The following is a 57,671-nucleotide window of genomic DNA, read 5'->3' as shown; positions in this document are numbered from 1 at the left end:
AGACACAAACCAAGGTGACAAAATTTTACTCAAAACCCTTAAGTGGCCTTTGGAGCATTCGGTTTTGGGACAGTTGATTTGGCGTGAAGAAAATGAGTTAGCTCGTGAAGTTTACGAACTAGATCCACTCATTTTTAGCGAAAATCAACGGGAACAAAATCAAATTGAGCTAAACGGAAATTTATATAAATCGAAAACAGCTCAATTTTAAGAATTCTCCATGGCCTAGATTTTTGGTTCTTTTCATCAATGGAAAAGAACAAGGAAACAATCAGCCTTTTGAAACCTTACCTGTGTATGTCTGGCCCGACCGTGGTCTGTGGGACACATCTTACGGATGTCATTACGTGTCTGAGTCTGAGTTCCACAGAACTTTTTCAATCTTAGATTAGGTTCCATCTTGCTGGCTAAGCGATTCGGTCTCCGAAAGAAAATCCTGGGCCATCGCTGGGGAAATCTAATCCATTTTTACCTATAAAGCTTTGACCCCGATGGGGTCTGGAATTTTTAGTCAAGGACCTTTCGATTTCGATCTTAGATTAGGTCCAATCTTATTGGCAAAACTTATCTGTCTGTCTGACACAGACCGAGACGACGAAATTTTACTCAAAACCCTTAAGTGGCCTTTGGAGCATTCGGTTTTGGGACAGTTGATTTGGCGTGAAGAAAATGAGTTAGCTCGTGAAGTCTACGAACGAGATCCACTCATTTTTAGCAAAAATCAACGGGAACAAAATCAAATTGAGCTAAACGGAAATTTATATAAACCGAAAACAGCTCAATTTGAAGAATTCTCCATGGCCTAGATTTTTGGTTCTTTTCATCAATGGAAAAGAACAAGGAAACAATCAGCTTTTTGAAACCATACCTATGTATGCCTTGACTTAGGAAGGTCCCCACAGACCATTTATTGTAAGTTGTTTCTGCCTGTGAGACACAAACCAAGGTGACGAAATTTTACTCAAAACCCTTAAGTGGCCTTTGGAGCATTCGGTTTTGGGACAGTTGATTTGGCGTGAAGAAAATGAGTTAGCTCGTGAAGTTTACGAACGAGATCCACTCATTTTTAGCAAAAATCAACGGGAACAAAATCAAATTGAGCTAAACGGAAACTTATATAAACCGAAAACAGCTCAATTTGAAGAATTCTCCATGGCCTAGATTTTTGGTTCTTTTCATCAATGGAAAAGAACGAAAAGAATTTATTTCACAAAAAATTGATTTCTCAGAAAATGACTAATTAAGGATAAAGCAAATACTTCATCCGCATCTTTTTATAAGCAGAAAGCTCTGGCTCCCAACCCGCACGAATGACCTCGATAGGAACATCATCAATGATTTGTTGCCGGAAATCTCCCCTTCCAATCTGGATTTCGATGTTATTCATCTGATTACTGAGCTTCGAATCAAAAAACTTTTCTTTCTCAGGACTGGCTTGATAAAGCTCCCGGATCCACTCAAAATTGATTTGACCGCTTTCTCTTAACTTCTCAGTATCGTACTCCCGAAGATCAATTCCATAGCAAACTTGATCCATAAAAAGTGGCGTTTCAGCCATTCCCTTGATGCCTGTTGGGGTAAAGCTGAATTCATAAATCCCCTTGTAGGCAGGACTTCCCAAAACTGTAAATGGGAAATAGGTGCCACGACCCAAGTTGATATAAGTTCCCTCAAACATGCATAAACTTGGGTAGAGCAAGACTGATTGAGGGGTATTTAGATTTGGCGAGGGCGCAACCGGTAAAACATAAGGCATATCATGTGCATAATTTGCAACTGGAATGACTTGGATATCTGCTTTTACTTGATTGGTCAACCAACCTTCCCCATTTGCCATCATGGCAAATTCCCCCACAGTCAGTCCATGCGCCATTGGAAGAGGGAACATCCCGATACCTGATTTATATTTCATGTCCAGCACAGGCCCATCAATGAGATAGCCATTCGGGTTCGGACGATCGAGGATAATTAGCGGTTTCTTATTTTCTTGGCAGGCTTCCATCAAGCGGGCTAAAGCATTGATATTGGTATAGAATCGAACGCCGACATCCTGCAAGTCATAGATCAAAACATCGACATCAGCAAGATCTTCTTTGCTCGGCTTATTCTTTCTGCCATAAAGCGAAATAATAGGGATCCCTGTTTGCTCGTCTATGTCATCTGACACTTTAGCTCCTGCACTGGCATTGCCACGAAATCCATGTTCCGGACCGAAAACTTTTACAATGTTGACTCCCAAAGTCTGCAAGCTGTCCACAAGATGGGTTTTACCAATGATGGAAGTTTGATTGGCAAGAATTGCAACCCGCTTTCCTTTGATCAGAGGTAAGTAGAGGTCCAATTGCTCGGCTCCCGTTTTGATTTCCTGTTGAGTTTCTTCAAGTTGATTGGCTTGAAGTTTTGTCATACAAAAACAAAGGAGTATGCTTAATGCAAAAAGTGAAAGATATTTCATGGAATGCTAGGGGTATTTTTACGATTTTGAAAAATACGTCTTTGTAAGGAACTAGGCAATTTGGATTTGATGAGACTTCATTATCTAACGTCATTGCGAGCTGGCCGACCTGAAGGCAAGCACAAAGGGCGAAGTGGCGATCCAGTAATGGTTTGCGCTGCTTAAAACGAGATTGCCACGCTCCTTCGTCACTCGCAATGACGGTAAGTTGGCAAGTACAGGGTTCCTACATCTTAAATCTTATATCCTATATCTAACAACCTCCCCTTACTCGCTCTTAATCGCTTTCACAGGATTAGAATGAGCAGCTTTCAAAGACTGGAAAGTCACAGTGATCAGCGCCACTCCCATAATCGTAAGTGCCGCAAGCGGAATAAACCACCATTCAAATTTGATCTTGTACTGGTAACCGTCCAACCAATCCTGCATCACCCAAAATGCCAAGCCTGAACCTATCACTATAGATAGGAACACGATCATAATAAACTCTTTATTGATCACATGTAATATGGAGAAAGTAGATGCTCCCAAGACTTTTCTGATACCGATCTCCTTGGTTTTTTGCTCGGCAATATGTGCTGATAATCCAAGCAATCCTAAGCAGGAAATCAAAATGGTTAAAATGCTGAAATACTGCGCCAAATCCCTCAATCGCACATCTTCCTGATAAAGTCTCGCATAATTTTCATCCATAAAGCTGTACTCAAAAGGAAACTCCGGATTCAAATTGGCTGCGGTACTTTCCATATATGCAATGGTCTCCTGAATATTAGAGGTGTTCACTTTCACATAACCCTGCCAGGTATTATCTGGATCTAAAAGTAAGATGGCTGGAGCTACGTTTTGTCTGAAGCTTTCGAAGTGAAAGTTTTTCACCACACCGGTTATCGCTCGCTCATCTTCCCATAACCTAAAAAATTCTGATCCTTCATGATCCTTTTGCATCAACTCATATGCTGTCTCGTTAAGGATTGCTCCGGAAGTGGAATCAGCTCCATTGCGACGATCAAAAGCTCTTCCTTTGATCAGTTCCATTCCTGAAGTTTTAATAAAATCATAATCCACCCGGATCACTTCAAAAAGCGCTGCATTTTCAGGATCTTTTCCTTCCCAGGAAACACCACCCGTATTGGAGTTTCTTCCCAAAAAGCCAAAAGATGACCTGCTGACTGATTCTATATTTTCGTTCTTCTCCAATTCAGCCTTAAACACATCAAAGCTTTCCAGTAGTTTTCCTTCCAAAGGAATCTGGATCAACTGGTCTTTTGAATATCCCAAATCCTGGTTCATCGCAAAACTGATTTGCTGATAGACCACCAAAGTGGATACGATCAAAATGGTTGCGAGAATAAACTGGAATAACACCAAACCCTTTCTGGCCATTACCACCCCTTTGCCTGATTTGGTAAAGGAACGGAACACAGAAACCACCTTGGTGGCAGAAAGATAAAAGGCCGGGTAACTTCCTGCAACTACGCCAGTGAACAAAATGATCGCTAAGAGTTCCAACCAGAAGAATCCAGATCCATAGGGAACAGACATGACTTTTCCAGTCAGGTTATTGAAGATCGGTAAGGTCGCTTCTACCAAAAGCACAGCTAGAATCGCTGAGAAAAAAGTGATCAATAAGGACTCAGACATAAACTGCATCACCAGAGATCCTTTATCCGCTCCGGCCACTTTTCTTACTCCCACTTCCTTGGCTCGTTTTTGGGATTTTGCAGTGCTTAGATTCATAAAATTGATGCAGGCAATAATCAAAACGAAGATGCCAATCATGGCAAACAGTTTCACATTTTTGATGCGTCCTTCTATTAATTGGCCGTCCTTCCAACTTCCATGCAAGTAGTAATCAGCTATAGGATAGGCAAATAAACGAACATTGGATTCTTCATTTCGCTCAAGGATATAATTTTCGATACTTGCAGAAAAAGCTTCTCCATCTACCCCATCACGAAGTCTGATAACCGTTCTCGGACCATTATTCCCCCAGTCTTCCAACCAATCATTTTCAGCAAAAAACAAAGAATAGGGCAAGACATAGTCAAATTTCATCGACGAACTAGAAGGAAAATCCTTCACAACCCCTTGCACAATAAAATTATCGGAATCGGTACCTCCTTTGATTTCCACGCCCTCTCCCACCACATCAGTTCTTCCAAAAAGAGAGATGGCACCACTTTCAGATAAAACTACGTGGTTATTCTCTGTTAGCATTGAATTAAGGTCGCCTTGAATCACCCCATAATCATAGATTTTCAGAAAATCAGGCATGGCATACAGTCCTTCCAGTTTGATCCGCTTATCTCCTTGGACGAAAAGAAGATTTTCCATCCAGGTGTAGGTTGAGGCAAGTTCCACCTCTGCCAATGTCTCTTTCATGCTTTCTGCCAAGACTCCTGGCGTCGAGTTGAAGGTAAAAATATCAGCACCATAAGACTGATGCTCCATCATCTGATAGACACGGGCTACCTGCGGAATGTCCTTGTTGGTAGAAAGCTCTGAGCTGACCCAAAGGCCGATTAAGATCGCCGCCCAAAGACCCAAGGAAAGGCCGAACAAATTGATAAAAAAGGTGAGTTTATGCTTGGCAAAACCTCTCAAGGCGATTTTAAAATAATTTTTGATCATGGCTGGTAGATTGAAAGTGGAATTTGGTGAGTGGTATGTGGTAGGTAGTATATGGTATGTGGTATATGGTATGTGGTAAGAAAATCTTGGTTCTTGATTCTTGGATCTTTGTACTTGGTACCTACCTTCGGCAGGCAAGCTTTGTACTTTGTACTAAGTAGCTCGCTCCAAAAAGAAGATGCAAGCTGACCCCGAATAGTTGCACAGGCAGTGCCAATTCCTAAAAAAAGCCCTTCAGGCACACCAAAAGCCATTTGATGAAAAAATGATTTGTCCGACTTTTAAGGGTTTTGGTCGGATACGAACGATTCGGTAGGTTGGAAAATCAGAAGGCTAAAGTCAGAAAGTTGAAATGAAAATATTAATTACTCCTAATTAATGATTTCTGGGTCTCACTGAACTAAGTCAAGGATTAAGTAATTATTGCATTGCGAGCCTGTCCACCTATTGGCAGAGAGGCTTTAGGCGGACGTGGCATTCCAATAAAGCTAAGTGCTACCTTTGACGAGATTGCATCACTCCTTCGTCATTCGCAATGACGTTTCCAAAAATCTAATTCGAAAGCGTCATTGCGAGGAGGCCCAAAAGGCCGACGCCGCAATCCCGTGAAGGTTAGCACTTACAATAGATAGATTGCCACGCATAGTTTATAGTCTCTCAAAACATTTCCTTGCGGGAAAAACTTCCGATCAATTTTTCTAAATTAGAATACACCAAAATTTTTGAACGATGACCTTCCTTATTCTTCCATGGCTAGCATTTTTGTTTTTCCATGCCAGCCCAAACTTTGAACCCCAAGTCATTGACGACAATGTCTCCATAGGATATGGCATCGTCGTAGGTGATGTGGATGGAGACGGAAAGCCGGATTTGATTTTGGCGGACAAAAAACAATTTGTGTGGTATCGAAACGGGGATTGGAAGCGCTTTGTAATGGTTGAAAACCTGACCGAGCGGGATAATGTCTGCATTGCAGCGCGGGATATCGATGGGGATGGCAAGGTGGAGATAGCCGTCGGCGCGCAGTGGAACCCGGGAGAAACTAGCAATGAAGATGAGTCAGGATCTGTGCATTACCTCATACGACCAGCCGATCCTACCCAGCTTTGGACAGCCGTGCAACTTCCGCATGAGCCAACAGTGCATCGCATGTACTGGGTAAAAACCGGGAGCGATTCCTATCAACTCATCGTGCTTCCTCTTCACGGACGGGGAAATAAAGCAGGTGAAGGTGCGGGAGTAAAGGTCATTGCCTATGAAAAACCCGCTGACCCTAAACATCCTTGGAAAACCAAACTGATCGATGAATCCATGCACCTGACTCATAATATGATTTCCAAAGACTTAGGCGTGGGCAATGGAGAGACGATTTTTATAGGGGGAAAAGAAGGAGTAAAAAGCTTTTCTTATGGGAATAACGGGTGGTTTGCCGGACCTACAAATGAGTCCCCTCCCGGACATGAATCTTATGGGGAATTGGCTTTTGCAGTTATACCCGGCCGAGGAGTGATGCTGGCTGGCATAGAACCCATGCATGGCAATCAAGTGACAGCATACCCTGCAACCCAGGAATCTACCCAGCTTCAGCGGATCGTCTTGGATAAAAGCCTGAAGGAAGGTCATGGAATTGTGACAAGGGATTTTCTGGGTAATGGTACCGTCCAAGTAGTCGCTGGATGGCGCACACCAAATGAAGCAGGAGATATAGGTATCAAACTTTATGAACCTGTAAATGAGACCTATACCGAATTCAAAGCACACTGGATCGATCAAAACGGCATGGCAACTGAGAGCCTAACTGCTGCTGATCTCAACGGGGATGGAAAGCTGGATCTAATCGCCTCTGGCAGATCCACCAACAACCTGAAGATTTACTGGAATCAAAGAAAGTAAGGCAGGGCACACCATTTCCTATTCTCTGGTAGACAGGCTTGCCTACCGGAAGGCTGTCATTCTCATCAATGTCTCACAGACTACATTATTTTATTTAACTCTATTAGACACAGACCGAGGTGAACGTAGGAAAACCATTAAAATGGTTTACCGGAGCAGGTAATATTTCATAGTCCACGGATTAATCTGTGGTCTATGTTTTAGATCCAACACCTAGCATAAATGGCTTCAGCCATTTTTCAAGAATTTTCAAGTAAATGGAATTGAGATTTCTTTGCTCGTACACCGTCTAACAATGAAGAAATCCGAAATCGAATCATTCGCTTTTCAATGAATCTATCCCGAATTCTCATGATTTCATCCCCTCTTTTAATTGCTTTTCCTTACCTGAAAGGATCTTGAGACATTAAATCCAAAATGGATATCTCCCCTAAAAAACTCTCCAGTAGTAGAGGGGATAAATCCTGAAGGAGTCATCTCAATGCTATTAGTAAACTGAAGTTGGAATACATGACCTCCTGTTTCTATTTCGATTCCCAAACCCAAGGAGTTATATCCCTGATTATTATTACCAAACCTATAATAATATTCCCCTGTTAGTCCTACCCGCCTAGATAGAGCTATTTTTCCTGCCAGACCCAAAGCGAACAAATGATTTGATTCGCTGGCAGTAGCAACCAAGTTCCTATGCACATAACTAGGCATAAATTGTAGAGAAAGCATAGGATTGATTTTTCTTGCAATTAGCATTTGGTGGACAAATCGAAGCCTTCTTTCAAAAGTCATTTCCAAATCCGGTCTTTTCAATGAATAAATTGATGCATCACTAACCCAAGTAATGGTTACTGGGCTTCCTTCTGATTTCTGTTGAATTATTTTTCCTTTCAAATACCCATCATAAATTTTATTGAAAGAGTTTCTTCCAATTCCCAGCGTAAGTCTATCATTTAAGGAATACTCCAACCCAAGTCTGACATTTGAGTCATCTAATCCAAATAAATTGTAGGCCCCAGAATTAATTCTGCCAAATCTATGGGAAATGATCATCTCCAAATTTCCCTTTCCTCTAGTCTCAACAGACTGCCCATTAATAATACGGGTTCCCTTGAAAGTACCTATAACCGGCTTATTTTCTAGCTCAGTTTTCTCTCGGAGTTGATCCAAGAGATCCTGAGCAATACAAAATTGACTTGTGATCAGGAAAAGAACAATCAAAAAGGAGAATCCTGATTTCATTGATATAGAAATTCAAATTTGACTGTTACCTCCACCTCCTCAGCGATTTTTTGGAACATTAACTTTGGGATTTCAATTTGATAATCTTCTAAAACCACGTTGAAAATGGCCTCCATTCGAAGGGAGCTTCCTGAATGAAAGATTTTTCCTGGTACCCGAATTTCTTTTGTCACTCCATGGATTGTCATTTCGCCTTCAGCAATGGCTTGACTCTCAACTTGACCAGCACGGAAACCTGATAGTATTCCCTTAAAATATGCTTCTGGAAATTTGTCGGATTCCATATAATTCTCATTAAAATGCTCTTGCATTAAGGATTTTTCAAATTCAAACCCTGCAATTGGAATTAGAAAAACCGCCTCTTTTGTCTCAGGATTGAAATAAGCACTTGCTTCATTATTCTCTGCCGCAATGTCCTCTATCAAAGCACTGCTGAAAAACTTCACATAACCGGTTTCGGACTTGATATTTTGTCCATGCCCCTCACAGGCATAAAACCAGAAGAATAACACTAATACTATTTTCTTCATGATTAATTGTCTTTAGCACCATTGCTTACCCAACAGGAAATCAAGGTTTTTTCTGCTTCAGTGATAGACTGACCGGATGAAGATGGTGGCATCACTCCAGCTTGGGTGTTTGTTCTAATCTGACTGGCAAATTGAATAACTATGGCTTTATCTGTGAAATTGGCTCTCCCCGTACCAGAAATATGACATCCAGATACTGCGCAATTCTGTTGAAGTATTGGCATGATATCGTTGGTTAGGGAAGCAGTGCTTCCTTCACAGGCTTTGGCTACAGGAGGAGGAGGTGCTGGAGTGTGGTCTTCTGAATCCGAAGCACAGGAAAACGCAATCGTCAAAGTTCCAGCAAGTGTAACTAGTAGAACTAAAGAAGTTTTTAGGGATGAATTTTTCATTTTCATTGTTTTAGTACGTTAAAATTTTAGACAAAGAATTTCCATCACTGCCGATTTAAGCAGTTTGTTTGGATTGTTTAGTATTTAGTTATCAGAGGTTTATCGCTTTCCGGGATAGTATTTTAGTCCGACAAAAATCCCCGTACTTTTCAAAGAAACATCTCCTTCACCTACCCCAGAAAAGGGGACTTTGAAGTATGGTTCCACCTGAATTCCCAATTGCCTTCCGAGTTTTCTTTCGTAGCCAACACTAACATTGACTATTCCAAAATAATGCTGGTTGGCTCCTTGAACATTTATATTCCTGAAATAAGGTTCCCCGGTATCTTGATTATAATATTCCAACTCATATTTCTCCTGAAGCATCAGGTAAGAAGAGAGACCAGTACTGATAAAAAACCGTTGAACTTTCCCCTCAAAAGCATAAAACCGGAGGTTTAAAGGAATATCCAAAATATCACAGACACCGATCACATAACTAGGAGTCTTTCCATAGTTGAGGTGATAGCCACTTTCTCCACTATAAGGTTTATAAGAATAAAATACTCCTGAAGATATACTAACCTGAGGTAGAATAAAGTACTCTGCACCTAAGCCAACCATATTTCCGGCTTTACCAAAGTGGTCAAGCTGAATTGCACTTAAATCTGGTGCTACTTGAAAAGAAACATTAAACTTACCTCCAAAGTGTACATTCTTTTTATTCTCTTTCTCTTCATAATCACTCAAAGTTTTAGAGGATAGGTTTTTGGAATTTATTTCTAATTCGGTTGAATCAATGATTGGTTCCTCTTTGATGTCGCTTTCTTCTTGGCTCGTTTCCAGATTCTTCGAAAAACCCCCAGAAGCCAAGGTCAGCGAGGGGTCGGTGGTAGGTTTTTCAGAAGTTTTGATTGAATTTTCTTCCGTTTTGTTTTTTTTCTGACTCCAAAGGTAAACTGAGGTGGCAGTATTATAAGCAGTTTTTTGATTCGTAATTTCCTCCTTTTGAATGGTAGCTTCTATGGTATAAAGAATTTCTTCTTCAGCCCTTGTCGGTTCCTCGCTGGCCACCCGCTCTTTTGCAATTGATGGTGATTGTTCTGGTTCTGCCAATAAAGATTGGTTTTTTTCCAATGGAATTCCTCCCTCCTGATCCCAAGCAAAATAGGCAATCATGCCAGCCAGTAACAAGACTAAAAGTCCTAGTGGGGCATTTCTTTTCCAAACAATTGGTTTAGGCTTTTCAGATTCATCTAACCTAGATTTCATTGCAGCCCAATCCTCTTCTGAGAAGGGAATTTCAGCAGCATCTGAAATCTTTTTCAAGAATTCATCCAGCTCCTTATCACTCTTGTCTAAGAAATTTTCGCTCATAGCTAGTTGAATTTAACATCTCTTTTAATTTTTGCCTGGCTCGGGAAAGATTGGATTTTGAGGTTCCAATACTGATTTCTAATAGTTTTGAAATTTCCTCATGGCTAAACCCATCCAGCACGTATAAATTGAAAACTGCTTTGTAGGCGTCTGGAAGCTTTAGAATCAGTACCAGTAACTCTTCAAACTGCATATTTTCCAAAGCAGTAGGCTGAGAGCTTTTTAATTCATTTACTTGTCTCAAGTCGATTTCTTTCAGTTTCCCCTTGTTTTTTTTGAAATGGTTAATGCATAAATTGATCAATACCCTCCTAAACCAAGGTTTAAATGACATTCTAGGATCAAACTTCTTAGGATCACTGAAAAAGATCATAAATCCATCATTCAAGATTTCTTTTGCTTCTTCGCGGGTATTGGTATACCGTAAACACACACTCATCCCATAACTGTAATAGCATCTATACAGTGCCTCTTGGTCTTTTCGATTCTTACTTACCAGGCCTTGCCAGATATTTTTTTCTAGTTTTTCAGATTTCACATTACTGGGCATGCATCAGCCCATACAATGGAATTTACAAATTGGTTGCGTGGATTTAAAAAAAATTCGTTGTCCCCTCTCAGCGTAGTCAAATTATTGATTGGAACTGGGTGGGATTTGTAATTCCACCCCAATATCCTTACCCATTTGTAATAAGTGAAAAACCTTCGAGGTTTTAAAAACCTCAAAGATTTACTATGCTATTTCAGGTTACTGACTTTATTCATCTGACTTGAAATTGCCACTTCTCGTACCTCGTCTCGCCCGCCTACCGGAGGGCAGGCAATGACATTTCAAAATATATCTTTTGTAAGACAGGATTCTGTAATTACCGTCATTGCGTTCGCAGCTTGCGGAGCGTGGCAATCTCGTTACTGGATGTAGTTTTTAACTACACCCTCCTATTACAACCAAATTATAATTGTTTAAATACTTCCCCGAAGTTTTCTAAACCTTTTCTCATCAGTCCTGTAAATACTATTTTAAAGATTTTGGTAGTACTACTTTTCGCGATTTTAAGTAGTGGTTTGTATACTCAGTCAGTAATTGTAAATCAAGATTGAACCCATTCGGTGGTTATTGATCATGGCGTTCACAAAGTAATTGTCAATCCTGACTGAACCCGCACCATTGCCGTTATCCCATATATAAGGCTAGCTTATTCCTTTGACAAAGTGCCAGACAGCACTTCGTCCACAATTTTTCGTGAGGAATCATCCGAAAATCGCACTAACTTCTTCATTTTGTTAGTTTATAGTTTTACAATTTTTAATTAAATTCAAACATCCAATTTCAGTATACGACCATTGAAAAAATCCTTTATAAGAGCAATATTTACCCTAACCATGCTGTTTAGTGGGGCTCTTTCTTTACTCGCGCAAGACCATTTTCCCTCCCAAATATGGCACAATGGAACTATCTATGGCATAGATGGAAATACCTATGCTGGCTTGGTAAAATATGATTTGGAAAATAATGTCGTTCAATTACAAACTGAGACCATTTCTACCTTTACAGCCTCCAATGTCAGTCATTTTGAAATCCATAACAATTCAAATGATGGGAAAAGAAGTTTTTATAGCCTTCCCTATGATCAAAATGGCGAAAATGAAACGCTGATTTTCTTTGAAGTCTTATCAGAGGGCAATGATATTGCGCTTTTATCTAGGGAATATATCCTGACTTATTACAAAGATTTGGGGACTAAGGGAGTGATTGGAATGAATCCTAGAAATGGACCAAAGACATTTACTGGATATCGATTGGCTTTCAATTATTACTTTTTCAAAAATGGAAAAATTGAGCCTTACAGCCTCAACCCTAAAGATTTATATACCATGCTCCCCGGGCATGATGAAGAAATCAAACATTTTATGAGAAAAAACGGATTGGACCACGACAAGCGCAGGGATTTGATGAGAATTACCGCCTATTATAACGAATTACAGAATTAATTTTTGAAGAAAACCGCTTTTTACGGTCTCCAACTACGACGGCATCATTTCCAAGAAAGTGACGCAAAAGAGGAGGTCAAAGACGAAGAAACCTTCGAGGTTAGAAAAAAACCTCAAAGATTAAGTGGTAACGGCATTTCTTACTGGTCTCGCCTTTGGCTCTCTGAGCTAGAATCAGATCTTTTTACCCAGTGCTGTGCTGATGCTGGGTTAGTACTTTTCTGCACCTTTGGTGCTTAGCTTTAAGGATAGGTTGAAACGTCGCACCTTTGCACCTTCGCGGGAGAATTTGTGGTCTTTGCAGTTTAAACAAAAAACCTTCGAGGCTTACTCTGCTATTTCAGGTTACTGACTTTATTCATCTGACTTGAGATTGCCAATACTCGTACCTCGTCTCGCCCGCCTACCGGAGGGCAGGCAATGACGTTTCAAAATATATCTTTTTGTAGGACAGGATTCTGTTATTACCGTTATTGGGAGCGCAGCTTGCGGAGCTTGGCAATCCTCGTCTGAATGTATTTTGCCCCGACAATCATCGGAGAATACACCATGTCCATATATGGTGAAGTAAGTATCTACCAATTATTTCACCCTATTCACTTTTCAGATAATCCACCGGATTAGAAGCAGCGGTTTTGAAACTCTGAAAACTTACCGTCAGCCAGGCAATCAGGATAGAAATCATTCCTGCCATCAGGATAAGCCAAAGATCAATCTCCGTTCGGTAGGCAAAATTCTGAAGCCAATAATTCTCCAAAAAGAAATAGCTAAGTGGTCCTGCCAGAATAAATGCAATAATCACTAAATAGGTAAAATCCTTGCTTAAAATAGTCACCAAGTTGGCCATGGAGGCACCAAGAGCTTTTCGGATACTGATTTCTTTGGATCGTTGCTCGGTAGTATAAGCTGCTAGTCCAAATAAGCCCAAACAGGCAATCCCAATCGCCAAAAAGGTGAAGATCAAAACGATATTACCCATCTTCTGTTCTTTTTGGAATAGGTTATTAAAGTCAGCATCCAAAAAGGAATATTCAAAAGGTGCCCCATCTGCATGTTTATTCCAGGTCTGTTCCAGTACATCCAGTTTCTCGGAGATCTGACCAGGATTGATTCTGATCGCTATTTCATTGAAATCATTTTGAGTCCCTTTCATCATCACCAATGGCCGGACATTTTGCCGAAGGCTCTCGTAATTGTAATCTTTCAATATACCAATCACCGTTCTATATGTGATCGATCCATCTTCATCCCAAAATCCTCCCACTGCTTGATTACCATCAAGTTCCGTCCATCCCATTTGAGCAAATGCTGTTTCATTGACCAGGACTGCCCCTGTGTCGGAAGGAATATCCTTCGAAAAGAACCTACCGCTAACCAATTTCATACCCATTGTCTCTAGGAAATTCTCATCCACCACATTGATATAACAAAGTATATCCTGTTGTTTGTCCTTGGTTCTCATCAATGAATTCCAGTACACTCTAGGAGGAAGAGAATTGGCAAAACTTGCATTGGAAAAACCTGTCTGATTGATCAGATCCTGTTTGAAGGCTTCCTTATTATTCCCTAAAGCCCGGATGTGTAAGAGGGACAAAACATTCTCCTTGTCAAAACCCAGGTTCTTATCCTGCATATAACCCAGCTGCTTGTAAACCACCATGCTACTGATGATCAAAACGGTAGAAATAAAGAACTGAAACACTACCAAGCTGCTTCGAAGATGGGATCTTTTTACTCCTGCCCGGATTTTTCCTTTTAGAACAGCAGCAGGGGAAAATGAGGTAAGGTAAAAAGCGGGATAAGATCCCGCCACCAAACCTATAAAAAGAATGAAGGCCAAAAACCCGAAAATAAATTCAGGCTGGATAAGAAAACCAAGGCCAATATCTTTCCCGGAAATTGCATTAAAAGGTTGAAATAGGATCAAAATGATTCCTAGAGCAATCAGACCAGCAAAGACACTGTTTAAAATAGATTCTGTCAAAAATTGAGTGATCAAGCGGCTTTTATATGCCCCGATGGATTTTCTCACTCCTACTTCTTTGGCACGATTTGCAGATCGGGCGGTAGACAAATTCATAAAGTTGATACAAGCGATCAGCAAAATAAAAACAGCAATCCCTCCGAATAAATACAGGTATTGCATGTTTCCGGTAGCTTTGATTTCTTCATCTAAATCAGATTTCAAATAAATATCCCGAAGAGGCATGGTTTGAATTCCATAGGCATTCCCTTGCTCTTTGAAAGCATCTAAAGATATACCAAGATACTTCTGAATCTCATCCCCAACATATTTTACCACAAATCCATTGAGCCCTTTGTCAATATCCGCAGGATTGGCTCCTTCCGTGATTTTATAATAAGTATAGAGATTATTACTTGTCCAGTTTTCCTGGTCAAAAAACCACCAATTTTCTCCTGAAATCACCGCATCAAAATCTATATGAGAGTTTAAGGGAACATCCTCCACCAGTCCCGTCACTTCCAAAGGCTTCTTTTCGGATCCACTATAAATCGTTTTTCCAACCGGGTCTTCCTTTCCAAAATATTTCTCTGCCACCGATTGGGTAAGGACAATTTTATCAGGGCCAGAAAGAGCAGTTTTAGGATCTCCTTTGATCAATTGAAATCCGAAAAAACTGAAAAAATTAGGATCCGCTACCAAGACAATTGGTTCAGTAAAAGCCTTTTCCTCTACGCGAAGCGGGAAAGTCCGCATCGTTCCAAAACGCACTGTTTCTTCTACTTGCGCAATTTCGTTTTCCATTGCGGGTCCCATTGGCGTGGCTGAGGTAGCCGAGGTAAACTCATTCCCATTCATTTTCCCACTGACATTGGCCCGGTAAATCCTATCTGCATCGGGAATAAACTGGTCATAGCTAAGTTCATCCAGTATAAAAAGGCAAATCAAAATACTTGCTGCCATCCCCAAACTTAAGCCGATAATATTGATGGCGGAATAGATTTTATTGCGCTTCAAATTGCGCATGGCGATTTTGAGATAATTTTCCCACATACTAGTTGGTGTTTAGGTTTCGGAAAAAAGTCGGTTTAGCTTTCAATAAACTAGATGCAGTTTTGCGACAGATAGTTGCATAGAGGATTTCAAAAACCAAAAAAAATATGCCTTTACCCTCAAAAAGCCGAATTCAGGACTGATGTGGTTATTACAAAATATGTATGTCCGCTTTCTTACCAGTATCAAAAGGAAAAAGGTCTTTAAGTATATTTCAACATGCTGTGGACACTGGACTGTCGTCGGTGGACGATTATCCGCAACTTTCTAAACTGATTTTTTAACTACGGGCTCCATTGCGGATAATCATATTACAAAATATGATGAGGTGAAAAATATTTTGGAAGGAACAGTCAAGGGACAGTTTTATAAATTCCAAGATCCTTCCGAGGAAGTGTTTTACCTCTCGGGGGAGTCCAGGGTTTATCTTTTCACAAAAAAGGAAGGAAAATTGTAGAAGCCGTTATAGCTGCTTTCACTTTCAATATGCTACAGCAAGTCATAGTTTATAACTAGGCTTTCACATTTATAATTCTTCAAATTGTTTAGTCCTCAGCATTCATCAAATTCAGAAATCCCATAGCTGAAATCTGGAGATAGAAGATTGATCTATAATCAATTAAGTTGCACTTATTTGGATAAGGAACTATATTAAACAGCTTTTTGACTAAGCATATTTAACTTTTTCAACAAGTAGTGATCCTGAAACGAATCCTTATGAAAACGATCCGATTTCTTGCCTTGAGCCTATTTTTGACCTTTGCTTTTTCGCGACTTGGAAAAGCCCAAGAAATAAATACGGTCGATAAGATGGAAATTTATCCCTTGTCGGATGATTCAGGGTATACAGTAAGAACCTGGGAATATCCTAAAGATGAAAAAACCAAAACCTTCGAGTATGTATCTAAGATTTGGAGTAAAACAGAAGGAAAATGGAAAATCAGTCTGCTTCATTCTACAGCTAAAGAAATACCTAATTAAGAATCAACCCTCAATTCCACTATATGAATTTCACCAAATTAGTTTCAAGTGTATTTTATCATGACCTAAATGATGGATTGGAAATGTTTGTCAACTGTCTGGAATTTTCTGTTGCCCATCAAGACCTTTATACATCCCAGCCTTATTGTGTTTTGAGAAAAGGTCAGATCGGTCTAATGCTTTTTCAAGACAAGGAATTGGCAGAAGAGCATCATCCAGAGCTAAGACTGGTAACAGATAATATAGAAGAAGTTTTTGCCAAAGTATCTTCTACTAATCCTCATTTTTTGCACCCAAATCTTAACCAAATTACTTTAAGACCATGGGGTGCCAGAGAATTTGCCATTACAGACAAACAACTTGGCATTCGATTTCAACAATGGTAGTAGTAAAAATATCTCAATTAGAAAAATCCTTTTTTTCATAAAAGGAGTGTAAAATTGAACATACTTCCTGATCACACACTCATAAATTTCAAGAAGATGAGTGAGAAAAAGTCGTTGGTTTAGAGCTTCTACCTTGGAATGAAATATTCTATATGAATATCCTCTTTTGCACCACCACCCTTTAATTCTTTGATTGAAGAGACGGAAGAAAGAAGACCGAAGACAGGAGCAAGCTAGACCTGAACTTCAAGTCTTCTTTTTTGCAGTCTAAAGTTTTCACTGGTAAGATTACGGATAATCATAATATTCTATATTAGCTTTTGACCTTGTATTTTTTATTTTCATAAATACTCAAAAATGGACCCTCAATTCGAAGCCGGAATTAATATCGCAATCAAAATCCCCAAGAGTAAATACGAAAAGACCGTTGCCTTTTATCGGGATATTTTGCGCTTAAAAGTAGAAGAAAAACCCATTGAAAACCCGACTGTTTCCCGAACGCATCAAGTTTCATTTGGAAATAATGTCATTTGGCTGGACTGCGTGGATAATTATACGCACTCGGAAACATGGCTGCAACTGACCGTGCCTGATGTAAATGAAGCCACCAACTATTTACTGGCCAATGGTGTGGAAACCTGTGATGAGCTGGAGGAACTCCCAGAAAACATGCATTGGATTCAAGACCCGGCGGGTACAGTTTTTAACCTGCAACAACGCAAGGGTAAGTAGCGGGATGAAATATTTCTATATAGAGAATTAGCGAGTTCATTTAAATTGAAACCAAAATCAATAAATCAACCATGAGCAAAATAATTTTTGATAGTGGAATATCTCTAGACGGTTTTTTCGCAGGTAATAACAGAAGTCCTCAAAACCCAATGGGCGGCGTTTCAGGACAGATTCATTCCTGGATGTTTCGGCAAAAGGCCTTTTGGGAATACCTAGGAGTAGAAGGGGGTAAAGAGGATAGCCTGGATGGGAAATTTATCAGAGAAACGATTGACCGGACGGGCGCATTTATTATGGGCAAACGGATGTTTGAGGAAGGGGAAGTTGTTTGGCCAAATGACCTTTATAAAGCAGATGTCTATGTGTTAACACATGAAAAGCGCGAACCTTGGGTACAGGAAGGATCTACTACTTTTCACTTTATCAATGACGGAATCGAAAGTGCTTTGGAGAAAGCTCTAAAATCTGCGAATGGAAAGGATGTAAGAATCCAAGGTGGAGCCAATACCATTCAGCAATTTCTCAATGCTGGCTTGATTGATGAATTTTTCATTCACATCGCCCCTGTTTTCTTGGGCAGCGGAATCAGATTATTTGAAGGAATAGACAAAGACAAATATGAACTGAAAATCATGGAAGTCATCCCTTCAGATCAAGTGACCCATTTGAAGTATTCTCTGATAAAAAAGTAATTTCTCTACCGTACCAAATCAGAAAGTCTTCTTCTACCCAAAACAAAATTTTTAAATAATCCAGACAAAGATCAATTTTCAAGAAAGCGCCTGTTGCAGACCGAAAGAATATTTCGTTTAGTTGAAAATGCTTTTTCAATAATTTTTCGTGGCCACAATATTAAAATGAAAAACCCAAAACGAACCTTAGAAATATTCTTGTTAATTTTTTCATTCTTAGCTATCTCCGCTTGCAGCAATTTAGAAGATGAAAAACTAAAAGCTTTTAACAGTCAAGTTGCCGGGATAAAAATCACCGCATTTGACTCGATATTCTCAACCACCTTTAAAGAACAAACTCTGAAGATTTTTCCTCAATTTTTGAATGGGATAGATGAAGTAGTTACTTTGGAAGAAATTCCCAAAAGGGTGATATACATCAATGATAAGGTCAGCAAAGATCTGGTTATCGACACCAGCGAAGAAGCTGAATATTCTGTTTATATGAAGGTTGGCAGTGTTAAAAGCAACACACTTCGGATAAAAGTCATGGATGTAAATACCCGAACATATATTTCAAGAATAGAAATTTCACAGGGAGATTCTACTTTTTCACCATATGCCATTTCTGGAATTTCAAGAATTGACTTGAAGCCCAGAATCTATAATTACAAGGAACAAGAATTTGAAGCAGACTTTTATCCTCCGTATTCAGTCTGGTATGATGGGATGGAATATTCCGATCCAATCGACATTTTGGTGAACCGCACGGGAAACATTCCTTATTATGTAGTTTCGGGAGATAAGAAATCTGAGGTACAATATATTATCTCGAGAGAAAAGCCTGATTTTTCAATGATCTATAGTCTGCCTATCATTTTTCATATAGTAGAGGGTCCAAAAAGCAGAGATGTGCAATCTGAAGAAATTCAGGGAATTTTAGATGATACAAATGGGCACTTTAGAAATGATAAAAGTCTAATCAGAAAAAGCCATAATACAGTCGATTCTGGAATCCAATTTACCTTGGCACTTACAGACACGCTTGGTAACATGTTAGTAGAACCTGGAATTCACCGTATTAAAACTGATGAAGAAATATTCCCTTTTAACACAGACCTAACCAATGAATTTATTTTTGAACATCTATGGGATCCGGAAAAATACGTCAATGTGTTCCTTATGGAGCTGTCTGGAGTTGGAGGTTTTGCCAGTTATCCCAGAGAATATCCAGCCGATCAAATCCCTCCGCTTTCTTTTAATTACATGGCTGCTGTTGGAATGTCTTCCTATCGAAACTCTAAGACATTAACCCATGAACTGGGTCATTTATTCGGCCTTCGCCACATATTTAATAATGATGAATATGAACCATGCAAAGATGGAGATGGATTACCTGACACAGAGTCCTACCTGAAACAGGGCAACATCCTGGCCAAGTCTCCTGCCATCTATTGCAATGACATTCCATTTTATTCCACCAATTATATGGATTATATCGGAGCCAAGAATAGCTTCACGCTCGATCAGGTTCTCAGGATGAGAGAGGTTATATCAAAGAATATCTATTTACCGGCCATCGATTCAAAAGGGAAAGTAGAAGCTGGTCCATTTGTAAAAGGAAAACTGGATTTAACTATCAAGTCAATTGAATAAAACTGGAAATCATCATTTTAACTGATTCTTAATTACCCAATCTGGGTGTAGTCAAATTGTTTTTTGGACTGGATGGAATTTGTAATTCCACCCTAATATCCTTACCCATTTGCATAGAGTGAAAAACCTTCGAGGTATTAAAAACCTCAAAGGTTTACTCTGCTAATTCAGGTTTCTGACTTTATTCATCTGACTTGAGATTGCCACGACTCGTACCTCGTCTCGCCCGCCTACAAGAGGGCAGGCAATTACGTTTCAAAATATATCTTTTTGTAAGAGCAGGATTCTGTAATTGCCGTCATTGCGAGCGCAGCTTGCGGAGCGTGGCAATCCAGCCAACTAACACAAGATTGCTTCGCTCGTTCCTCACTCGCCCGCCTACCGGAGGGCAGGCAATGACGAAATCATAAATCCGAAATCCAATCACTCGCTTTTCAAGGAGTTGACTGGATTGGCCGTTGCCGCTTTAATTGATTGATAACTCGTCGTGAGCAAAGCAATCACAATTGCAAAAACACCTGCTCCCAAGAATACCTGCCAACCTAGCTCTTGCTTATACTGATAATCTTCCAGCCATTTTCTCATGGCATACCAAGCAATCGGGGATGCAATGAAAAATGCGATTAAGACAAGTTTTGCAAATTCTTTGGATAGCAAGACGATAATGCTTCCAATACTGGAACCCAGTACTTTTCGAATACCGATTTCTTTGGTTCTTTGCTCTGCTGTAAAGGCAGTCAAAGCAAATAATCCCAAACAGGCAATGACGATTGCAAATCCGGCAAAGATTCCGAATACTTTCCCAAGTCTTGATTCTGAGGCGTACATATTACCAAATCGATCATCTAAAAAGGAATAGGTAAATGGTTGTCCTGGAGCAAACTCATTCCAGGTTGCTTCCACAAACTCTATTACCTGATCAGTATTCGTGGCATTAAAACGGAAAGAAGCAATACCCTCAGGTCCATCATTTATGAAAATCATGACTGCTCCGATATTTTCTTTCAAGGATTCGAAATTGAAGTTTTTCACTACACCCACTACGGTTTTACTCTGAAGATTTTGCATATCCAAATTTTCATTGTCTCCAGCCATGGTGTAGATTTTCTGACCCAATGGATCTCCCTCAAAATTGAAATTGGCCAAAGCTGTTTCATTAAGAATCACGGCACTGGAATCAGAAGGATACTCTAGTGAAAAATCTCTACCCTCGACAATCTCCATTCCCAGGGTTTTGATGTAATCATAATCCACTCTCCAGTTTTGGATGGAAACCATGTTTTCGGTTTGCTTTGGATCCTTTCCTTCCGCCCACCAAGGTGTATCACTTCTATAGGTTCCTGACACTGGAAGGTATCCGGAAATAGTCCCACTTTCCATCATGCTATTGGCCAATACTGCAGCTTTAAATGCTTCTGCCTGATCTCCTAAAGCATAAATATCCTCAACTGTAATCACCTGTTCTTTGCTGAATCCGATCTTTTTGTTTTGGATAAAGTTCAGCTGATTGAATACAGCGATGGTTGCGATGATCAAAATGATCGAAATAGAAAACTGAAATACTACCAGAGAACTTCGGATCAGCCCACTTTTCATTCCTGTGGAAACTTTACCTTTTAGGATGCTGACAGGCTTAAATCCGGATAAGAAAAAGGATGGATATGTCCCAGCCAAGAGACCTGTTCCGATGGCCCCAAGAATTAAAATTCCATAGAAACCAATCTGTGAAAACGGAACTGAAAGAGTTCTTCCCGCCAAGTCATTAAATACCGGAAGTAAAAATGCAACAATTGGAATTGCGATAAGGAAGGAAATCAAACTCAGAAGCATGGACTCCATCAAAAACTGACGGATCAAGTGCGAACGGAAAGACCCCATTACTTTTCTGATACCAACTTCCTTGGCACGATTGGAGGATCTTGCCGTGGATAAATTCATAAAGTTGATGCAGGCAATCACCAAAATAAACAAGGCAATGGCTATAAATAAATAGATGTAGGTGATGTTAAAATTGGGTTCAAACTCTCCCATAAGATCACTTTTCAAGTGGATATCCAACAAAGGTTGAACCTCATATTCCATCTTACCACCATTTGCCAACATAGCGTCCATAGTCGCACCCTCACCAAATATTTTTCCCAGTTCAGGTTCAATATTCTTTTTGACAAGGGAAGCCATTTTTTCATTAAATGCCTTTGGATCTGAACCTTTCCTTAATTTCATGTAAGTCTGAAAATTGTTACTAAGCCAAGAAGTGGTTTGTGCTTCAGACAGGCCTTCCATAGAAAGCAGAAAGTCAAAATGGAAATGGGTGTTTTGGGGAATGTCCTCATAGATTCCTGTAATCCTGAAATCCATGTCATTGTCTAGAATTAAAGACTTACCCAATGCGCTTTCTCCGGGAAAATATTTCTCTGCTGCCGATTTACTGATTGCCATGGTATTTGGCTCGGCTAAAACCCCTTCCGGATTTCCTTCCAAAAGTGGAGTTCCGAACACATTAAAAAAGTCCTTGCTGGCCCAGATCACATTATTTTCCTTGATGTTTTGATCCACTCTTTTGACCAGATAAGATCCCCTCTGCCTAAAATTCACTGCATATTCCACTTCTGGAAACTCCGCTGGCAATGCCTCTACCATCGGTGCGGGAGCCTGGATCATGTCCCAGTGATTGCCTCCAAAAATGATGTCAGCATGTATTCTATAAATCTGATCTGCATCCTTAAAATGCTTATCATAGGACAGCTCATTGATCACAAAAAGTGAGATGATCATACAAACAGCCACACCGACAGACAATCCAAGGATATTTATGAAGGTGTAGAACTTATGCTTTTTTAAGTTCCTGATGGCAATTTTGATATAGTTTTCAAACATAGCGTTAGTGGTTTAGATTGGGTAAAGCCTCTGCCTGGCTGTTAACCCAACTTTAATAAGATGCTTCACCTATGAGAAAGGTTGCAACAGTATTCAATTTTCCCGTGGCCTATATCCCATAAATCACTGATTTTTCGGTCTATGAGACACAGACTGAGAATACGAAATTAAGATTGGCTATCAAGGTGTTCCATTAGCTATTCAGGATTTATGCCATTTAAAAAAAGCTCTCTGGAAGCCAGAAAGCTAATTTTCAATTTTTTATCTCTCTAAGTTCGTACAGAAACGTTCGCTTTCGGGCAAAGCCTATTGGCTTATTAACCTTGGTTTTGATGACATCAAACACGAAGAAGATTAGGAAAATAGATTGGTTTTAGTCCGATCACCCAGAAGACGGAAAACTATATGTGAGGAGTATCTGGAGGCGGAGCATAGGGAGAGGGAAGTGGGAAGTTGGAAGTTGGAAGTTAAACTAGGGTTTTCCTAAAAGCAGCAATACTGTTCATTAAATCAAAAGCATTTTTATAATGCTCGTTAAACTGATCCTCAGATACGTATTTTCTTAATTTTGCTTTATGAAGACAGGTAACTACCTCAGCTATTGAACGAAGTGAATAGCCAATAAACTTCTTGAATTCTGCTTGTGAATTTCCTGTTGCACCTTCAGCAATATTCAGAGCAATTGAATCAACCGCTCTTCTTATTTGTGAGGTTAAATTAAATTTTTCATCTGTGGGAAAGCTTTTCGATAATTCAAAAACCTCCTCACCAAATTTCATGGAAGATTGCCAGATACGTAATTTTTCAAATTTAAAATCCATAAATAATTGCTCTAGCATTGAATGGAAGAAGGAAAAAACTTCCTACTTCCATTCTTCCTACTTCCAACTAATTAAACATGAAACTGCTCCCTGATATTCTCAGTCACCACTTTACCATCAAACAAGTTGATCGTTCTGTGGGCATAGTTGGCATCATGAGGAGAGTGAGTCACCATCACGATAGTGGTTCCTTCGTTGTTCAGTTCTTCCAAAAGTCTCATTACTTCTTCACCGTTAGTGGAATCCAAGTTACCTGTAGGCTCATCGGCAAGGATCACAGAAGGCTTTGCTACAATAGCTCTGGCGATCGCCACACGCTGCTGCTGACCACCGGAAAGCTGCTGTGGGAAGTGATTTCTTCTGTGCATGATATTCATTCTGGTAAGTACCTCTTCTACTCGGGTTTTGCGCTCGTCAGAAGGGATTTTCAGATACAAAAGTGGAAGTTCAACGTTTTCAAACACTGTCAATTCATCAATCAGATTAAAGCTCTGGAAGACAAATCCAATATTCCCTTTTCTCAATGAAGAACGCTGTCTTTCTGAAAACTTAGCAACTTCCTGATCCAGGAAAAAGTACTCTCCGGCATCTGGGTTATCCAGAAGACCCAGGATATTCAATAATGTGGACTTACCACATCCTGAAGGTCCCATAATGGCTACAAATTCGCCTTTTTTGATTTCGATCTGGATGCTGTCCAAAGCAGTAGTTTCTACCTCTTCGGTCGCATACATTTTCCTAAGATTGACGGTTTTGATTACGTTGGTCATGGTGTGTTTTTGTTTATTTATATTTTTTGAATTTCAATATTTTGATTTTTTTTAACGAGGACGGAAGACTGAAGACAGCAGACCGAAGAGCCGATTCCACTATTTATTTTATGTTTTTTCTAAATGCGATCATCATGTTCATTAAATCTTGACAGTCCTTATACATTTTATCAAAAACAGAATCATTCAGGTATTTCCTGTTAATAGCTTTGTATAAGCAGGTTATTACTTCTGCTAAAGACCTAATTGCATATCCTATAAACTTCTTTTGCTCCAGGTTACTTTGAAGAATAGCACCCTCGGAAATATTTAATGCGATCGAATCCGTAGCTCTTTTAAATTGAGAAGAAAGATTGAATAATTCGTCTTTTGGAAAGTTTTTGCAAATGACGTGAACCTGCTCTCCAAGTTCCATTGCCTTTTGCCAAATAATAAGTTTTTCGAACTTGAAGCTATTCCTATATTCCATCTAATTTTATCTTCATACTTCTAAACTCTTCTCAATTTTTTATCATCTGCCTTTGAATTCTGACTTTGTCTCCCATCTTCAGTCCCCTGTCTTCCGTCTCCAGTCTTCCCTCTACTTCAACTCCAGCACTTCATTGTCACCGAAATTCTCATATCCTGAGACAATCACTCTTTCTCCTTCTACCAAGCCATCCAAGACTTCATAGTATTCTGGATTTTTTCTACCCAATCTGATATTTCTCTTTTCAGCATTTCCAGTAGAGTTCAAGACAAATACCCAGTTACCCCCCGTATCTTTAAAGAATCCTCCAGTTGGTAAAAGCAGGCTCTGCTCGCTATCTCCCAATTCAAGTCGAATTCTCACACTTTGTCCACGACGGATACCTTTTGGGCTTTCTCCGGTGAATTTCATATCCACTTCAAATCGACCATTTGTAATCGTCGGATAGATTTTCATGATTTCCAATTCATGGTCTACTCCGCTCAAAGTGAATTTACCTCTCAGACCTTGCCCGATTCTAGGAAGGTACAATTCATCAATTGGTACTCTCACTTTAAATTCATCCAGCACGTCAATCTGACCATAACGCTCTCCTGAATTGATTGCCTGACCAACTTCAATTTGTTCCATCGCAAGCTGTCCTGCGATTGGAGCTTTGATCACGAGGTTATTCAAAATCTGGCCTACCCCATTCAGAGAAGCATTCATTCTGCTTTCTGACTGGCGCAACTGAGCCAATTGGTAAGATCTGGCGATAGAATCACTTCTATAGGATGCATAGGTCAATTCCTTTCTTTTCAGATTGTATTCATATTGCTCTTTCACTTCTTCGAATTCGCGGTCAGAAACCAGCTTTTTCTCATGAAGCTCTTTGAATCTTTTGTATTGAGGTTCCAAAAGGCTGATCTGATAATCGATCTCTGCTAATTGACCCTGTTGACTCAAATCATTTTGATCTAAGAAAAGACGAGTCTGGCGCAGGTTGTTGATTTGCTCATACAGCATGGTTTCACGCTGCATCACATCCAACTGGAGATTGGAATTGGCCATGATCAATATCGTATCTCCTACATCCACCAAAGCTCCCGATTCTCTGACGATCTCTGCGACCATCCCTCCTTCAACTGCATCGAGGAAGAAAGTCTGGGCAGGTTCGATCTGACCGGAAACCAAAATGTAATCGGTAAATTCTCCGGTACTGACAGTCGCAATACTGAGACGATCCTGCTCTACATTCATAGTAGATCGGTGATCGGCAAATCCGATTTGATAAATAATTCCGGCGACTAAAACTACTCCGCCGACAATCCAAGCAATCTTCCTGGGCGTCCAGGTCTTCTTTTGTATTTTTCTATCCATTGTGTGTTTCTGCCTTTTTAGGCTGATACCCATTATGCCAAATGGTATGCCATCAAAAAAACGGCGTTCTACGGCCTTAATTGGAGGTTTGAAGAAATTCGGAATCTAAAGTCCCGAACATTTTTGTTCGCAGGCGAACAAAACCCGCTCATCTTTCTTATCTTATTGGAATGCTTTTCCTAATTAGTCAATCGGACAAAAAGCCTTAATTTTAAGCATAAGGCTGTATTTGATTTGATTTTAATAGAAAAGAATAATTCGGTATGCTTTTGGAACAAGGAGCAAGCATTATTTGAGAAGGCAGAAAGTCTTTTTCAACTATTAAAAAAAACTAACTATTCAATGAGCGAGCAAAAAATCGGTAAAATTCTCATTATAGATGATAATGAAGATCTACTAAAGGCAGCCAAAATTTTTCTAAAGAGGCACTTTGCACAGGTAGATACCGAGACAAACCCAGACCTACTTCCCATTTTAACTCATAACGAGCAGTATGATGTGATCATGCTCGATATGAATTTCACCAAAGATGTAAGTTCCGGACAAGAAGGTTTTTATTGGCTGGACAGAATTTTGGAACTAGATCCCTCTGCGGTAGTAGTTTTGATTACTGCTTACGGGGACGTTAACCTGGCTGTTCGGGCCATTAAAGAGGGAGCTACGGATTTTGTTCTGAAGCCTTGGGAAAACGAAAGACTACTCGCAACCTTAAATTCAGCTTTGAAATTAAGGCAGAAAAAACTGGAGGTGGACTTGCTGAAAGATCAAAAGCTCACCATGCAAGAGGACATAGATCGGAAATTTGCTGATATCATCGGACAAAGTCCAGCCATGCAAAAAGTCTATGAAACGATAGAACGTGTTGCATCTACTGATGCCAATGTGTTGATTTTGGGAGAAAACGGAACCGGGAAAGAATTGATAGCGAGAGCTATTCACAGACATAGCCGAAGAAACAAAGAAGCATTTGTCGGCGTAGATCTGGGTTCGATTACCCAATCCCTTTTTGAATCTGAGCTCTTTGGACATAAGAAAGGTTCATTTACCGATGCCAAAGAAGACCGTGCGGGTAGATTTGAACAAGCACATAAAGGAACGCTTTTCTTGGATGAAATCGGAAACCTTCCACTTCCACTACAGGCTAAATTGCTAGCTGTCCTTCAAAATAGACAGGTCACCAGGGTTGGTGCAAACAGAGCAGTGGATGTCAATATCCGATTGATTTCTGCTACCAATATGCCGATTCATAATATGGTTTATGAAAATGGTTTCCGTCAGGATTTGCTGTACCGAATCAATACCATTGAGATTCAGTTACCACCATTGAGAGAAAGAGCAGACGATATACTTTTGCTTGCCAACCATTTCATCTCTTTCTATTCTAAAAAATACAACAAGGATGTCAGAAAGGCTTCTGAACCTCTTATCAAAAGAATGATGAAATATCATTGGCCTGGAAATATCCGTGAACTTCAGCACAGCATCGAGCGGGCTGTCATCATGAGTAACCACAATGTTTTGCAGCCGGAAGATTTATTCCTGCAAAAGATGCAGCAGCCAGAGCAGAAAGATGAATCTGTGAGTCTGGAGCATCTGAATATTGAAGATGTGGAGCGTATTCTGATCAGAAAAGCCCTACAGAAACACAATGGTCATATCACTAGAGCTGCTGAGGAATTAGGCTTGACCCGATCTTCACTTTACAGAAGATTAGAAAAATATGGTTTATAAGCGGTTCTCTTTTGGAGTTGGGTTCAGGACATTATTAATTGTCCTGAATTTGTACTTAGGCCTTTGGCTTTATTACAATCAGGAATTGTGGCTGGCTCCTGGAATTTTGGCATTTATCGCCTTCATCCAGATTGGCGAGTTGATTTATTATGTCAACTCGATCAATCATAAGCTTGCAAGATTTTTGGATTCCATCCGATTCACGGATTTCTCCAGTTCATTTACTTCAGACAGTCAAATGGGCGGTTCTTTCCGTGAAGTCAATATTGCTTTTAACGAGGTGATGAATGTGTTTAAGCAAACGCGGGCCGAAAAGGAAGAGCAAATGCTTTTTCTACAGGTCATCATCCAGCATATCAATTCGGGTATAATTTCTTTTAATTCTGAAGGAAAAATCGGGGTAATCAATAATGCTGCAAAGCACTTACTTCAGATTCCTCAATTCAGGGATATTTCTGATTTAGGTAAGCTATCCCCTGCCCTTTTAGAACAGGTGATGGAAATGAAACCGGGTCAAAGGCTTTCGTACAAAGTCAATCCATCTCTGCATTTAATTATACAGTCCACCTCTCTAAAAATGGGTGGCCAGAGCTGGACCTTGCTTTCATTACAAAATATCAATGCGGAACTTCAATCCAATGAATTGGAGGCTTGGCAGAATCTGACAAAGGTTTTGAGGCATGAAATCATGAATTCCATCACGCCTATTTCCAGTTTGGTGGATTCTTTAAGCACCATTTTGGAAGAAGATTCTTATGTACAAAAAGAAGGATTCCTGATCAAAAGAGATGGGTACCAAGATATACAGGAGGGTTTAGAAACCATTGCTAATAGAAGCAAAGGATTGGTGAATTTTGTGAATGCCTATAGAGATTACACCAATATCCCTGTGCCTAAAAAGGAGTTTACCACAGTCAAATCTCTCTTTGAAAATGTATTGATCTTGATGAAAGAGGATTTGAAGTTTTCTGAGGTCAAAATAGAAACTAACATACTTCCGAATGATTTGGAAATCCATTGTGATCCGGACCAAATCACCATGATCCTGATCAATTTGGTAAAGAACGCCAGCGAATCTCTTCAAAATCAAGCCGATCGAACAATTTGGCTTTCTGCTATTTCCCAAGGAGATATGGGAACAGTTTTGCGGGTAGAAGATCATGGACCAGGAATTATTCCAGAAGCATTGGAGCGCATTTTTGTTCCTTTCTACACCACCAAAAAAACAGGTTCTGGAATTGGTTTGGCCATTTCGAGACAGATCATGAACCTACATAAGGGAAGCTTGCAGGTCACTTCCATTCCAGGAGAGAAAACCGTTTTCTCACTGAATTTCAGGTAAAGGAATCGTCAGATTTTATCCAGATTTTCTTTTCTTTAATCTTTCCAATTTCCACCCTTTCAAGATGCAAAAAAGAGTAAAGTTTGACTTTGAGATTCACTTCACCAATGGAGGAAATATCAAAGGAGAAGACTTCAGACTGGATATCCACGGAGACAACATTTCTGATAAAGAATTGGCTGATTATATCATTTCAGATATGAGGCTGCTGATGGTCGGAAAAACCATTATTTCCAACAAAGTGATTTTTGAGGAAGCTCATAAACGAAAAGAAATTGAAAAGCAAAAATCAAATGGGTTATTAATTGATCTGAGTCATACAATTGAAGATGGTTTAGTGACATATAAAGGACTCCCCGCGCCTATTGTCTGTGATTATTTGAGTAGAGAAGAGTCCAGAAAGTTTTATGAGGTAGGAACGGAATTTCAGATCGGAAAAATTGAAATGGTAGCCAATACAGGCACTTATTTAGATTGTCCATTTCACCGTTTTGAGAATGGCAAAGACACCTCAGAAATTACCTTGGAACAATTTGTAGATCTGGAAGGAATCGTGATCCGGATTCCATATAATAAAACCCTAGAAATCAGAGAAACTCATCTGGAGAATTATGAAATCAGAAACAGAGCTGTATTGATTCAGACGAATTGGAGTAAGCATTGGAATACAGAAGCATATTATGAAAACCATCCATTTCTCACTCAAAAAGCAGCAGAATATTTAAGGGATTGTGGAGTGAAGTTAGTTGGAATAGATTCCCATAACATCGATGATACCCGGAGAAACAGCAGGCCAGCACATACCACTTTGCTAGGAGCTGAGATTCTAATAGTCGAGCACATGAACAATCTCCACCTACTTCCAGATGAGGATTTCACCTTTACAGCTGCACCACCTAAATTCAAAGGAGTTGGCACTTTCCCGGTACGGGCATTTGCGAAAACAAAAAAATAACATTTTCCTCCCCTCTAGCTTTTATATACATAAAATACCCCGTACTGGGTATTTTATTGTAATTCAAGTATTTGTAACTTATTACAAAAAATAAAGAGGATATGGAAGAAAATATCATCACCCAAACCCAAATAGCTTTTCATAATTTAAATGGTCTTGTCAATGGTATCTCGATGGATGGCAGGATTACTAAAAGTGAATTTGATGCAATGAAATCCTGGTGCCAAACCCACGATGGACTTTGTGAAAAAGAACCATTTTTAACTTTCCATGAAGAGGTTAGAAATATCATTAAAACCGGTCAATTAGGTTCTGAGGAAATCTATGAAATCAAAAAGGTTCTCGAGAAATATGCTCCAAAATTTGAGGAGAGCGATCCCTCAAAAGCCTCCTTGCACTTTTTACAAGGTATCTGCTATGGCATCATGGCGGATGGAGATATTAATAAATACGAACTGAACCTGCTTAAAAAATGGCTCGATGATCATGAGCAGTTAAAAGATACGTACCCATTTAATGAGATTGCCGAACATGTAGAAATAGCAATTTCACACGGTAAATTGGATCAGGAAAATTATCTCAGTCTCCAGAAGTATTTCAGAGAGTTTTTAAAAATTGAGTAAGATAAATGAGTCTCAATTTTTTCTCGTAGGACGTTTGAAGAAAACTCTGCTTAGAAGTGACTTTGAAATTCCATCAGATTGATCTTGTCAGTTTTGATTGAGATTTATTGAAATAAAAATGCCAGCCTTGAAATAATAGGCTGGCATTTTTTCTTTAGTCAGATTATTCAAAACTCACCTTTTAAAATGAAGTGAATTTACATTGAATGTATTCCAGATAGAAATTCCCTGGTCTGTCTGAATTACAAAATAAATATCTGATGGTTCGGTAGTTTTCTGGATCGGAATGTTCACTTCAAACCAGTTTTCCTTCCCTTTTCTATCATTTTTATCCAGAAGCTTTGTTTCACCAATCAATTCTCCAGTTGGCCCACTTTTTCTAATTTCTATTTTGGCAGCCAGATTTCCCGGGTCCAATTCCATGTCAATTGACTTTATCGAACTTAGATCCAGATCTTTAAAGACGAAATAGGCATTTTTCTCGGTGTATTTAACAAAATGAGAATTGTTCTCATTCGATTTAGCAACATCCTGAAACAGGTCTGCAATTGTTGGAGAAATCTCTGTATTTCTCAAAATAATCTGTTCGACAGTCTTTTTCGGTTGAATGCCATTAGCTCCTTGATCTTCATAGGATGCTTGAACCAGATAATAACCTCCATTCATTGCAGGTTGATCCAAGGTATAGGAACCGGATAATGGTAAAACCCTTTTATTCAATGAAGGATTGGAAATCGACAAGATGAAATCTACCATTTCTTCAATCTCCTGTTTCGGAAGGTGTACATGCCCTGGCATTTGGGTATCTCCCCAAACTCCAGATCCACCATTTGTCACCTTGTTGATTAGATAATTCTTGGCTTCTGGGTCGTTTAGATATTTTTTTGACACCTCTGTATAACTGGGCCCCACTGATTTATTGGATATACCGTGACATCCTTTACATCCTGCCTGATTGATGAGCGTTTCTCCCATACTCAGCATTTCCTCCTCAGGACCCGTTTGGATAACATCGTACCCACCTTCCATAAAATCAATACTGAAGTCAATATTTGAATCCAGAATTTCAGAATCTTCTTCATCCTGAATCACTACTTCATAGGCAACAGTTTCCTCAGGAAAATAAAAACTGCGATTCCCTTTCCAGTTAATTTCAACTTTTGGAGATTCATTACCAACTTGAATTTCCATTTTACTTTCGGAAAGAGCACCAGCTTGGTCTTTAACTGTCAAGGTAACTGGATAAACTCCTGGATTGTCAAAAGTAAAATTTGGATTTTTTTCTTTTGAGCTAGCCAAACCACCAAAATCCCAAAGATATTCCAGCTGATCTCCTTGGTCCAAGTCCTTTGTTCCTTCGGAAGAAAACTCCACAGTCAGAGGGCTTGCACCATTTCTTTTATTTGCAGCCATCTTCACGTTTGGCTTCCTGTTTCCTGCTGCAAACTCAATTCTGTATAAACCAGAATTATCATTTTGGGAACGCCAGAAGGTTCCGTATTCCAAAATATATAAGGCTCCATCCGGCCCATATTGCATATCTACAGGCTTATCGAAAACAGTGTTTGGCATAAACTGCTCCAAGGTATCCAGCTCATTATTTTCTGTCAAAGAAACCATGAAAATCCAATTTCTCATCCAGTCGTAAAAGATAGACTTCCCATTGTAATATCCCGGAAATCTCACTTCACTATCCTCATAATCCTCTCTATAATAAACAGGGCCTGCCATCGCATTTCTTCCGCCAGTACCGAGCATCGGAAACTCAATGGATTCATCATAGGGATACCAGATCAATGGCTTTTGAGCTGGAGGAAGATTTTGAATTCCTGTATTTCTTGGGGAGGTATTCAAAGGTGCATTTGGGTCAAATTGGAAGAGCGATTCTTCCTTTTCGAAATCAAACTTCCAATAAGCCTTGTTGTCGCCCACAAAATATGGCCAGCCAAAAAAGCCTGGTTTAGTAGCCAAATTATATTCATCGTGACCTTTTGGTCCTCTAAGTGAATCATTCTCCGCAGCATCAGGACCAACTTCTCCCCAAAAAAGATTGTCATTATGTGGGTCAATGGCGATTCTGAACGGATTTCTGTTTCCCATCACATAAATCTCAGGCCTTGTCCCTTCAGTTCCTGCGGGAAATAAATTCCCTTCTGGTATGGTATAAGTACCATCTGCTTCTGGGTGAATACGGATAATAGAACCTCTTAAATCATTGGCATTGCCAGAAGATCGCTGCGCATCTACGTTTTCCGCACGAAATGTACGCTCATCAATTGGATTAAAATTACTGGATTCAAAAGGTGTAGAATCATCTCCTAAAGACAAGAAAAGATTGCCATGACGATCAAATTCCAGAGAGCCACCTGAGTGACAGCAATCCCTGTAAACAGGTACGTCCAAAAGAATTTTTTCTGAAGAAAGATCGACTACATCATTTCTAAATTCGAATCGCGAAAGTCGATTGACAGAGGTATTTGCAGGAGCATAGTAGAGATAAATCCAATGGTTATTTTTGAAATCTGGATCTTTTGCCAATCCCATCAAGCCATCTTCACGCTCGGGATAAACATCCAAAAATCCAGCCTCGACCAATTCCCCAGTTTCATTTTTATATAATCGGATTTTTCCGGCCCTTTCGATAAAAAGCACATCCTTATTTTCCAAAACCTCCAGCTCCATCGGTTCATTTAAACCTTCTACCAGTGTTACTTTTGTAAATCTACTCTCATCCGGTTTAGTAGTTGCAAAAGGGTCTGATTCCTCCTTGGTACAACTTCCAAAAAAGAAAGTCAGTACTGGAATCAACCAAATCAATTTTCTCATAAATCCGCTACTCAAAATTTTAATAGCCGTGAATATATAGCAAAATGATTTTTCGCTGTAACCGATGGTGGATTAAATCAGATTATCTCTACTTCTGCTCTAATAAATGCAATTTCTCCCCGAAATGTCTTATTCACGACACATCCATCGGCTAAACTATTCCGTATTTGAAGCTAGAGCCTTAAATTTTGAGATAATTGCGATTTAGCAAAACAGTATCTAAAAAATATTGGTTTTAAATTCAGAGATCAGAAGATTTCAAATTCAAAGTAAAAATCATCCAAGTAAACATGAAATTCATAACAAATATGTCATCAAAATTTCTAGCTGCAGGGTTTGCTCTCATGCTGGCTGCCTGTGGCAATTCTCCGGCAGAAAGTAAAGAAAGCACCAACAACGACATGGAAAAGGTGGCGCAATACAAAGGCAAAACCGAACTGGCAACATTTGCAGGAGGTTGTTTTTGGTGCGTGGAAGCTCCATTTGAAGGAATTGATGGAGTTATCGCAGTTACATCCGGATATGCTGGAGGTAAAGAAAAAGACCCAACTTATGGGGAAGTTAGTAGCGGAAAAACATCTCATCGTGAATCCGTACAGATCGCATTTGATCCAGAAGTAATCAGTTACTCTGAATTGGTCGATATATTCTGGCAAACCTTTGACCCAACAGATGTAGGCGGATCATTCTACGACAGGGGTTCTCAATACGAATCCGCAATTTTCTACCACGATGCTGAGCAGAAAAAAGTAGCTGAGGAGTCTAAGAAACTCCTTGATTCATCCGGGAAATTTGAAAAGCCGGTTGCCACACCTATTATCAAATACACTACTTTCTATCCTGCAGAGGATTACCATCAGGATTATTATAAGAAGAATCCAAAGGAATATTATGCTTACAGAAATGGAAGTGGTAGAGATGCATTCATCAAGGCACATTGGCCTGAATTATCGGAGAAAAAATACCCTGCTCCTTCCAAAGCCGAATTAAAAAGCAAATTGACGGATCTTCAGTATGAAGTGACTATGGAGGAGGCGACAGAATATGCTTTCCAAAATGAATACAATGGAAATAAAGAACCTGGGATTTATGTAGACATCGTGACAGGTGCTCCTCTTTTCAGTTCAAAAGATAAATATGAATCAGGATCAGGATGGCCAAGTTTTACTAAGCCAATTGATGCCAGAGCATTGGAAAAGCCAGTAGACAAATCTGCTGGAATGACCAGAGTAGAAGTAAGAAGTAAATTGGGGGACAGCCATGTAGGACATGTTTTCTACGATGGTCCAAACCCTACAAACCTTAGATATTGTATGAATTCCGCTGCGATGAAATTCATCCCAAAAAGTGAAATGGAAGCAGCTGGTTACGGAGACTATTTGTGGTTGGTAGATTAGTAAATTGTGATCAGTGAAAGTGAAAGCCCGGGTTGACCGGGCTTTTTTTTAAACCTAGTTCTAGTCTCATATTTTTTTAAACTATTGGGTCATCTGGTTTTTATAAATTCGTTAAACCACCAATAAATTAAAGGTATAAAAATCAGACTTGATTTTTTTTCAAGATCTTTTTATTCTTTTCAATGAAGTCATATAATTATATTAATGGGAATTTTACCTATTTTGGGGCACTTTGAAGAGACAAAGTTTGTAGTTTCGAATAAGTTATATTTAAACTTAGCCAACCATTGACCTAGAAATAATTGTTTATTCTATTTCCTCAACACATTAATTATCACCACTTTAATAGGAGAATTGATCTATGAATTTTGACCTTTTAATAGTAGATGATGATCAGTACTTTCAGTTTTTGCATAAGAAAATAGCTGAAAAATCTAAATTTCATTTTGGGCCAATTTGTGTTTCCAGCGGAGAGGAGGCCATCGACTATATCAAGCAAAAACACCTGGATTCTAATAATAACCTTTTGATTTTTTTAGATATCTATATGGAAGGCATGGATGGATGGGGAGTATTGGACTATTTGGAATCATTAAATCTCCCAAAAAGATTTAAGGTGATCTTAATATCGTCTTCTGTAAATACTGAGGACAAGAAAAAAGCGATTAAGTATCATTCAGTGATCGAGTATATAGAAAAACCCTTACTGGTAGAATATTTGGCCATGCTGAAAGACTGCTATATATTCTAAATTGATTGGATCGCCAAAAGAGCAAATTGTTTCCAAAAAAACTATTTCTACTAGTTTGAAGTATGGAATTCAAACCGTAATAAAAGAAAAAATGGAAAAGTGGAATGATCAAATATTCCATTTTCGAGTCAAAATTCCTTTTCCACTTTCTATATTTATAAAATCTTTGAAAAGTCTATCATGAAGAAATTCGCATGGATCCTTGGCATCAGTGCCTTAGTAATTTTCCTAATCTTTTTTTGGTGGAAGTTTTACTTCGTTTTTGGTGAAGGCGTAAAAGCCGGAAGTTTAAATTACTTCGTCAAAAAAGGTGTGATATTCAAAACCTATGAAGGCAGAGTGGTTCAGGAGGGTTTCCAAAGTCCAACAGCAGGAGGCTTACAAAGCAATGAATTTAGATTCAGTGTAGAAAATGAAGAAGTCGCTGAAAAATTAGAAAGAGCCTCAGGTAAGTTTGTGGAGCTTAGATACAAAGAATTTAACGGTATGCTGCCTTGGCGTGGCACGAGCAATTTTGTCGTTACTGAGGTTCTTACAATTGATGATTCAGGCAAAACGGAAGGATCCGCTTTGCCCTATGATCAATAATTAATGAGTCCAATAATCCACTACAACCACTTTTGAAAGGCTGTTTCCTAACACTTCTCCAAAAGCTTTGTGATCAGGATGTGGTAAATAGATCGCACGATCTTCTTCCGAATGGAAAGTAAGTGTAAATGCATGTGTCAGTCCGTCATTTAAGTTTTCAGGACTGTTATTTGTTCCCCATTCAAAGCCTTTGATCTGTTCAATCTTACTTGGCAATGCTGCGAAAGCATCAATAACTTCCTGAATTTTCTCAGGACTGGTTTCTTCTTTAAAACCAAACATAACAACATGTCTGAGTACTGAATCTGGTTGCATAGGTGTTTGTTCTATTTCTTGAATTTCCTCCACAATTTTCTCCTCTTCTTTTTCTTGGTTACAAGAGGCAAAGATGGACATTGCCCCAACAAATAAAATTCCGATATAAAATTTTTTCATGGTTGTTGATTTTTCATCCAATCTAGGGAGAATCAATAAATTATTCCAACTCTTGCCTATTTGTAAATAAAAAAAGTAGAAAAGTAGGGATTCGTAAAGAGTAGCCTTATATTAAACGAAATTTTCGTAGACCTATGAATTTTAAATAAACATGACTCAAAGAATCAACCCCGCTATTTTTGCAATCCCAATTTTTGTAGGAATCAGTTGCTCAGAAAAATCAACAGAACGTGTTGAAGAATCTTACGAATTGGTAAAAACAGATTCCTTCCGGGTAGATAATTTTACCCGCGTAGTGATCCGAGACTATAGTGAACAAGAAGATATTTATCTGGGATATGCAGTCTCTGAAGATGACATTTTAGAAATATCTTCAGAAGGGGAAATTATTAAGCGTATTCACAAAAAAGGTGATGGCCCAGGTAATTATGGAAACTGGAATCCTATTGGTTTAGCATTCGGACCAAATAAAGAGAGGATCCTGGAGCTACCATTTCAGGTCATGACCTTAAATTCAGATTATGAAACCATTCATTCATACCGAATTATGTCTCCTCTTCCAATTAGAGCAAATATGCCTTTAGGAAAGACTCCTTATTTTCAGAGAAATGACACCACCATGTTACTTGTGGGGCCAAGCAATTACCTCTCTGCATCCTACCTTATTCATAATCAAGAAGGGAAAGACACCCTTCAAAATTTTTATGAGCTGAACCTAGTTTCTGGATCTGTGAGATCTGTCGTTCCATTTGAGCCAAATTCTGTTTATAAACAATCTGAATCCATATACAAAGGTGTGATGGGTAAATCCTTTTTTGTGGATCAAAAAAACCAAGAACTGGCAGTAGTACAGGAATTGGATCCAGAAATCTTGATTTATAATCTCCCAGATTATTCTTTGAAAAGAACTATTCCTATTAGCTATTCTGAATTTATCACCTATAATCCCGTGCCTATGGAATCTGCTCCAGATGATCCTCAAGCACAAAACCTTGGAAGGTTATCAGCAAGAAATCAAAAATTATTTAATTTGGGCAATGGGGAGTATATCTTACAGTATTTCACGGGTATTACCGAGTCGGAATTTGAATCCAGAAATTCAGAAGATTCACCATATTTCCCTTCACAGGATGCAACTGAACAAAGAATTCTTATTTTTAAAGATGGAAAACAGGTAGGATCAGAAATACCAGGAATTCCCGGTACGATTATCACCATTCTACCAGACCGCAAACTGTTAGTTCAAGAACCTGAAAACACCGAGATAGAGGAAGAATTTACTAGATTTACAATCTATCAAGTCAAACTTAATTAGCTATGAAAGTTGCATGTTTTAGCACTAAATCTTACGACCGCGAGAGCTTTGATTTAATTCTTCCAAAACATGCACATGACTTCACATATTTCGAAGCTAAGTTAGACAAGCATACCGTCTCTCTGGCAAAAGGGTTTGATGCCATTTGCACCTTTGTAAACGATCATTTGGATGCTTCTGTCCTTAAGAAACTGAATACGCTTGGGGTAAAAAATATCGTTTTACGATGCGCTGGTTACAACCAAGTAGATCTGGAAAAGGCGGATGAACTTGGTTTTAAAATCTGCCGTGTTCCTGCTTACAGCCCAGAAGCTGTGGCCGAACATGCTTTTGCGATGATCCTGACTTTAAGCCGCAAAACTCACAAAGCATACAACCGAATCCGAGACAATAACTATTCTTTGGAAGGCTTAGCAGGTTTTAACCTGAATGGCAAAACTGTGGGAATTATAGGAACAGGCGCAATAGGGCATGCATTTATCAAGATCGCTCTTGGTTTTGGATGCAAAGTTCTCGCCTATGACCTGATAGAAGATAAGTCTCTCAAAACCTTGGGAGTGGAATATTTAACTCTAGATGAGTTATTATCCCAAAGCCAAATCATTTCGCTCCATTGCCCACTTACACCTGGCACCAAGCATCTGGTTAATGCCAGTACGATAGAGCAAATGCCCGATGGAGTGATGTTGATCAATACCAGTAGAGGTGCTTTGATAGAAACCAAATCTGTGATCAAAGCTTTGGAAAGCAGAAAAATCGGATATCTCGGGATCGATGTTTATGAACAGGAAGAGGATTTATTCTTCAAGAACCTATCTGAAGAAATCCTCATGGACGAGCAAATCGCCCGCTTGATGACTTTCCCAAATGTATTGATCACTGGACATCAGGCATTTTTAACCAAAGAAGCCTTGGCAGAAATAGCGAAAACTACCCTCCAAAACCTTGATGCCATTGCCTCAGGTGCCAATTTGGTAAACGCCATCAAATACTCCTATTAATCTAAAAAGCATTAAAAAAAGAAACACCTGCCTTCAAAAGAAAGCAGGTGTTTTTGTATCAAAAAGTAAACGGGTTCGGGAAAAACCCATCCCTATTTTCTTTATTTGATCACTTTTACGTTCACAGCGTTAACGCCTTTTTTACCTTGTACTAATTCATACGATACTTTATCGTTTTCACGGATATCGTGAACCAAACCAGACTGGTGTACGAAAACGTCCTCGTCAGAGTCAGATGGTGTGATGAATCCAAAGCCTTTTGTTGTGTTAAAGAATTTTACTGTTCCTTCATTCATGATTTCTTGATTTAAAATTTGTTGTTCTTGTGTTTTTATTACTTTGATTTTGATTTTTTGTATTCTTTACTGGTTCCTCTTCTGGAGGAGTATCGGTGAAATTACCGAAGCGATCTATGTAGACGATCATGTCATCCAAATCACCGCTTTTTGGCTGTGCTTTTCTTTCTAACTTTTTCTCAAATTTTTCTTTTTGTTTTCTTTTCTTTAATTCTGCTTTTTGCTTCTTAATGAAGCTATTTTGATTTTTTGACATACAGTTATTTTAGTTGACAAATGTGATGGCGTGACCTGTTTTCCCAGCTCTGCCTGTTCTTCCGATTCTGTGTATATAGCTATCCATTGTCATGGGCAGCTGATAGTTTATCACATGGGAAACATCAGCCACATCTATACCTCTGGCAGCCACATCAGTTGCTACCAACACTCTGGTTTCACCAGATTTGAATTGCTCAATGGTTTTATTTCTAAAATTTTGAGATTTATTTCCATGAATCAATCCCGATTTTACTCCTGACTGATTCAATTTTTTGCTGATTTTATCTGCCAGTCTCTTTGTTTCAGTGAAAATTATCACCTTCTCCAAAGCACGATCTTTAAATAGATCCTCTAGCATTACAAACTTATCTTTGCCCTCAGGCACTCGAATGATCCCTTGCTCAATATTCTCATTGGTAGTCACACCGGAATTGATTTTCACCTCCACCGGATTATTCAACAAGCTATTGATTAAGTTCTTTTGACTTGGTTCCAGAGTCGCTGAAAACAACATCGTCTGCTGTCTTTGACTCATCGCTCCTACCAACTTCTTCACATCATTGACAAAGCCCATATCAAGCATTCTGTCAAACTCATCCAAGACCAAGGTCTTGACCTGATTCAGCTTCAAAAGCCTTCTGTCATATAGATCCAGCAATCTTCCTGGAGTACCTACAATGACATGTAGCTTTCTTCCTAGCATCTTCATATCAGTATTGATATTGGTACCTCCGATGAATGTGGCAGAATGAAGATTCATTCCTTTGCTCAGGCTTTTGAATTCCTCCTCGATCTGAAGCGCCAATTCTCTGGTAGGCGTCACGATCAAAGCAGTAAACTGCCTAGGATCCTGCAAAGCATGCTCAATGATCGGAATCAAAAAGGCACTGGTTTTACCGGAACCGGTATTGGATATACCCAAAAGATCTCTACCATCCAGCAAAGCCTCTAAAGACTGCTCCTGAATATTGGTCATATTGACATAACCTTTGGCTTCCAGATTCTTAAGAACTCCATTTGCCAAATTCAGACTTGCAAAAGAAGTTTTAGACTGAAATCCTTTTTGACCAGTAGGCTTAGCTTTTTTGATCAGCAAGTTAGGATCTAAAGTAGATTCCTTCTTCTTCTGAACTTGTCTTGGGCCTCGATTTGGTCTAGGTCCAGCACTAGGTTTAGTATTTCTATTTCTTGTATTATTCATTATTTCAAGCTTTTTGTGACTCCAACTTCGGAGTATTTCCGAGTATGTAGAGCATTTTAAAATGATCTAAAACAGCCATTAAAAAATTGGGCTTGGAATAATAAGGCACGTTAAATTCCTCCGCTGTGGCTTTTACGATCGGAGCAATGGTCTTATAATGTACGTGACAAATGTCTGGGAATAAATGATGCTCTACTTGGTAATTCAATCCACCTGCAAACCAGGTAATGATTCGCGAGTTTGGTGAAAAATTACATGTGGTAGCTAATTGGTGTAGGATTCGTTCACCTTCTACATTTCCGTTTTCATCAGCAACCGGGAAATTAACGTCTTCCACAATGTGCGCAATTTGAAATACCATTGTAATGATAAATCCAGTCACAAAGTGCATGGTTACATATCCCAATAAAATCATCCAAAATGGAAATGGAGCAAATAACAAAGGCAATCCTAAAATGAATGCGAAATAGACAAGCTTCCAAGCGATAATTGTCCATAGCGTATTTCTGTAACCATTCTCCCCTTTAACCAAACCTTTATTGTGATACCTTTTCAGACGGATAAAGTCTTTGGCAGTCACCCAGGAAAGAGTAGAAAGAGAATAGAAAAACCAAGCATATAAGTGTTGGTATTTATGCAGTCTATTTTGCTCAGCTTCCGGAGAAAATCTCAAAAAGAATGGAGCATTGATATCGTCGTCATGCTCATGGATATTGGTATAACTATGATGCAAGACATTGTGCTGTATTCTCCATACCTCAGAACTGGCTCCAACCATGTTTAAGGTATAGCTTACCATTTTATTGACAAATGGATTTTTGGAATAAGATCCATGACATGCATCATGCATAACACCCATCCCGATGCCCGACATTCCAAATGCGGACAAGATGTAACAACCAAATAATTGCCATGTTTCTGTTACGAAACCGGAAATAATCAGGATTTGAGGGATGAAGAATAGAGAAGTAAGGATGACAGTCTTGAAGACCATTTCCTTGTTGGCATACTTTGATTTATTAGTGGACTTAAAATGTCCATAAACCCGAGATTTGAGAGCGACAGAGAAATCTGAGAGATTTGATTCTGAGAATCTTATAGTTTTAATAGAGTCTTATTTTGGTTTACTTATTGGGTGTTTCTGGTACTGTTTGGGAGGATTTTTACTGCAGGTTTTAATTCTAAAAATAGCCTTGGGCCATGTTTGAATTAAAAAAGTAGAAAAGGGAGAGAATTAAAACCTAGGTAATCGTAAGGGAAAACTCTTGAATTTGCTACTTAAGCAGGTTGATAATCAACGCTAACTTTACTTCAAGGATCAGGTTCGAATTATTTAAGTGATGTCCTGACTGGGACAAAGGTCTGTCTATTAATTGGTAATTCCTAATTGCAATACAATAAGAACTTCATAATCAGAATTTATTATTCCGAATTGGGCTGAAAAATCATTGAAATGGCCTCCAGTTTACCATCACATTTACATGGATCATTTCCAGTTTATTGTAGCGTTGTCTTGGTGTCAGATTTACTTCTCCCAATGCTTCTTTGTTCATCACAATTAGATGCAGATCCCACGATTTAAGCTCCTTTGGCTGATATTTCAGTCCTAGATTGATTTGTCTATAAGAAGTAAATGCATATTTGTTTGCCTGTGAATCTGAGACATCTGGTAGCCAATGAAGACCAAAATAAACATAGGGCTTAAGACCGCTTTCCTCTAATTTATATTCTGCATAAAAAACCAAGGCATCCATGCTTTCAAACCCTTCATTTCTTTCTCTTGGAATGAAAGTATACCAAGCATCTTTGCCCCATTCCCTTGGACTAAGCCATCTTCCATTACCTCCAAGATGGGAATAACTAATGCTGGTATTCCATTTCTTTACAGAATATCCCAACTTCCCAGAAACCACCCAGTTTCTATCTGAAGGGTTTTTGTATTGAAAAACCGGATCAGGATTCCCTCCTTCACCTATTCCATGTTGAAATCCAAACTGAATCCCAGATAGGATTTTACCTTTATTATTCGTCAACCAAGTCCTCTCTAGTTTCCCCCAAAGGGTGTTTGAAATATTATCCACCAGCGTTTCAGAAAAACTGACTTCACCAAAATTCTCTATCTCATGAGATACCTCAAGAATTCCTATCCAATCGCTTGACGTATTTCCCGAATAACTTGAAGGATTTCCATTCACATCTCTTCCCACAGGAAAAACACCTATGGACTCTCCTATTCCCAGCCATTTGGAAGTACCTCTCACACCAATTCTGTTAATTCCCCAAAGACCGATTTCCCAATTGGAATTTGGAGAGAACCAAGTATGAATACCTTCTATGGCTGTTGGCGCCAGCCTACCGTCCTGTGCATTGATCCAATCAGAATTTATCCCCATTCGACCAATTTTTGCTCCCCAATTGGCCTTTGAGTAACTTAAAGAAAGTGTTTCCAACTTTCCAAAAAACTTATCCTCTGGGTTCAAAAGGTCAAACAATCCTACTTCGTATCTATTACCGAGTCCAGAAAGAGGATCAGGTTGAGTCAGCTCAGAACTCCACAGGTTGCCATACACTCTATACCCTACATGTAGCTGTAAATTTTCTGCAAACGTGAGTTTTGTGCCAAGGTTCAAACTCGAGCCAAGCGCAAAATCATTTTTAAAATCAGTTGGATAGCTGGTGCTCATCCAAAACATTCGGAAATGGATATCCGGTACTACTTCTAGCTTTTTCTCAGGAACTTGAGCTTTGGCAAAGAATGAGAGCACCAGGAGAAATCCCAGTATTAAGTTTCTCATTTCTTTTTGGCTAAGGCTTCTTGGATAGGATTAAATGGACCGAATTTATGCTGCTGTTCGGGAAACTCATCTGCATAGGGTCCAAAGGGATGATCTATTGGCTTTTTGGAAATATCTGGCCAGTCTTTTGGAAAGTCCCTATCAGGGCGGTCAAGGCTATTCACATAGGCTGCCACGTCCCAAGCCTCCTCATCAGTTAAAATCGGATTTTCATAAGTAGCACCAAATGGCATATTTGCTTTTACATAACCTGCAAAGCGTGACACTCTGAATAAACCAGCTTTTTGGTTGTAACTGTGCTCGCCCCACAAAGGAGGATAGGTGTATCCGGTTCCATCTGGTTTTGGCAAGCCTTGCCCATCACTCATATGACAGGCTACACATTCTTTTTCATAAACCGTCTTTCCTTTGATAGGATCAGCAGCTCTGTCCAAATATGGCAATTGATAAATTCCTGCTCCTATTGGTTTTTCGCCTTTTGGCACACCTTGACCCAGCCAATCCATATAGGCTACCATAGCTTTCATCTCCTTGCTGTCATTAGCTAGCGCATCTCCATTCAAGCTTCGCTGAAAGCATCCGTTGATTCTCATTTGGACATCTTCTGACATCCCTGAGCGACCACGAACTTTTGGATAGGTACTAGTCACGGCAGAATAGTTATTTCCCAAAGGAACTGTTCCTGCCTGAAGATGGCAATTCTGACAATTCAACCCGTTGGAGATCTTTTTGACCTTCCCATTTGGTCCGAGGTATTCTGACGTATTGGCAATTAAATCTCTTCCGTATTTGATGAGTTCTGCATTTTCTTCTTGATCCACTTGAGTCCAATCGGGAGCCTGCCACATTCCTACCGGATCCATTAATGCTTTACTCACTGGCTTGACCATTTCTACTTGGGCAAGAACAGGTTCATCTTCCCAGGAAGGAAGATTCACTCCAGAGTAAGAAAAAAAGAGAACAAGGGCTATAACTCCCACTAATACACTTGCCAAAGCCAGAAGACTCATGGAAAGTGTAATCAATTGAAGGAAAGGTTTACCAATCTTTTTCATAGTGCAATATCAAGCTACAAAAATGCTGAAGTATGGACTCCAAAGCTGTGACAAGAATCACATCCCGCTTGATTTCATCAATTTAATAGGCTTCTGCCAGAAAAACGAGTTTATCACCGATCAAGCCTTGAAAAATATAGCGATCATCTTTGCTATAAGTTTTGATTTCTATCATATCCCCCAACATGCATTCCGCCTGAAAGTTGATCAATAAATTAGGCTTCACAATTTTATGCTCTTTTAGGATGTTTTCAACCCAAAGAATATAACTGGTATTGTTCACATGATTATTCAAATCAAGATCCGAATACCTTACTTTCAACTTTTCCGAATCAATCAATTCACCCCCCAGAACAATTTTGGCAGCTTGCCATTCTGGCTTTTCTAGCGGATCAAAAAGATGATTTGGTAAAACACCTTCGGGACGAACAGGTCTTTTGGATTCCATATTCAACAAAAGGTAGGATGTCATGCACTGGGCAAGGATCTCATTCTTTTCATTACACATGATAAACTCCCTAAAAGCAAAGAGCTTTTCAACTCCTCTCCCAGCTGTATATACCCTGACATGATCATCCCAAGAAGGTAAATTAAAGCAATGAAAGTCCATTCGGGACAAAACCCACATTCTATTTTCCTCAATCAGATTTCTTCCAAAATCTGCCGAATCAGCATGTCCCCAAGATGTCTCCTGAAACAAATCAGCCACGCAGCTCAACCTGATTTTGCCATCTGGGTGAACTTGAAAAGAAACTATTTCAAAATCTTTTGAAAACTGAAATGTATCGACATGACTCATGGCTTGGGCATGGGCTTAACTTTCTGAGGAATTAAGAAAACAGCTTTGCGGAAACTGGAAAGCACGGTGATCCCTAGTGCACTCACAGCTACCATCGCAAAAGATGTTTTTAAATTAAATAAATCTGCCACAAACCCAATCAATGGAGGGCCAAGTAAAAACCCAAAAAAGGAAATGGTGGACACCAATGCCAAGGCAACACTTGGTGCATATAATTTTGAGCGCCCTGCAATGCTGTATGAAAGAGGAATTATGGAAGCTACTCCCAATCCTACCAAAAGAAATCCAAAGGTTGCAACTCCTACAGTCGGGAAAACAACAGCCAATGTCAAGCCGGCAAAAATCAATAAGCCACTCACCTGAATCACGGCAACTTTGGTATATCTGGCAGCGATTTTATCTGTTAAAAACCTCCCTGAGGCCATGGTTCCCATAAATGCCACATACCCTAAAGCAATCAAAGAAGGGTCCGCCATTACCACTTTTTTGAAATAAACTCCCGACCAGTCAAACATACAGCCCTCGCACATCATCCCTAGAAAAGCAATCAAACTGATTCGAAGAAGCAAAGCGTCAGGTTTTTTAAGCACCAAACCTCCATCTGCAGAAGCAGCTTTTTCTTTGATAATATAACTCTGAGCAGAGAAGATGATAACAAATGAAATTCCGGCAACTACAGCATAATGTGCCGCAGGAGAAAATCCCAGATAAATCATCAAAGCACCAATCCCAGCTCCGGTAAATCCTGCCATACTCCAAAGCCCGTGGAATGATGCGAGGATACTCTTGCCCATTTGGTCTTCCAGATTTAAAGCTTGAGTGTTTAGGGAAATGTTCATAGTATTTCCCAGCATTCCATAGAGAATCAAAACCGGAACGAGCAGCCAAGTGCTTGGAGCAAGTCCAATTAAAGGCAATGTGAGCGCATAAGAAACAGCACCTACCATTATGACAATCCTGCTACCAAACTGGTGCACTGCCCATCCTGCTATGGGTAAACCGATAACCGAACCTAATGGAAGAAAAAGCAACAAAGTACCCAACTGACCTTCCGATAAATCAAACTTTGCCTGAATGTCCGGAATCCTTGCAGCCCAAGAAGCAAAACAAAGCCCCACAAAAAAGAAAAAGGCCCCTAAGGCCACTCTGCGTTTGGAAAGAGAATTCATAAAGTCGAATAGGTCGATAGGTTCCGAAATTTAGAAAGATTACTTCAATAAGCTGTACTTTTACCCCAATTGCCGATGAAACTATTTCCCTCCTCGTCAGTTAATGTAAAAAATCTACCCATGGAATTTGTCATCGTAGGAACCATCATCCTCACCATCATATTTTTGATAAGATTTATCATCAAAAAAGTATTTGATTAAAAAAAAAAGCCAACTCCGAATAAGAAGTTGGCTCTCACTGATTTCAATTTATTCTTAGTTCGGCATTTTATGCGAAAATCTTCCATAAACCCATGTACCGGCAATTGCGGATAACAAGGTCACAAATACCACGGTAAATCCACTACCTATCTGTGCAAACAAAGGTCCAGGACAAGCCCCAGTAATTGCCCAGCCTAATCCAAAAATAAATCCTCCGATAATCTGACCTTTTCTGAATTCCTTATTTGGAATATTTACTTTTTCACCTGAAATCGTCTTGATCCCAAATCGTTTGATGATTTGGATAGAAATTATTCCTGTGATGATTGCTGATCCTATCACCCCATACATATGAAATGACTGAAGTCTGAACATTTCCTGAATTCTAAACCATGAAATGATCTCAGCTTTTACAAATACAATTCCGAAAAGCACACCAATAATCATGTACTTCAAAAGAGATAATCCTTTTTCTAAATTTTCTTGGGAGTTTGGCGCATCACAAACCTCCACTGGTCTTTCTTTTTCTACTGTTATCATCTTCTGTTTTATTTAAAATCCAACCCAACTCATCAACGGTCCCATCAAAAGATGAGTCATCACAAATCCTCCAATCATAAAGAATATGGTAGCTAGCAAAGAAGGCCATTGTAAAGAACTGATCCCCATAATTGCATGTCCAGAAGTACAGCCTCCGGCATAACGGGTTCCGAATCCAACTAAAAAACCTCCAAATACAAAGAACAACAGTCCTTTTGCTGTAAATAGATTGTTCCAGTCAAAGATCTCGGTAGGCATTAAACCGGAGAAGCTCGTAATGCCAATAGCACTAAGATCAGCTTTGGTCTGCTCTGCAATCACGATGTCATTTGGATTGGAAATAAAATTCGTAGCTATAAATCCTCCTACAAGCACTCCAAGCACAAATAATAAGTTCCACATTTCTTTTCTCCAGTTATACTTGAAGAAGGGAATCCCGGCAGGCACACAGATGGCACATACATGTCTCAATGAGGAAGAAATACCAAAGGTTTTGTTCCCGATCAGCAACAATGTCGGCACGGTTAACCCGATCAAAGGTCCAGCCACATACCATGGCCAAGGCTGGGAAATCCAGTCGATAAATTGATTCATTTATAAATTATTAATTGATAACTATTTAACTAACTGTCAATATTTTACCTAAAAGGACTTCAAACAAGGATAGGTAAAATCCAGTTCGTTTATGTGACTTTTATCACATAGGGTAATCATAAACTAAAAACGGCAAGTCCGAAGACCTGCCATTTTGGGATTAAGCAAATCTCTCTTAATTTTTATAATAAGGTAGTCGGACAAACGTAATCTGATACTTTGAATTTTTCAGATTCTTTGATGGCTTTAAATCCACCATCGATATCGATCAAATTATCATATCCACGAGCTCTAAGAATAGAGTTAAATACCATCGATCTATATCCACCTGCACAATGAACATAATAGGTCTTATCCTTATCTACCTTGAGCATGCTTTCATTGATGTAATCCAAAGGTGCATTTTCTGCATCCAATACATGTTCTGAAAGGTATTCGCTGTTTTTTCTGACATCAAGGATATTTAAATCAGGGTTCTCTGCATGTCTTTTAGCAAGCTCTTCAGCTGAGATAGATTGTATCTGATCGATTTCATGACCAGAATTTTTCCAAGCTTCGATTCCGCCTTTCAAATAACCCAATGCATAATCATAACCTACTCTGGCAAGTCTGGTGATCACTTCTTCTTCTCTTCCTTCATCCGCTACTACTAAAATCTCTTGCTTTAGATCCGGGATCATTGCTCCAACCCAAACAGCGAAACTTCCATCAATACCGATGTTTACTGAATTAGGCACAAATCCTTTAGCAAATGTCTGAGGTGCTCTAGTGTCAAGAATCAACGCTCCTGTTTCATTTGCTGCAGCTTCAAATTCTGTTGGATTCAAAGGTCTCACACCTCTTTCCAAAACCTCATCGATGCTGTCATATCCCTGAATGTTCATCATTACATTTTGAGGGAAATATGCCGGTGGAGGTGTCAAACCTGTAATAACTTCTTTAATAAACTCCTCTTTGGTCATTTCCTGAAGAGCATAATTGGTCTTCTTTTGATTGCCCAAAGTATCAGAAGTCTCTTTGCTCATGTTTTTGCCACAGGCAGATCCTGCTCCGTGAGCTGGATATACGATCAAATCATCTGGCAAAGGCATGATTTTGTTTCTCAAAGAATCATAAAGGTGTCCTGCCAATTTATCTTGAGTTAGATCTTTTACCACTTTCTGTGCTAGATCAGGTCTTCCCACATCTCCGATAAATAAAGTGTCTCCGGTGAAAATTGCTTCTGGATTTCCTTCTTCATTGTAAAGCAAGTAGCAAGAACTCTCCATGGTATGTCCAGGAGTATGCAAAACTTTGATTTTAGCTTTTCCGATCTGGAATTCCTGTCCATCTTCTGCAACGATGGCATCAAATCCCATTTTCATGGTTGTTGGTCCGTAAACAATCGGCGCGCCTGTCTTTTTGGATAAGTCCTGATGTCCAGAGACAAAGTCAGCATGGAAATGCGTTTCAAAAACATACTTGATTTTCGCATTTCTTCTTTCTGCCTTTTCGATATAAGGCTGAACTTCTCTTAATGGATCTATAACTGCTGCTTCACCATCTGATTCGATGTAATATGCTCCCTGAGCTAAACATCCAGTATAAATTTGTTCGATTTTCATATGTGTAATTTTTCAGATTTCTATTTAAACTTTCTCAAAGGTACTTTAGAATGACTTTTTGTTAAATGACAATTGTCACATTAGCTTCAAGCCTTGCTCATGATTGAGGACTCAATGGTTTTCACCAATTGATGCGCCGGAACCACTCCAGATTGTCTCCAAAGAATTTTTCCTTTTTGAAACAAAATCAAGGTAGGCACTCCTCTTACTTGGAATTTACTCGCTGCCAGAGGATTTTTATCCACATCTACTTTCACAATCTTTACTTTATCACCCATTTGTTTGGAAGTATCTTCCAAAATAGGATGCATCATTTTGCAAGGTCCACACCAAGTGGCAGTAAAATCCACTAACACCGGCTGGTCTCCATCAATCAACTGCTGAAAGGTTTTTGGTTGTGCATTCATGACTATTAGCTTTAAAATTCATAACAAAAGTAAAGACCCAATCAGTTCGACACAGTAATTTTTATCACAAAGAGAAAATTTTAGACTTTGATGTAACTTTTAAAAAGTGCTAAAAAATCCTCAGTTGGCGATTATTTTTTTATTTTCGCCAGTCTAATATCCAGAATTAATGCTCAAGTATAAGCAAATCAATAATTTAACTGGCTGGGTAGTTTTTGCCGTAGCCGCGATCGTATATATTTTGACTGCAGAACAAACTGCAAGCTTCTGGGATCCAGGAGAATTTATTGCGGTTTCGTACAAACTTCAGGTTCCCCACCCTCCGGGAGCGCCATTCTTCCTATTGGTTTACAGGATGTTTGGATTCTTGGCTTTAGGAGATGGTTTGGAAGTAGCGCATTGGATGAACATTGGAAGTGCCTTATTTTCTGCCTTTACAATTTTATTTCTGTTTTGGTCCATTACACTTTTTGGAAGAAGACTTTATAAGATCGAAGAAGGCAAAGAAAGCAAAGGCCAAGTGATCTCATTGATGGGTGCCGGCATTGTAGGTGCTTTATTATATACTTTCAGTGACAGTTTCTGGTTTTCGGCTGTAGAAGCGGAAGTTTATGCCATGTCATCCTTTTTCACAGCCATCGTTATTTGGGCATTTTTGAAATGGGATGTGATCAAAGATCCTAGGGAAGAGAATAAATTCATGATTTTCATCGCCTATTTGGTGGGTCTTTCGATTGGAGTTCACTTGCTGAATTTGGTGACACTACCTGCTTTGGCATTGATTTATTATTTCAAAAAATACGAAAAGCCAAATCTTAAAGGTGCAATCGCAGCTATGTTTGCAGGTGGTTTGGCCTTGATTATTATCAATAACTTTATCATCCCTGGGCTTCCAAGCCTTGCAGGTTCCATGGAGATTTTCTTTGTGAATTCTCTTGGATTACCTTTTGGGTCAGGGATCATTTTCTTTGCAATTGCCTTTTTTACGGCTTTATATTTTGCTTACAAGTATTCCAGAAGCAAGGAAAATGCAACGTTAAATACCGCATTACTTTCATTGGTTTTCATTCTGATCGGATACTCCAGTTATGCATTGATCGTGATCAGAGCTAATCAGGACCCAATTATCAATGAAAATGCTCCAAAGGATATCATCAGCTATGTATCCTATCTAAAGAGAGAACAATACGGGTATAGACCTTTATTACATGGTCAATACTTCACTGCCAAACTGGTAGATCAAGTAGAAGGTGATCCAGTTTATATGAAAGGCAAGGATAAATATGAGATTGTGGATTATGGATTGGAAAACATCTATGACCCGACAAAAACTACTATCCTTCCAAGAATTTATTCAACTCAGGAAAATCACAAACAAATTTACCGAAGGGTACTTGGCTTACGCGAAGGACAAGACCCAACCTTTGGTGATAACCTTTACTTTATGTTTAAGCATCAGCTTGGCAAGATGTATTGGCGTTACTTTATGTGGAATTTCTCCGGTAGGGAAAGTGATTTCTCAGATGCTCCTTGGATCGGAATCACAGATGCTTTTTCTGACAAATTCCCAGACTACATCAAAGAAAATAAAGGACATAATAACTTCCTGATGCTTCCATTATTGCTTGGAGTTATCGGTATGTTCTTCCAGGCGAAGTATGATCCAAAATCCTTTTATGTCAATTTGATGCTCTTCCTGATGATGGGCGTAGTATTGGTACTTTACCTGAATTCCCCTCCGGTGGAGCCGAGAGAGCGTGATTATATTTATGTAGGTAGTTTTTATGCCTTTGCAATCTGGATTGGAATGGGTGTCATGGGAATTGCTCATGGTATTGGAAAAATGAATAAGAACCTAGCAACTGCTGGGGTGATAGCCACTTTATTGACATTGCCTGTGGTTGGCTTAGTAGCCAGCCAGACTTGGGATGATCACAATAGAAAAGGCAGATATTTCTCAGTGGATTCTGCTAGAAACTTCTTGGCTTCCTGTGCCCCAAATGCGATACTTTTCACCGGTGGAGATAATGACACTTTCCCTCTATGGTATGTACAGGAGGTAGAAGGTTTCCGAACTGACGTGCGAGTGATTGTATTGAGTTACTTTGATACCGACTGGTATGTGGAGCAAATGGCGAAGTCTGCAAATGAATCAGAGGCATTACCATTTAGCTTGGATGAATCCAGATATCAAAAGGGCACAAATGACGTCCTTTATGTAACTGGGGATGACAAACCAAATTCTGCTATTTCGGTGAGAGCTTATCTGAACTTACTCAATGATGCAGATCCAAGATTGAATGTCAACACAGGAGGCAAAAGTGTGGTAAACATGGTTCCTTCCAGAAATTTGATTCTGGATATAGATAGTGCATCTGTTGCAAATAAAGACATCATTCCTGAAGAGTTTGCTCCATTATTCACTCCACAGATCAACTTGAGAGTGAAGGGTCAATACCTGACAAAAGGAACATTGATGTTGATCGATTTGATCACGACTAATAATTGGGATAGACCGATTTACTTCAACAACACTTCCCTTTCGACCATCGGAATTGATCTGGAAGATCATGTGGTGAATGAAGGTTTGACTTATCGATTGCTACCTGTTCAGAAGCCTGATTTCATCAGAGAAGAATTGGTCAATGCAGATTTGGCCTATAAAAACTACATGGAAAAATTCGCCTTTAGAGGAATGGATGATCCAAATGCTTATCTGGATGAAGAATATAGAAGGTTTGCTTCTAACCACAGAAGTGCTTTGAACTCAATCGCCATTGCTCTACTGGATCAGAATGAAATGGACAAAGCTGCTGAACTACTAAATTACGGTTTGGAAGTAATGCCTAATGAAGCTATTCCTTATGATCTTTCCAGCGGACAATCAGTTCCTTTATTCTTCGAAGTAGGTGAGGAAGAAAAAGCTTTGGATATCATCGATAAAGTATCCAAAAAGTCATTGGATATGATCGAATTCTACACTCGAGAAAATAGAGATTATGATCGTGAGATGATGATTTCTATAGAAATGGTGAGATATTTTATTCCTCTGTTAGAAGAAAGAGGCTATCAGGAAAAAGCTGATGAGCTCAGAGCAAGACTCACGGATTACATGGGACCTGAGGACATGCCAAACCAAATAGATAGAAGATAAAAAAAGAGGCCAAGGCCTCTTTTTTATTTTTGTTTCATTGAATACTGGAACCGCGAAAATAGCGTATTTCGAAATTTTAGGATTTCGTTTCTTTAAGCTTTCGACTCCGCTCAGGCTGACAAGTTATAGACTTTTGAAACAGCCTCTTTTTTATTTTTTATGCAAAATGTAGAATAAATCCAACCCTTCTTTTGGATCCTCTACAATCGGATAATCTTCGTGGGTAATTTCCACCGAATTCGTTGACTTCTGTTTATGAAGTTTATTTCTATTCATCCTATTTAGAATCTCATAAGGCATTCTTAGAATTGAAGCAGGTAATTTATGCTGCAAGTCAAAAATATCGAATCGCATGATTTTTTGAACAGACTCACGATTTGCCTGATGGTATTTCCAAACCTTCTCAGTTCCTCCGACACCCTTTGCCTCCACTTTATCAAAAATAGATTTCGATAAATCTATCAATTGCTGAGGGGTATACTCCCGGACATGCCAGGGGTTTCGAGATAGCGTATGATTGATATTGGGTGTAGAAATAATCGCTTTCCCTCCAAGTTTCAGCACTCTGTAAATCTCTTCGAGAAAGAGTTTATCGTTCTCTATGTGTTCAATCACCTGAAAACTCACCACAGTATCAAAGGAATTATCTTCAATTCCATGAAATGGAGGAATAACAGCCTGTTGAAATTCGACTTTAGGGAATTTCGCTCTTAGCATATCGATTACTTCCTGAATCTTATCGATCCCTAAATAACCTTCTGCATGAGGCAATAATATTTCCACTCCTCTTCCTTCACCACAACCTACTTCCAGCAATTTGCCAGAAATCCAGGGCTGCGCGGCAATGTATGCCTTCAGCAAACGTTGATGAATAGGATTGTCACTGATTAACTTGTCGGATGCAATTTCCGTTGTATAGGTAGCCATACAAAATTTTACTATTTTGGCAAAAGTAAGGTTAATTTTTAAAACCCGATATGATCACCCAATGAAGCTTAAAACAAACATCATTTTAACTTTTTTATTCCTGGTATTTGGAGCAATCAATCCAGGATTTTCACAGAAGAAGCTGAATAATTTAAATCAAGCGCTTCGATACTCTAGATATTCAAGAATAGGTCTGAAAATCATCCCTATTAAGGAAAGTGATACGGAGTATAAATTGCAGATGGCGGTGGAGAAAATCGAAGAAAACCCGAGTTTCAATACCTTCAGCTTTTCATATATGGTCTTGAACAGCTATGAAGAGGATATTTCTGATGATCAAGTGAATCTTCTTACGCAAAACGATCTCAAATACGATACGGACCGACATTGGTATTTTGAAAAAACTGTCACAGTTCCTTCAGATCAAGAAATAGCTGTAGCCTTATTAACAGTATTAGATACAAGACAAGGTGATGAATATTATTATCACATTGATTTGAAAAGTCCATTTGTATCTGAGCAACCTAATTTTGGTGCTTATTATGCCAATGATATTCCTTTCGATCAAAACTTCATTACCAAAGGCCAGTCACTGCTTTTTAAATCAGTATCTGGACCAAGCATTCATGAGTTTTATTATCCGGTTACATTTGATGTGCCATTTCCTCCTATGGAAACCAAACCGGCTTCTGTGCCTAAGGAATTGGAAGTTGTAGATAACGGTGATTTTCTTACTAATGTACCGGAAAGTCTAGAGAATGAAGGCTATTATTTTTATCAAAGTGATACTTCTTCAGGTGCTGGTCTTCTTTTGAAAACCACAAATGAAGCCTTTCCAAAAGTGAAAGACTGGGAAGAAATGATTCAGATGGTTACTTACATTTCCACCAGAAAAGAGCATGAAGCGCTCTTACTGGCGGAGGATAAAAAGAAAGCGTTGGATGAATATTGGTATAACCTCACTAGAAATCCTGACCTAGCAAAGGATCTGATCCGAGAATATTTCCGACAGATAGAATTCGCAAACATCTTATTTACAGACTTTAAAGAAGGTTGGAAGACAGACCGTGGAATGGTCTATACTGTTATGGGTCCACCTACTGAAGTGAACTTTTATCTTGACCGGGAAGTATGGTCTTACGGAGGATTGAATGAGAGTTCGAAAATTCGCTTTACTTTTGTCCGCGTAAAGAATATTCTAACCCCACACTATTACTCGCTGAACCGCTCTAGGGCTTATCAGCCAGTTTGGTTCAAAAACATTTCCATATGGAGAAGCGGAAAGATGGCTTTTTGATAGACAAAGGAGCATCCGAAAAAGATTTTATTTTTGGTACAAGAGCGGTCATGGAGGCAATCCATGCGGGCAAAGAGATTGATAAAGTATTGGTTCAGAAAGAATTGAACAATGACTTAATCAAAGAATTGTTGAAGCTTTGCAAAGCGGATGGCGTGCCTGTCGTAAGAGTTCCAGATGCGAAACTTAACCGGGTAACGCGTAAAAATCACCAAGGAGTGGTTGCTTATATTTCTTCCATTGAATATGCTTCCCTGGACAATGTCATCGAAACATGCTTCAATGCTGGAAAAGCACCATTGATTTTGGTTTTGGACCGAATCACGGATGTAAGAAACTTTGGGGCTATCGCAAGAACTGCAGAATGTGCCGGAGTGGATGCCATCGTAATTCCTTCCAAAGGAAGTGCGCAGATCAATTCTGACGCTGTGAAAACTTCTGCGGGGGCATTGAATTTTCTTCCTGTTGCGAGAGTGAAAAACCTATTTTATACCTGTAGAGATCTTCAGAAAAGCGGTTTGACTTTGGTAGCGATTACAGAAAAAACTACCAAAAACATGTACGAAGCCGATTTCTCCTCCCCTGTTGCTTTGGTTATGGGTTCGGAAGAAGATGGAATTTCCAATGAATTGATGGGGATTGTAGATGAAAAAGTATCGATTCCGATGCTTGGCAAAATTGAAAGTTTAAACGTTTCAGTCTCTGCTGGAGTGGCCATTTACGAAGCCATGAGGCAGCGAAAAAAATAAATTCTCAAAGGGAAGGTCAAACAAAATCCTTCCCTTTCTTTTTAGCATTTGCCACAAACTCCCTGAATTTTTTCTCAGCATCGAGTTTACAGATCAAAATCACATTATCAGATTCATTGATCAGGTAATTATCCAAACCTTGAACAACCACCAGCTTATCGCTATTGACTTTGACAAAGGAGTTTTCCGTGTCATAAAGGATGGCATTTCCTTCCACCACATTATTTTTCTTGTCTTTTTTCTTCAGTTCATACAAGCTATGCCATGAACCTAAATCAGACCATCCAAATTCTGTAGGGATCACAAAAACCTGATCTGATTGCTCCATAATTCCATTATCAATGGAAATGTTTTTCAATAGAGAATAAGCCCGATCTATAAAATCTCTTTCGTCATCCTTACCGAAATACTCGTTTCCTTCAATGAAAACTTCAGCCACATCAGGCATATATTTTTCAAAAGCAGCAATCAGGCTTTTCAATTTCCAGACAAACATCCCTGAGTTCCACACAAAATCACCACTCTCCAAAAAGGTTTTGGCAAGTTTTAGATTTGGCTTTTCTGTAAAGGTTTTGACTTTATAAATCTCTTGATCATCTTCCTCCAAATACTGAATATATCCATATCCTGTTTCTGGACGATTTGGTTTAATGCCCAACGTGATTAATCGTTGATCGATTTGTGCACCTGCAATTGCCTTTTCGATCGCAATCTGAAACTTCTTTTCCTGGGTAATCAAATGATCCGCCGGTGCCACTACCATAGTGGCATCAGGATCTATTTTATTGATTTTGTAAGTAGCATAAGCAATGCAAGTTGCAGTATTTCTACGCAATGGTTCCGTCAAAATCTGCTTGTCATCCAGTTCTGGTAATTGCTCTTTCACCAAATCCAAATAATCCTGATTGGTGACCACAAAAACTCTGTCGGTACTTGCAATCTCCTGAAATCTATCAAAAGTCATTTGCAGCAAAGTCCTTCCTGTGCCTAGAATGTCTAAAAATTGCTTCGGTCGGTTATTCCGACTATATGGCCAAAATCTGGAGCCTATGCCCCCTGCCATAATTACTATATATGGTTTTATCTGCATTTCGGGTTTATACGATGCCTTCTTTCATCAAGTCATGAATATGAACAAATCCTGCGATTTTCTCTCCATCCATTGCTACCAACTGTGTAATGTTGTGATTTTTCATCAGATTCAGCGCACGAATGGCAAACTCATCTTTTGAAATCGTTTTGGGATGAACAGTCATAATATCGGAAGCTTTCAAACGTTGAATATCCAACGATTTCTCTAGCATTCTTCGTAAGTCTCCATCCGTAATTATTCCTTTCAAATCCCCTTCAGCATTCACCACCGCGGTAGCACCAAGCCTTTTACCTGATATCTCGACAATTACCGCTGCCAAATCAGAATCTTCCTGAACCATTGGCA

The 57,671-nt window shown here is 39.2% G+C and carries 51 protein-coding genes (1 of these 51 running past the window's edge); 20 read left to right on the top strand and 31 right to left on the bottom strand.

The genetic code is table 11. The features are described 5' to 3' along the window. The first annotated feature begins 554 nt into the window (after positions 1–554). Positions 555–806, top strand: a complete 252-nt coding sequence (locus FHS59_RS15505) for a hypothetical protein (protein ID WP_184496332.1) — start codon at positions 555–557, stop codon at positions 804–806. Between the two features lie 434 nt (positions 807–1,240). On the opposite strand, the gene FHS59_RS15500 is transcribed toward FHS59_RS15505, so the two are convergent. Continuing rightward, positions 1,241–2,407, bottom strand: a complete 1,167-nt coding sequence (locus FHS59_RS15500; protein WP_246388487.1) for an exo-beta-N-acetylmuramidase NamZ family protein — start codon at positions 2,405–2,407, stop codon at positions 1,241–1,243. 315 nt (positions 2,408–2,722) lie between these two features. Continuing rightward, positions 2,723–5,086 (bottom strand): ABC transporter permease, encoded by a 2,364-nt coding sequence (locus tag FHS59_RS15495; protein WP_184496330.1) that lies wholly within the window; start codon positions 5,084–5,086, stop codon positions 2,723–2,725. A gap of 729 nt (positions 5,087–5,815) precedes the next feature. On the opposite strand from FHS59_RS15495, the gene FHS59_RS15490 reads away from it, so the two are divergent. Then, positions 5,816–6,979 (top strand): FG-GAP-like repeat-containing protein, encoded by a 1,164-nt coding sequence (locus FHS59_RS15490; protein ID WP_184496329.1) that lies wholly within the window; start codon positions 5,816–5,818, stop codon positions 6,977–6,979. Positions 6,980–7,348: 369 nt separating this feature from the next. On the opposite strand, the gene FHS59_RS15485 is transcribed toward FHS59_RS15490, so the two are convergent. The 5 genes from FHS59_RS15485 to FHS59_RS15465 all read right to left on the bottom strand — a co-directional run bounded on the left by FHS59_RS15485 (position 7,349) and on the right by FHS59_RS15465 (position 11,043). Then, the gene (locus FHS59_RS15485) at positions 7,349–8,215 is read right to left on the bottom strand and encodes a DUF5777 family beta-barrel protein (RefSeq protein WP_184496328.1); all 867 of its coding nucleotides are present in this window, start codon (positions 8,213–8,215) and stop codon (positions 7,349–7,351) included. Further along, positions 8,212–8,745, bottom strand: coding sequence for a YceI family protein (locus FHS59_RS15480; protein WP_184496327.1), 534 nt, complete (start codon positions 8,743–8,745; stop codon positions 8,212–8,214). Before FHS59_RS15480 ends, FHS59_RS15485 begins: the two co-directional genes overlap by 4 nt. 2 nt (positions 8,746–8,747) lie before the next feature. Then, complete coding sequence (locus FHS59_RS15475; protein WP_246388486.1) at positions 8,748–9,137, bottom strand: 2-polyprenyl-6-methoxyphenol hydroxylase; 390 nt, start codon at positions 9,135–9,137, stop codon at positions 8,748–8,750. Positions 9,138–9,236: 99 nt separating this feature from the next. Then, positions 9,237–10,493, bottom strand: coding sequence for a hypothetical protein (locus FHS59_RS15470; RefSeq protein ID WP_184496325.1), 1,257 nt, complete (start codon positions 10,491–10,493; stop codon positions 9,237–9,239). Further along, positions 10,465–11,043, bottom strand: coding sequence for an RNA polymerase sigma factor (locus tag FHS59_RS15465; protein ID WP_221444521.1), 579 nt, complete (start codon positions 11,041–11,043; stop codon positions 10,465–10,467). The genes FHS59_RS15470 and FHS59_RS15465 overlap by 29 nt, the downstream gene beginning before the upstream one ends. A gap of 833 nt (positions 11,044–11,876) precedes the next feature. Here FHS59_RS15465 and FHS59_RS15460 point away from each other — a divergent pair. Further along, the gene (locus FHS59_RS15460) at positions 11,877–12,485 is read left to right on the top strand and encodes a hypothetical protein (RefSeq protein ID WP_184496324.1); all 609 of its coding nucleotides are present in this window, start codon (positions 11,877–11,879) and stop codon (positions 12,483–12,485) included. Between the two features lie 592 nt (positions 12,486–13,077). On the opposite strand, the gene FHS59_RS15455 is transcribed toward FHS59_RS15460, so the two are convergent. Beyond that, positions 13,078–15,501 carry an ABC transporter permease gene (locus FHS59_RS15455; protein WP_184496323.1) on the bottom strand — a complete coding sequence of 808 codons (2,424 nt, stop codon included), beginning with the start codon at positions 15,499–15,501 and terminating at the stop codon, positions 13,078–13,080. A 717-nt stretch (positions 15,502–16,218) separates the two neighbouring features. Here FHS59_RS15455 and FHS59_RS15450 point away from each other — a divergent pair. The 5 genes from FHS59_RS15450 to FHS59_RS15430 all read left to right on the top strand — a co-directional run bounded on the left by FHS59_RS15450 (position 16,219) and on the right by FHS59_RS15430 (position 19,927). Beyond that, a complete protein-coding gene (locus FHS59_RS15450; protein ID WP_184496322.1) occupies positions 16,219–16,482 on the top strand; it encodes a hypothetical protein in 264 nt (87 codons plus the stop codon). A gap of 23 nt (positions 16,483–16,505) precedes the next feature. After that, complete coding sequence (locus tag FHS59_RS15445) at positions 16,506–16,868, top strand: VOC family protein (RefSeq protein ID WP_184496321.1); 363 nt, start codon at positions 16,506–16,508, stop codon at positions 16,866–16,868. Positions 16,869–17,225: 357 nt separating this feature from the next. Next, complete coding sequence (locus FHS59_RS15440; protein WP_184496320.1) at positions 17,226–17,600, top strand: VOC family protein; 375 nt, start codon at positions 17,226–17,228, stop codon at positions 17,598–17,600. A 71-nt stretch (positions 17,601–17,671) separates the two neighbouring features. Next, positions 17,672–18,292: a dihydrofolate reductase family protein gene (locus FHS59_RS15435; RefSeq protein ID WP_184496319.1), complete on the top strand. Its 621-nt coding sequence runs from the start codon at positions 17,672–17,674 to the stop codon at positions 18,290–18,292. 165 nt (positions 18,293–18,457) lie between these two features. Then, positions 18,458–19,927 carry a M43 family zinc metalloprotease gene (locus tag FHS59_RS15430; RefSeq protein WP_184496318.1) on the top strand — a complete coding sequence of 490 codons (1,470 nt, stop codon included), beginning with the start codon at positions 18,458–18,460 and terminating at the stop codon, positions 19,925–19,927. A gap of 423 nt (positions 19,928–20,350) precedes the next feature. Here the strand turns inward: FHS59_RS15430 and FHS59_RS15425 are convergent, their stop codons facing one another. The 5 genes from FHS59_RS15425 to FHS59_RS15405 form a co-directional block, all read right to left on the bottom strand. Then, the gene (locus tag FHS59_RS15425; RefSeq protein ID WP_184496317.1) at positions 20,351–22,804 is read right to left on the bottom strand and encodes an ABC transporter permease; all 2,454 of its coding nucleotides are present in this window, start codon (positions 22,802–22,804) and stop codon (positions 20,351–20,353) included. 467 nt (positions 22,805–23,271) lie between these two features. Continuing rightward, entirely contained in the window at positions 23,272–23,643 is a 372-nt protein-coding gene (locus FHS59_RS15420; RefSeq protein ID WP_246388485.1) for a four helix bundle protein, read from the bottom strand. Between the two features lie 53 nt (positions 23,644–23,696). Further along, positions 23,697–24,395, bottom strand: coding sequence for an ABC transporter ATP-binding protein (locus FHS59_RS15415; protein WP_184496316.1), 699 nt, complete (start codon positions 24,393–24,395; stop codon positions 23,697–23,699). Between the two features lie 103 nt (positions 24,396–24,498). Next, positions 24,499–24,864 carry a four helix bundle protein gene (locus FHS59_RS15410; protein ID WP_184496315.1) on the bottom strand — a complete coding sequence of 122 codons (366 nt, stop codon included), beginning with the start codon at positions 24,862–24,864 and terminating at the stop codon, positions 24,499–24,501. Positions 24,865–24,975: 111 nt separating this feature from the next. After that, entirely contained in the window at positions 24,976–26,223 is a 1,248-nt protein-coding gene (locus tag FHS59_RS15405; protein ID WP_184496314.1) for an efflux RND transporter periplasmic adaptor subunit, read from the bottom strand. 342 nt (positions 26,224–26,565) lie between these two features. Here FHS59_RS15405 and FHS59_RS15400 point away from each other — a divergent pair, with 342 nt between their 5' ends. The 4 genes from FHS59_RS15400 to FHS59_RS15385 all read left to right on the top strand — a co-directional run bounded on the left by FHS59_RS15400 (position 26,566) and on the right by FHS59_RS15385 (position 30,874). Continuing rightward, complete coding sequence (locus FHS59_RS15400; protein ID WP_184496313.1) at positions 26,566–27,954, top strand: sigma-54-dependent transcriptional regulator; 1,389 nt, start codon at positions 26,566–26,568, stop codon at positions 27,952–27,954. After that, positions 27,944–29,296: a sensor histidine kinase gene (locus tag FHS59_RS15395; protein WP_184496312.1), complete on the top strand. Its 1,353-nt coding sequence runs from the start codon at positions 27,944–27,946 to the stop codon at positions 29,294–29,296. Before FHS59_RS15400 ends, FHS59_RS15395 begins: the two co-directional genes overlap by 11 nt. A gap of 64 nt (positions 29,297–29,360) precedes the next feature. Continuing rightward, the gene (locus FHS59_RS15390; protein ID WP_184496311.1) at positions 29,361–30,251 is read left to right on the top strand and encodes a cyclase family protein; all 891 of its coding nucleotides are present in this window, start codon (positions 29,361–29,363) and stop codon (positions 30,249–30,251) included. A 101-nt stretch (positions 30,252–30,352) separates the two neighbouring features. Then, positions 30,353–30,874 (top strand): TerB family tellurite resistance protein, encoded by a 522-nt coding sequence (locus tag FHS59_RS15385; protein WP_184496310.1) that lies wholly within the window; start codon positions 30,353–30,355, stop codon positions 30,872–30,874. A gap of 174 nt (positions 30,875–31,048) precedes the next feature. Here the strand turns inward: FHS59_RS15385 and FHS59_RS15380 are convergent, their stop codons facing one another. Beyond that, positions 31,049–33,700 (bottom strand): PQQ-dependent sugar dehydrogenase, encoded by a 2,652-nt coding sequence (locus tag FHS59_RS15380; RefSeq protein WP_184496309.1) that lies wholly within the window; start codon positions 33,698–33,700, stop codon positions 31,049–31,051. 290 nt (positions 33,701–33,990) lie between these two features. On the opposite strand from FHS59_RS15380, the gene msrA reads away from it, so the two are divergent. The 3 genes from msrA (at position 33,991) to FHS59_RS15365 (ending at position 36,436) form a co-directional block, all read left to right on the top strand. Further along, positions 33,991–35,097: a peptide-methionine (S)-S-oxide reductase MsrA gene (gene msrA, locus FHS59_RS15375; RefSeq protein WP_246388484.1), complete on the top strand. Its 1,107-nt coding sequence runs from the start codon at positions 33,991–33,993 to the stop codon at positions 35,095–35,097. 361 nt (positions 35,098–35,458) lie between these two features. Beyond that, positions 35,459–35,848 carry a response regulator gene (locus tag FHS59_RS15370; RefSeq protein WP_184496308.1) on the top strand — a complete coding sequence of 130 codons (390 nt, stop codon included), beginning with the start codon at positions 35,459–35,461 and terminating at the stop codon, positions 35,846–35,848. Positions 35,849–36,028: 180 nt separating this feature from the next. Further along, a complete protein-coding gene (locus FHS59_RS15365; RefSeq protein ID WP_184496307.1) occupies positions 36,029–36,436 on the top strand; it encodes a hypothetical protein in 408 nt (135 codons plus the stop codon). Here the strand turns inward: FHS59_RS15365 and FHS59_RS15360 are convergent, their stop codons facing one another. Continuing rightward, the gene (locus FHS59_RS15360) at positions 36,437–36,871 is read right to left on the bottom strand and encodes a Dabb family protein (RefSeq protein ID WP_184496306.1); all 435 of its coding nucleotides are present in this window, start codon (positions 36,869–36,871) and stop codon (positions 36,437–36,439) included. It abuts the gene before it with no gap. A 151-nt stretch (positions 36,872–37,022) separates the two neighbouring features. Here FHS59_RS15360 and FHS59_RS15355 point away from each other — a divergent pair, with 151 nt between their 5' ends. Beyond that, a complete protein-coding gene (locus FHS59_RS15355) occupies positions 37,023–38,186 on the top strand; it encodes a hypothetical protein (RefSeq protein WP_184496305.1) in 1,164 nt (387 codons plus the stop codon). Positions 38,187–38,188: 2 nt separating this feature from the next. Further along, positions 38,189–39,187: a 2-hydroxyacid dehydrogenase gene (locus tag FHS59_RS15350; protein WP_184496304.1), complete on the top strand. Its 999-nt coding sequence runs from the start codon at positions 38,189–38,191 to the stop codon at positions 39,185–39,187. Between the two features lie 101 nt (positions 39,188–39,288). Here FHS59_RS15350 and FHS59_RS15345 read toward each other — a convergent pair whose 3' ends face one another. The 13 genes from FHS59_RS15345 to trxA all read right to left on the bottom strand — a co-directional run bounded on the left by FHS59_RS15345 (position 39,289) and on the right by trxA (position 50,106). Then, the gene (locus FHS59_RS15345) at positions 39,289–39,483 is read right to left on the bottom strand and encodes a cold-shock protein (protein ID WP_074224850.1); all 195 of its coding nucleotides are present in this window, start codon (positions 39,481–39,483) and stop codon (positions 39,289–39,291) included. Then, the gene (locus tag FHS59_RS15340) at positions 39,476–39,739 is read right to left on the bottom strand and encodes a cold-shock protein (protein WP_184496303.1); all 264 of its coding nucleotides are present in this window, start codon (positions 39,737–39,739) and stop codon (positions 39,476–39,478) included. Before FHS59_RS15340 ends, FHS59_RS15345 begins: the two co-directional genes overlap by 8 nt. 9 nt (positions 39,740–39,748) lie before the next feature. Continuing rightward, complete coding sequence (locus FHS59_RS15335) at positions 39,749–40,942, bottom strand: DEAD/DEAH box helicase (protein ID WP_184496302.1); 1,194 nt, start codon at positions 40,940–40,942, stop codon at positions 39,749–39,751. Between the two features lie 4 nt (positions 40,943–40,946). Next, complete coding sequence (locus tag FHS59_RS15330) at positions 40,947–41,936, bottom strand: fatty acid desaturase family protein (protein WP_184496301.1); 990 nt, start codon at positions 41,934–41,936, stop codon at positions 40,947–40,949. Between the two features lie 451 nt (positions 41,937–42,387). Beyond that, positions 42,388–43,737, bottom strand: coding sequence for a hypothetical protein (locus FHS59_RS15325; protein ID WP_184496300.1), 1,350 nt, complete (start codon positions 43,735–43,737; stop codon positions 42,388–42,390). Continuing rightward, entirely contained in the window at positions 43,734–44,792 is a 1,059-nt protein-coding gene (locus FHS59_RS15320; RefSeq protein WP_184496299.1) for a c-type cytochrome, read from the bottom strand. Before FHS59_RS15320 ends, FHS59_RS15325 begins: the two co-directional genes overlap by 4 nt. A gap of 82 nt (positions 44,793–44,874) precedes the next feature. Then, a complete protein-coding gene (locus FHS59_RS15315) occupies positions 44,875–45,591 on the bottom strand; it encodes an acyl-[acyl-carrier-protein] thioesterase (RefSeq protein WP_184496298.1) in 717 nt (238 codons plus the stop codon). After that, positions 45,588–46,760, bottom strand: a complete 1,173-nt coding sequence (locus tag FHS59_RS15310; RefSeq protein ID WP_184496297.1) for an MFS transporter — start codon at positions 46,758–46,760, stop codon at positions 45,588–45,590. Before FHS59_RS15310 ends, FHS59_RS15315 begins: the two co-directional genes overlap by 4 nt. A gap of 44 nt (positions 46,761–46,804) precedes the next feature. After that, on the bottom strand, positions 46,805–46,942 hold the full coding sequence (locus FHS59_RS15305; RefSeq protein ID WP_184496296.1) for a hypothetical protein: 138 nt from the start codon (positions 46,940–46,942) through the stop codon (positions 46,805–46,807). A gap of 73 nt (positions 46,943–47,015) precedes the next feature. Next, positions 47,016–47,501 carry a DUF6691 family protein gene (locus FHS59_RS15300; RefSeq protein ID WP_184496295.1) on the bottom strand — a complete coding sequence of 162 codons (486 nt, stop codon included), beginning with the start codon at positions 47,499–47,501 and terminating at the stop codon, positions 47,016–47,018. Positions 47,502–47,513: 12 nt separating this feature from the next. Then, on the bottom strand, positions 47,514–48,095 hold the full coding sequence (locus FHS59_RS15295; RefSeq protein WP_184496294.1) for a YeeE/YedE family protein: 582 nt from the start codon (positions 48,093–48,095) through the stop codon (positions 47,514–47,516). Between the two features lie 182 nt (positions 48,096–48,277). Beyond that, positions 48,278–49,699, bottom strand: coding sequence for an MBL fold metallo-hydrolase (locus FHS59_RS15290; protein ID WP_184496293.1), 1,422 nt, complete (start codon positions 49,697–49,699; stop codon positions 48,278–48,280). Positions 49,700–49,785: 86 nt separating this feature from the next. Continuing rightward, a complete protein-coding gene (gene trxA, locus FHS59_RS15285; protein WP_184496292.1) occupies positions 49,786–50,106 on the bottom strand; it encodes a thioredoxin in 321 nt (106 codons plus the stop codon). Between the two features lie 169 nt (positions 50,107–50,275). Here trxA and FHS59_RS15280 point away from each other — a divergent pair, with 169 nt between their 5' ends. Then, entirely contained in the window at positions 50,276–53,260 is a 2,985-nt protein-coding gene (locus FHS59_RS15280; RefSeq protein ID WP_184496291.1) for a glycosyltransferase family 117 protein, read from the top strand. A 150-nt stretch (positions 53,261–53,410) separates the two neighbouring features. Here the strand turns inward: FHS59_RS15280 and FHS59_RS15275 are convergent, their stop codons facing one another. After that, positions 53,411–54,187 carry a class I SAM-dependent methyltransferase gene (locus FHS59_RS15275; protein ID WP_184496290.1) on the bottom strand — a complete coding sequence of 259 codons (777 nt, stop codon included), beginning with the start codon at positions 54,185–54,187 and terminating at the stop codon, positions 53,411–53,413. Between the two features lie 61 nt (positions 54,188–54,248). Between FHS59_RS15275 and FHS59_RS15270 the strand changes: the two genes are divergently transcribed. Together FHS59_RS15270 and rlmB are read left to right on the top strand one after the other, a co-directional pair. Then, positions 54,249–55,484 (top strand): GWxTD domain-containing protein, encoded by a 1,236-nt coding sequence (locus tag FHS59_RS15270; RefSeq protein ID WP_184496289.1) that lies wholly within the window; start codon positions 54,249–54,251, stop codon positions 55,482–55,484. Next, positions 55,457–56,233 carry a 23S rRNA (guanosine(2251)-2'-O)-methyltransferase RlmB gene (gene rlmB, locus FHS59_RS15265; protein ID WP_184496288.1) on the top strand — a complete coding sequence of 259 codons (777 nt, stop codon included), beginning with the start codon at positions 55,457–55,459 and terminating at the stop codon, positions 56,231–56,233. The genes FHS59_RS15270 and rlmB overlap by 28 nt, the downstream gene beginning before the upstream one ends. Positions 56,234–56,249: 16 nt before the next feature. On the opposite strand, the gene FHS59_RS15260 is transcribed toward rlmB, so the two are convergent. Continuing rightward, a complete protein-coding gene (locus FHS59_RS15260; RefSeq protein ID WP_184496287.1) occupies positions 56,250–57,323 on the bottom strand; it encodes a mannose-1-phosphate guanylyltransferase in 1,074 nt (357 codons plus the stop codon). 7 nt (positions 57,324–57,330) lie between these two features. Continuing rightward, positions 57,331–57,671 carry the end of a KpsF/GutQ family sugar-phosphate isomerase gene (locus tag FHS59_RS15255; protein WP_184496286.1) on the bottom strand. The gene runs 628 nt beyond the window's last position, so 341 of the gene's 969 nt are visible here — the last part of the coding sequence; its start codon lies off the right edge, out of view; the stop codon is at positions 57,331–57,333.

The organism is Algoriphagus iocasae (assembly GCF_014206875.1).
In the GTDB taxonomy this organism is placed as follows: domain Bacteria; phylum Bacteroidota; class Bacteroidia; order Cytophagales; family Cyclobacteriaceae; genus Algoriphagus; species Algoriphagus iocasae.
This window is presented reverse-complemented; position numbering and strand designations above follow the sequence as displayed.

Bases quoted from the DNA above. Each gene is read 5' to 3' on its own strand.
- FHS59_RS15500 (WP_246388487.1), bottom strand. From the start codon at position 2,407: ATGACAAAACTTCAAGCCAATCAACTTGAAGAAACTCAACAGGAAATC.
- FHS59_RS15495 (WP_184496330.1), bottom strand. From the start codon at position 5,086: ATGATCAAAAATTATTTTAAAATCGCCTTGAGAGGTTTTGCCAAGCAT.
- FHS59_RS15490 (WP_184496329.1), top strand. From the start codon at position 5,816: ATGACCTTCCTTATTCTTCCATGGCTAGCATTTTTGTTTTTCCATGCC.
- FHS59_RS15485 (WP_184496328.1), bottom strand. From the start codon at position 8,215: ATGAAATCAGGATTCTCCTTTTTGATTGTTCTTTTCCTGATCACAAGT.
- FHS59_RS15480 (WP_184496327.1), bottom strand. From the start codon at position 8,745: ATGAAGAAAATAGTATTAGTGTTATTCTTCTGGTTTTATGCCTGTGAG.
- FHS59_RS15475 (WP_246388486.1), bottom strand. From the start codon at position 9,137: ATGAAAAATTCATCCCTAAAAACTTCTTTAGTTCTACTAGTTACACTT.
- FHS59_RS15470 (WP_184496325.1), bottom strand. From the start codon at position 10,493: ATGAGCGAAAATTTCTTAGACAAGAGTGATAAGGAGCTGGATGAATTC.
- FHS59_RS15465 (WP_221444521.1), bottom strand. From the start codon at position 11,043: ATGCCCAGTAATGTGAAATCTGAAAAACTAGAAAAAAATATCTGGCAA.
- FHS59_RS15460 (WP_184496324.1), top strand. From the start codon at position 11,877: ATGCTGTTTAGTGGGGCTCTTTCTTTACTCGCGCAAGACCATTTTCCC.
- FHS59_RS15455 (WP_184496323.1), bottom strand. From the start codon at position 15,501: ATGTGGGAAAATTATCTCAAAATCGCCATGCGCAATTTGAAGCGCAAT.
- FHS59_RS15450 (WP_184496322.1), top strand. From the start codon at position 16,219: ATGAAAACGATCCGATTTCTTGCCTTGAGCCTATTTTTGACCTTTGCT.
- FHS59_RS15445 (WP_184496321.1), top strand. From the start codon at position 16,506: ATGAATTTCACCAAATTAGTTTCAAGTGTATTTTATCATGACCTAAAT.
- FHS59_RS15440 (WP_184496320.1), top strand. From the start codon at position 17,226: ATGGACCCTCAATTCGAAGCCGGAATTAATATCGCAATCAAAATCCCC.
- FHS59_RS15435 (WP_184496319.1), top strand. From the start codon at position 17,672: ATGAGCAAAATAATTTTTGATAGTGGAATATCTCTAGACGGTTTTTTC.
- FHS59_RS15430 (WP_184496318.1), top strand. From the start codon at position 18,458: ATGAAAAACCCAAAACGAACCTTAGAAATATTCTTGTTAATTTTTTCA.
- FHS59_RS15425 (WP_184496317.1), bottom strand. From the start codon at position 22,804: ATGTTTGAAAACTATATCAAAATTGCCATCAGGAACTTAAAAAAGCAT.
- FHS59_RS15420 (WP_246388485.1), bottom strand. From the start codon at position 23,643: ATGCTAGAGCAATTATTTATGGATTTTAAATTTGAAAAATTACGTATC.
- FHS59_RS15415 (WP_184496316.1), bottom strand. From the start codon at position 24,395: ATGACCAACGTAATCAAAACCGTCAATCTTAGGAAAATGTATGCGACC.
- FHS59_RS15410 (WP_184496315.1), bottom strand. From the start codon at position 24,864: ATGGAATATAGGAATAGCTTCAAGTTCGAAAAACTTATTATTTGGCAA.
- FHS59_RS15405 (WP_184496314.1), bottom strand. From the start codon at position 26,223: ATGGATAGAAAAATACAAAAGAAGACCTGGACGCCCAGGAAGATTGCT.
- FHS59_RS15400 (WP_184496313.1), top strand. From the start codon at position 26,566: ATGAGCGAGCAAAAAATCGGTAAAATTCTCATTATAGATGATAATGAA.
- FHS59_RS15395 (WP_184496312.1), top strand. From the start codon at position 27,944: ATGGTTTATAAGCGGTTCTCTTTTGGAGTTGGGTTCAGGACATTATTA.
- FHS59_RS15390 (WP_184496311.1), top strand. From the start codon at position 29,361: ATGCAAAAAAGAGTAAAGTTTGACTTTGAGATTCACTTCACCAATGGA.
- FHS59_RS15385 (WP_184496310.1), top strand. From the start codon at position 30,353: ATGGAAGAAAATATCATCACCCAAACCCAAATAGCTTTTCATAATTTA.
- FHS59_RS15380 (WP_184496309.1), bottom strand. From the start codon at position 33,700: ATGAGAAAATTGATTTGGTTGATTCCAGTACTGACTTTCTTTTTTGGA.
- msrA (WP_246388484.1), top strand. From the start codon at position 33,991: ATGAAATTCATAACAAATATGTCATCAAAATTTCTAGCTGCAGGGTTT.
- FHS59_RS15370 (WP_184496308.1), top strand. From the start codon at position 35,459: ATGAATTTTGACCTTTTAATAGTAGATGATGATCAGTACTTTCAGTTT.
- FHS59_RS15365 (WP_184496307.1), top strand. From the start codon at position 36,029: ATGAAGAAATTCGCATGGATCCTTGGCATCAGTGCCTTAGTAATTTTC.
- FHS59_RS15360 (WP_184496306.1), bottom strand. From the start codon at position 36,871: ATGAAAAAATTTTATATCGGAATTTTATTTGTTGGGGCAATGTCCATC.
- FHS59_RS15355 (WP_184496305.1), top strand. From the start codon at position 37,023: ATGACTCAAAGAATCAACCCCGCTATTTTTGCAATCCCAATTTTTGTA.
- FHS59_RS15350 (WP_184496304.1), top strand. From the start codon at position 38,189: ATGAAAGTTGCATGTTTTAGCACTAAATCTTACGACCGCGAGAGCTTT.
- FHS59_RS15345 (WP_074224850.1), bottom strand. From the start codon at position 39,483: ATGAATGAAGGAACAGTAAAATTCTTTAACACAACAAAAGGCTTTGGA.
- FHS59_RS15340 (WP_184496303.1), bottom strand. From the start codon at position 39,739: ATGTCAAAAAATCAAAATAGCTTCATTAAGAAGCAAAAAGCAGAATTA.
- FHS59_RS15335 (WP_184496302.1), bottom strand. From the start codon at position 40,942: ATGAATAATACAAGAAATAGAAATACTAAACCTAGTGCTGGACCTAGA.
- FHS59_RS15330 (WP_184496301.1), bottom strand. From the start codon at position 41,936: ATGGTCTTCAAGACTGTCATCCTTACTTCTCTATTCTTCATCCCTCAA.
- FHS59_RS15325 (WP_184496300.1), bottom strand. From the start codon at position 43,737: ATGAGAAACTTAATACTGGGATTTCTCCTGGTGCTCTCATTCTTTGCC.
- FHS59_RS15320 (WP_184496299.1), bottom strand. From the start codon at position 44,792: ATGAAAAAGATTGGTAAACCTTTCCTTCAATTGATTACACTTTCCATG.
- FHS59_RS15315 (WP_184496298.1), bottom strand. From the start codon at position 45,591: ATGAGTCATGTCGATACATTTCAGTTTTCAAAAGATTTTGAAATAGTT.
- FHS59_RS15310 (WP_184496297.1), bottom strand. From the start codon at position 46,760: ATGAATTCTCTTTCCAAACGCAGAGTGGCCTTAGGGGCCTTTTTCTTT.
- FHS59_RS15305 (WP_184496296.1), bottom strand. From the start codon at position 46,942: ATGATAAATCTTATCAAAAATATGATGGTGAGGATGATGGTTCCTACG.
- FHS59_RS15300 (WP_184496295.1), bottom strand. From the start codon at position 47,501: ATGATAACAGTAGAAAAAGAAAGACCAGTGGAGGTTTGTGATGCGCCA.
- FHS59_RS15295 (WP_184496294.1), bottom strand. From the start codon at position 48,095: ATGAATCAATTTATCGACTGGATTTCCCAGCCTTGGCCATGGTATGTG.
- FHS59_RS15290 (WP_184496293.1), bottom strand. From the start codon at position 49,699: ATGAAAATCGAACAAATTTATACTGGATGTTTAGCTCAGGGAGCATAT.
- trxA (WP_184496292.1), bottom strand. From the start codon at position 50,106: ATGAATGCACAACCAAAAACCTTTCAGCAGTTGATTGATGGAGACCAG.
- FHS59_RS15280 (WP_184496291.1), top strand. From the start codon at position 50,276: ATGCTCAAGTATAAGCAAATCAATAATTTAACTGGCTGGGTAGTTTTT.
- FHS59_RS15275 (WP_184496290.1), bottom strand. From the start codon at position 54,187: ATGGCTACCTATACAACGGAAATTGCATCCGACAAGTTAATCAGTGAC.
- FHS59_RS15270 (WP_184496289.1), top strand. From the start codon at position 54,249: ATGAAGCTTAAAACAAACATCATTTTAACTTTTTTATTCCTGGTATTT.
- rlmB (WP_184496288.1), top strand. From the start codon at position 55,457: ATGGAGAAGCGGAAAGATGGCTTTTTGATAGACAAAGGAGCATCCGAA.
- FHS59_RS15260 (WP_184496287.1), bottom strand. From the start codon at position 57,323: ATGCAGATAAAACCATATATAGTAATTATGGCAGGGGGCATAGGCTCC.